Genomic DNA, 56,049 nt, shown 5'->3' on the forward strand with positions numbered 1-56,049 from the left:
GCCTCGGGGGCGTCATGCTGTTCGGCGTCCCCGAGCACAAGGACGCCGAGGGGTCCGGGGCGCTGGCGGCCGACGGCATCCTCAACGTCGCCCTCGCCGACGCGCGCGACGAGGTCGGTGACGACCTGCTCGTCATGGCCGACCTGTGCCTCGACGAGTTCACCGACCACGGCCACTGCGGCGTGCTCGACGACCACGGACGGGTCGACAACGACGCCACGCTCGAGATCTACGGGCGGATGGGCGTGGCGCAGGCCGAGGCCGGTGCCCACCTCGTCGGTCCCAGCGGCATGATGGACGGCCAGGTCGGCGTCGTGCGGTCCGCCCTCGACGCGGCCGGTCACACCGACGTGGCGATCCTGGCCTACGCGGCCAAGTACGCGTCCGCCTTCTACGGACCGTTCCGCGAGGCCGTCGACTCCTCGCTGCAGGGGGATCGCAAGACCTACCAGCAGGATCCGGGCAACGCCCGCGAGGCGCTGCGCGAGACCTTGCTCGACGTGGCCGAGGGTGCCGACATCGTCATGGTGAAGCCGGCACTGGCCTACCTCGACCTCGTCTCGCTCGTGCGTGCGCACGTGAACCTGCCCGTCGCCGCCTACACGGTCTCGGGGGAGTACTCCATGGTCGAGGCCGCCGCCCAGCAGGGCTGGATCGACCGCGACCGCACCGTCGACGAGACGATCACGTCGATCCGCCGCGCCGGCGCCGACATCGTGCTGACGTACTGGGCCGCCGAGCTCGCCCGTCGCGCCTGAGGCCTCCGGGTCCGGAGGTGCCGTCGTCGCGACGACGCCCTCTGCAGCGCCCCCGTCCCGTCGCGGCGGGTGGGCCAGGAACGACGAAGCCCCCGGTCGGAGGACGACCGGGGGCTTCGAGCAGGGCGATCAGCCCTTCGTGTACTTGTCCATGCAGGTCTTGAACCGAGCAGCGTGGGTGCTGAGCGGGAGGGCGGAGACCTCGAGCGCGCAGCGCAGGTTGGCCTCGGTGGCCGAGAGCAGGTCCGTCACCGGCTTGGTGACGGGTGCCAGCGGCGTGTTCTCGACGACGCCCTGGACGGCACCGCCCACCGTGGAGCCACCGCCGGAGGATCCGCCCGTGCTGCCGCCGGTCGAGCCCGTGCCACCGCCGGTGGAGCCACCGGTGGACCCGGTCCCGCCGCCGGTCGAGCCGGTGCCGCCGGTCGACCCGCCCGTGGAGCCGCTTCCCGATCCGCCCTTCCCGCCGGACGCCTCGCTCTGGCGGACCTTCTTCTCCTTCTTGGCGGCGTCGGTGCGCTGGGCCGGCGTGAGGGTCTGGTCGAACGAGCGGCTGGTGAGGACCGAGCCCGTCGAGGTGCCGTTGGGAGTGGCGGTGAAGTCGCCGCCGGCGTAGGCCTTGCTGATGCTCAGCACGAGGTCGACGTAGGAGGAAGAGTTGTTGTAGCGCCGCACGGCCGCTGCCGCGTCGCCCTCGTCGGAGAGGTCGCCGCTGCCCGAGCACAGGTAGATGCCCGACGCGGTGGCGGCGTCGTTGATGTTCTGGGGGTCCTTCTTGCCGTCACCGTCGGCGTCGACGCCGACCGAGCGCCAGGTGCCGGGGATGAACTGCATCGGGCCGACCGCACGGTCGTAGACCGAGTCCTTGTCGAGCGCGCCGTTGTCGCTGTCGGTGATCTTCGCGACGCCGTCGCGGCCGTCGAGCGGGATGCCGTAGATGCCGGGCTTGGCCACGCCCTTGGAGTCGAGCGCGTTGCCGCCGGTGCGGCCGTGGTTGGACTCGACGCGGCCGATCGCGGCGACGAGGTTCCAGGGCAGGTTGCAGGAGGCGTCGGCCTTGGCGAGCAGCGTCTCGGCGCGACGGTAGGCGTAGAGCGCGGAGGAGGGGATGCCGTTGGTGGACAGCGTGGCCAGGGTGCCGGAGGCGCCGGCGCGCGAGTCGACGCCCGCGGGCTCGGCCTGGACGCTGGCCGGCTTCTCGAACGCCGTGGCGGGCACGTCGGGGACCTCGTCGGCGCTGACCCGGTCGTCCGCCGTGGCGAGACCGGAGTTGCTGATGGCGGCACCCCAGGCGACGACGAGCAGGCTCATCGGCACCAGGGCGCTGGCCTTCTGCCAGCGGCTGAGCTTGCGTGCTCCCATGCGTCTCGTCCCTCCCGTGACAGCGTGGCTCGCGTCACAGTAAACAGATGTTACCTGCTGGTGCGTTCCCGCAGGTGTGGCCCTCGTCTCACCAACGAGACGGATCACCGCAAGGTTACGGCGAACTCCGGACGACGGCATCCCTCTCCTGGGGTGGAAGGGGGCGTGGGGCCTCCTCCTCGGGCACGGCTTGAGACACTGGACCCATGGCCCCCACTCCCGTGTCCCAGCAGTGGTTCGACCGTGCCGTGCAGGTCTCGCCCGGCGGTGTGAACTCCCCGGTGCGAGCGTTCCGCGCGGTGGGGGGCACCCCGCGCTTCATGGTCTCGGCCCAGGGGGCCTGGCTGCGCGACGCCGACGACACCGAGTACCTCGACCTCGTGGGGTCCTGGGGCCCGATGCTGCTCGGCCACGCGCACCCCGAGGTGATCGCCGCGGTCACGGCCGCGGCGGCCCGCGGCACCTCGTTCGGCACGCCCAGCCCGCCCGAGGTGGAGCTGGCCGAGGAGATCGTCGGGCGCGCTCCCGTCGAGCAGGTCCGGCTGGTCACGTCGGGCACGGAGGCGACCATGTCGGCCATCCGCCTGGCCCGCGGCTTCACCGGGCGCAGCCGGGTGGTCAAGTTCGCCGGCTGCTACCACGGGCACGTCGACTCCCTCCTGGCCGAGGCCGGGTCGGGCGTGGTCACGCTCGGGCTCCCCGGCTCGCCCGGGATCCCCGCCCACGTCACCGCCGACACGATCGTGCTCCCGTTCAACGACCGCGACGCCGTGGCGGCGGCGTTCGCCGAGCACGGTGCCGACATCGCGTGCGTGATCACCGAGGCCGCGGCCGGGAACATGGGCGTCGTGGCGCCCGAGCCCGGGTTCAACCGCTTCCTGTCCGAGACGTGCGCGGCGCACGGTGCGCTGTTCGTGAGCGACGAGGTGATGACGGGGTTCCGCGTCACGCGCTCCGGGCACTGGGGCCTCGACGGGGCGGTCGAGGGATGGCGGCCCGACCTGCTGACCTTCGGCAAGGTCATGGGCGGCGGCTTCCCTGCGGCGGCCTTCGGCGGTCGCGCCGACGTCATGTCGCTGCTGGCGCCGAGCGGTCCGGTCTACCAGGCCGGCACCCTCGCCGGGAACCCCGTGGCCTCCACGGCGGGGCTCACCACGCTGCGCCTCGCCGACGACGCGGCCTACGCCCGTCTCGACGACTGGTCGGCCCAGGCGCGCGACCTCGTCTCGTCGGCGCTCGACGAGGCCGGGGTGCCGCACGTGGTGCAGAACGTCGGCAGCATGTTCAGCGTCGTGTGGGGGCTCACCGAGCCGGTGCGCGACTTCGCGGGCGTGCAGCGCCAGGAGACGCACCGCTACACCGCGTTCTTCCACGCCATGCTCGACGCCGGCGTGTACCTGCCCCCGAGCGCCTTCGAGTCCTGGTTCGTCTCGGCGGCACACGACGACCGCGCACTCTCTAGGATGGCCGAGGCGCTGCCCGCCGCCGCTCGTGCTGCTGCCGCAGCGACGCCGGCCCCCCAGGAGGCAGCCGCTCCGTCATCGGTAGAGCCGTCGACCATCGCAAGGACCCCCTCATGAGCGAACGCACGATCGTCCACCTGATGCGCCACGGCGAGGTGCACAACCCCGAGGGCGTGCTCTACGGCCGGCTCCCGGAGTTCTACCTCTCCGACCTCGGACACCAGATGGCCGTCAAGGCCGCCGACTTCCTGTCGAAGAACGAGATCGTCCACCTCGTGTCGTCGCCCCTCGAACGGGCGCAGCAGACGGCAGCGCCGCTGGCGACCCTGCTCGAGGCCGAGGTCACGATCGACCCGCGCGTCATCGAGGCCGACAACCTCTTCGAGGGCCGCACGGTCGGTGCGGAGCCGAAGGCGCTGGCGCACCCGAAGAACTGGTGGCTGCTGCGCAACCCGTTCCGTCCCTCGTGGGGCGAGCCGTACCAGGACATCGCGACGCGCATGCGGGCCGCCGTGGCCGACGCGCGCGACGCCGCCCGCGGCCACGAGGCGGTCATCGTCTCCCACCAGCTGCCGGTCTGGATCGCCCGCCAGGCGTTCGAGCAGAACTCGTTCGTGCACGACCCGCGCAAGCGTCAGTGCACGCTCGCCAGCATCACGAGCCTCACCTTCGACGGCGACGACTACGTCGGCTTCACCTACGCCGAGCCCGCGGGCGAGCTGCTGCCCGACGACCTCAAGGCCGGCAAGAAGTTCGTCGGAGGCGCCTGACCCGTGTCCCGATCCTTCCCCCGGCGAGGTGGCGTGCTGCTGCTCGTCGTGACCCTCGCGGTGCTCGCCGGCTGCTCCGGTCGCGGCACCGAGGGCTCCACGGGCGGCTACGTGAGCGGGAGCCGCTTCGTCAGCCTCGTGCCGGTCGACGAGCGTGAGGAGGCGCCCGTCCTGGAGGGTGAGGACCTGGAGGGCGAGACGATCAGCTCCGCCGACTTCGCCGGCAAGACCCTGGTGGTCAACGTGTGGGGCTCCTGGTGCCCGCCGTGCCGCAAGGAGGCACCCGTGCTGCAGGGGGTCGCGGAGCAGTACGCCGACCGGGACGTGCAGTTCCTCGGGCTCAACGTGCGCGACCAGACGGCCGCGGCGCGGGCCTTCGAGAAGCGCATCGGCACGACCTACCCGAGCATCGTCGACACCGACGGTCGCCAGCAGCTCGGGTTCGCCGACAGCCTGCCGTCGCAGGCCATCCCGACCACCTGGGTCATCGACGCCGAGGGCCGGGTGGCGGCGAGGATCATCGACCCCGACCTGCGTGCGTCCACGCTCTCGGGCGTCATCGACGACGTGCTGACGAGCCGGTCATGACCGACTGGTTCGCCGACACCGTCCTGTCGGGATCGCTGCTGCTCGCGGTGCCGGTGGCCGTGGTGGCCGGCCTGGTGTCCTTCTTCTCGCCGTGCGTGCTGCCGCTGCTGCCCGGCTACCTGTCCTACGTGAGCGGCGTGGGCGTGCAGGACCTCGAGACGTCGGGTCGGTCGCGCCTGCTGCTCGGCTCCGTGCTGTTCGTCCTGGGCTTCACGGTCGTGTTCGTGGCCGGCGGTGCCCTGTTCGGCGCGGTGGGCCAGCAGCTCTACGACTACCGGCGGCTGATGTCGATCGTGCTCGGCCTGGTGGTGATCGTGCTGGGCCTCGTGTTCAGCGGCGTGCTGCCGGTGCTGCAGCGCGAGGTGCGCGTGCACGCCGTGCCCGCCGTGGGCGTGGCCATCGCCCCCGTGCTGGGCGTCTTCTTCGGACTGGGGTGGCTGCCCTGCATCGGCCCCACGCTCGGTGCGGTGCTCACGCTCGCCAACACCGAGGGCACGCTCGAGCGCGGCGCCTTCCTGACCTTCACGTACTGCCTCGGGCTGGGGCTGCCGTTCGTGGTCGCGGCGCTCGCCTTCGGCCGCTTCATGGGTGCCGTCCGCTGGGCCCGCCGCCACCAGCAGACGCTGCAGCGGGTCGGTGGCGGCCTGCTCGTCGTCGTGGGGGTGCTGCTGGTGACCGGTGTGTGGGACGCCCTCGTGACCGACCTGCAGACGTGGGCCGGCGGCTACGGGGCGGCGATCTGATGGCCCGCGAGCCTCGCGAGCGCCCCGACCTGGCGCCTGCGCTCGGCACGGTCGAGACCCTGCGGTGGGCGTGGCGCCAGCTCACGTCGATGCGCACGGCGCTCCTGCTGCTCCTGCTGCTCGCCGTGGCGGCGATCCCAGGCTCGATCGTCCCGCAGCGAGGCGTCGACGCCCGCGCGGTCGAGGCGTTCCAGGCCCGGCACCCTGACCTCACGCCGTGGCTGGAGCGGCTCGGTGTCTTCCACACCTACACGTCGCCCTGGTTCAGCGCGATCTACCTGCTGCTCATGGTGTCGCTCGTGGGCTGCATCCTGCCGCGCACCAGGGTGTACCTGAAGGCCGTCCGCGCCCGTCCGCCCAAGGCCCCGCGCAACCTCGAGCGCCTGCCCGCGTCGGCCGTGTTCGAGACCGACGCCGACGTCGAGGAGGTGCTGGCCGTCGCGCGCGAGACGCTGCGCGGCCCACGCCTGCTGCCCACGCGCATCGACGTCGTGCGCGGGGGTGCCGGGCCGGGGGCGGCGAACAGCGCCGGCGGGGGTGCCGGGCCCGGGGCGGCGAACGACGCTGCCGAGCTCCGGGCGGAGCGCGGCTACCTGCGCGAGCTGGGCAACCTGGTGTTCCACACGAGCATCGTGGCGGTGCTGGTCGGCGTGGCCGTGGGGGCGCTGTTCGGCTACCGGGGTGCGGCGATCGTGACGCAGGGCGACGGCTTCGCCAACGTGCTCACGCAGTACGACGAGTTCTCCTCGGGTGCGCTGTTCGACACCGACGACCTGCCGCCGTTCTCGCTGCAGCTGGACCGGATGGTCGCGAGGTTCTGGACCGAGGGCCCGCAGCGGGGTGCACCGCGGCTGTTCGAGGCGTCGGGCTCCTACCGGGCCGGCGTCGACGGCGCGGAGAAGCCGTACGAGATCCGCGTCAACCACCCCCTGGCCGTCGACGGCACGTCGGTGTTCCTCGTGGGCCAGGGCTACGCGCCCGTCATCAGGGTCACGGACGCGCAGGGCGACGTCGTGTTCGACGGGGCGGTCCCGTTCCTGCCCGCGGACGGCACGTACACCTCCAACGGCGTCATCAAGGTGCCCGAGGCCCAGCCGGAGCAGCTCGGCTTCCAGGGCTTCTTCCTTCCGACCGCGGTGTCGGACGGCACGGAGGAGGCGTCGATCTCGGCCTTCCCCGGCGCCGTCAACCCGCTGCTCGGGCTGTTCGTCTTCCACGGCGACCTCGGCATCGACGACGGGCTCCCGCAGTCGGTCTACGTGCTCGACAAGGAGAACCTCGAGCAGTACAAGAACGCCGACGGGTCGAACTTCCGGGTGAGCCTGAGCCCGGGCCAGGAGGCCGACCTGCCCGACGGCGGCACCATCGAGTTCACCGACCTGACCCTCTTCGCCCGCTTCCAGATCGCGTCGACGCCGTTGGTGTGGCTGCCCCTCGGTGGCATCAGCATCGGCATCGTCGGGCTGGTGCTCTCGTTGGCGATCCGGCCCCGCCGTACCTGGGTCCGGGCCCGTCGGGACGGCTCACGTACCGTGGTGGAGGTCGCCGCGCTCGACCGCGTCCCCCGGGACGACCTCGGCACGAGCCTCGACGAGATGCTCGAGCGGCTGCGCAGCGGGCTCGGTGACCGGACCGATCCGCAGAAGGAGACCCGATGAACCTCGCCGACTACGCGCAGGTCTCGAACTACGCCATCGCCTCGGCCACGGGCATCGTCGCCCTGGCCTTCCTCGCGCACGTCGCCGAGTGGGGCTTCGCGCGACGCAGCGCGCCCGCGTCGGCGCAGGTGCCGGTCACCGCCGGTGCCCCCGCCGAGACGGTCGCCGACGACGCACCTGCCTCGCCCGAGGAGTCGCCGAGCCGTTCCGACGTCCTCTCGTCGATCGCCTACTCCCTCGCCGTGCTCGCGAGCGTCGTGCTGGTCGTCGGCATGGTCTCCCGCGGGCTCGCGGCGCAGCGGGTGCCGTGGGGCAACATGTACGAGTTCGGCGTCGGTGGTGCCCTGGTGGCGCTCGTCGTCTACGTCGTCGTCGCGCGGATCTCGCCCATCGAGTGGCTCGGTGGCATCGTCACGGGCTTCGCGCTGGTCGTGCTCGGCATGGCGTCGTCGACGTACGTGCCGGCCGGTCCGCTCGTGCCCGCCCTGCACTCCTACTGGCTCGTCATCCACGTGGCCGCGGTCATGATCGCGGGCGCCTTCTTCCTGCTCGGCACGGCGGCGTCGGTGCTGTACCTCGTCCGCGCCCGCGCCGAGGAGAACGGCACCGTCGGCCCGACGCTGTCGCGGTTCCCGACCGCCGCCGTGATGGACCAGCTGGCCTACCGCGTGATCGCCGTGGGCTTCCCGCTCTGGACGTTCGGCGCCCTCATCGCGGGCCCGATCTGGGCGCACTACGCGTGGGGCCGCTACTGGGGCTGGGACCCCAAGGAGGTCTGGGCGTTCATCACGTGGGTGGTCTACGCCGGCTACCTGCACGCCCGCGCCACGGCCGGCTGGAAGGGCAAGCGCGCCGCGACCATCGCGATCGTCGGCTTCGCCACCTTCCTGTTCAGCTACTACGGCGTCAACCTCTTCGGCTCCGGCCTCCACTCCTACGCCAAGTAGCCCCGAGGTCCTTCCGCCCCGCGGGGCGTTTTGACGCGTTCGCGTCGATCCTGGCGGCGGGAATCGACGCGAACGCGTCAAAACGCGAGGTCCGGGCGGCTTGTGGACGGCGAGGTAGGCACCCGGGAGGCTCCGCCGCACCATGTGGCGATGGTCGTACCCGTCCCGGAAGCGTTGCTTCGTGGCCCCTTCACCATCGCTCAGGCCGACGTTCTCGGCTACCCGCGCGGAGCCCTGAGGCGCTCCTGCTGGGTCGGGCTGTTCCGCGGCGTCTACGTGCACCGCGAGCTCGAGCGGACCGCGTGGGTGTGGGCGGCCGGCGCGCTGCTCACCGTCCTGCCGGAGGCGGCGGCCGTCGTCACGCACCGGACCGCTGCCGTGCTCTACGGCTTCGACCCGGGTGGATGGGGCGCGGCGCCCTGGGAGCTGTCCGTCAGAGGGCCGACCCACTCCCGTGTCGAGACGGTGAGGCTGCACCGCCGCATCGGTGATCTCGACGAGGACAGGTACCGCGCGCCGCTCCCGATCTCCGGGCCGGAACGCACGATCGTCGACTGCGCCCTTCGCGCCACGCTGGTGCAGACGGTGCAGCTCATGGAGCACATGATGCGAGCCGGGCACACCACCCGCGAACGTCTCTTCACCTACCTCGGTGACTGCCACCTGCACGGCGTGGTCGCGGCGCGTGAGGCGTTCGAGCTCGTGCGGGAACGCTCGGAGTCGGTGCGGGAGACCTGGCTGCGGCTCCTGCTCGTGCTCGCCGGTCTTCCGGAGCCGGAGGTCAACGTCGACGTCCGCACACCCGACGGCGTGTTCGTGGCGCGGGTCGACCTGCTGTACCGACGGTGGAAGGTCGTCGTCGAGTACGACGGGCGGCACCACGAGACCGATGCGCGGCAGTGGGCCCGCGACCGTCGACGTCGCGAGGCGCTCGAGGCCCTCGGCTACCGGGTCATCGTCGTGGCAGCCGCCGATGCGAAGCATCCGCAGGACGTCGTGCGGCGAGTCCGCCGGGCGCTGGTCGACCGAGGCTACGCCGCCGAGCGCCACTGGTTCTCGCCCCGCTGGATCCACCTCTTCGCCGGCGGTGCGGACCCCGACCGCTCCGCGCACCGACCGCGCCACGCGTTTTGACGCGTTCGCGTCGGTTTCGACGGCGCGGATCGACGTCAATGCGTCAAAACGCGGACGGGGGTGGGGTCAGAGGCCGCGGAGGTAGTCGGGGTCGTCGTCGGGGCCGCGGGTGGGCGGGCGGCCGCCGGGCCAGCCGTAGCCGGAGTCGCGGGGCGGGCGGCCCTTGCGGGGCTGCGAGCCCAGGAACACCCAGGCGAGCGGTCCGACGAACGGGACCAGGATCGCGACGAACCACGCCGGCTTCGGCAGGCCGCGGACCTGCGAGCGGGGGGTGGCGATCAGGTCGAAGAACGCGTACACGAGCAGGACCACGCCCACGATCGCGATCAGTGCCTTGCCCATGGCGACACCGTACCCGCGACCCTCAACCTCGGCTGGTCGACGGCCGGACCGCGCGACGGTCGAGCGGCGGACGACCACCCCGGCCCCGCCGTCGAGGGCGCGAGCGCGGGCGAGCGACCTGCTTCGACGCGTCGACCGATAACCTCGGGGCATGAAGGCCTTCTGGAGGTACACGCTCGCCCGGCTCAGCGTCCTGGCCGTCACCTACCTGCTGCTGTGGGGCGTGGGCCAGTTCTTCCTGGAGTTCGACGAGCTGACGAACCTGCTCGTCCTCCTCGCCGCCATGATCATCTCCTCGATCATCTCGATCTTCCTGCTCGCCGGGATGCGCGAGGACCTCGCCGCGAACGTGCAGCAGCGGGCCGAGCGCATGTCGTCGCGCATCGAGGAGTCGCGCAGTGCCGAAGACGTCGACTGAGACCCGCGCCTGGATCGACGAGGCCATCCGCCGCGTCGAGGCCGACGCCAACCGCAGCGCCGACACCCACCTGCACGCGCTGCCCGTCGCCACGCCCGACGTCGACCTGTACCTGAAGGACGAGTCGGTCCACCCCACCGGCAGCCTCAAGCACCGCCTCGCCCGCTCGCTGTTCCTGCACGCCCTCTGCAACGGCTGGATCGGCCCGGACTCCACGATCGTCGAGGCGTCCAGCGGGTCCACCGCCGTCAGCGAGGCGTACTTCGCGCGGCTCGTCGGCCTGCCGTTCGTGGCCGTCATGCCGGCCGCCACGAGCACCGAGAAGGTCGCGCTCATCGAGTGGCACGGCGGTCGCTGCCACTTCGTGCAGAACGCCGCCGACGTGTACGACGAGGCCCGCCGCGTGGCCGCCGACTGCGGTGGCCACTACATGGACCAGTTCACCTACGCCGAGCGAGCCACCGACTGGCGGGGCAACAACAACATCGCCGAGTCGATCTTCGAGCAGATGTCGGCCGAGCGTCATCCCGTCCCCGCCTGGGTCGTGGTCAGCGCCGGCACGGGCGGCACGTCGGCCACGATCGGCCGCTACCTGCGCTACCGCCGCCACCCCACGTCGTTACTGGTGGCCGATCCCGAGAACTCCGCGTTCCTCGACGGCTGGGCGCAGGACCGGTCGGACGTGGTCACGGGGGCCTCGTCGCGCATCGAGGGCATCGGCCGGCCGCGCGTGGAGCCGTCGTTCGTCGGCGGCGTCATCGACGACATGCTCCGCGTCCCCGACGCCGCCTCCATCGCCACGATGCGCTGGACGAGCGACCGGCTCGGACGACTCGTGGGCGGCTCCACCGGCACCAACGTGTGGGCGTCGCTGACCCTCGCCACCCGCATGCACCGGGCAGGGGAGCAGGGCAGCATCGTCACGCTGCTGTGCGACGCGGGGGAGCGCTACCTCAGCACCTACTACGACGACGCGTGGCTCGCCGACCGCGGCATCGACCTCGCGCCGTTCTCGGCGATGCTCGAGGAGTACGACGCGACCGGCTCCCTGCCGGTGCCGAACGACCGTGGGGTCAGCTGACCTCGACGAGCGTCCACGACTCGACGCGACCGTCGGCGAGCACGAGGTGGCCCAGCGTGCCGTGCGGCTGGCGTCGCTTGTCGGTGGGCGAGCCGGGGTTGAGGATCCGCAGGCCGTCCTCGGGGTCCTCGCTCGTCTCGTCCCACGGGATGTGGGAGTGGCCGAACACGACCACGTCGGCGTCGGGGAACCGCCGACGCATGCGCCGCACACGGCCCTGCTTGGCGCCGGCGTCGTGGATCATCGCCACGCGCACGCCGGCGAGCTCGAGCTCGAGGGTCTCCGGTGCGCCCCACGCGGCCACGTCGGGACCGTCGTTGTTGCCCAGGACCACGTGGACGGGCGCGAGCGCGGCCAGCTCGTCGAGCACCGACGGGACGCACACGTCGCCGGCGTGCAGCACCAGGTCGACGCCGCGCAGCTCCTCGGCGACGCGCTCGGGCAGGCCCTTCCAGAACCGCGGCGCGTGGGTGTCGGAGACGACTCCGACGCGGAGCCGGCGGGGGTGCCGGGCCGTGGGCGGCATATCGGCCGAGCTCACCGGCCCAGCACGAGGCCGAGCGCCAGTCCGGCCGACCACAGCAGCTCCGCGACCCCGGTGGCCTTGAGCACCGGGATCAACGCGGGACCGACGGCACCGCCGGCCACGGCCCGCAGCGCCGGCAGCGCCGGCAGCAGACCGGGCAGCGCCAGCAGAGCCCACGGGGTGGCGCCGACGGCGATCGCCCCCGCCGCTGCCGCGGCGACCACCACGAGCGCGACGTAGAAGGTGCGCGAGCGGGCGTCGCCGAGCACGACGGCGAGCGTGCGCTTGCCGGCCTCGACGTCGGTGGGGATGTCGCGCAGGTTGTTGGCCACGAGGATCGCGCAGGCGAGTGCGCCGACGCCGACGGCGGCCGCCCACGCCTCCCAGGGCAGCGCCTCGACCTGCACGTACACGGTGCCGAGCACGGCCACGAGCCCGAAGAACAGGAACACGCTCACCTCGCCGAGGGCCCGGTAGCCGTAGGGGTTGGAGCCGCCGGTGTAGGTCCACGCGGCCCCGAGCGCGGCGACGCCCACGAGCAGCAGCCACCACGTGGTGGTGGCGGCGAGGGCGAGGCCGAGGAGCGCGCCGAGGCCGAGGAAGCCGAGGGCCGCGGCCTTGACCGCGGCCGGCGACGCGAGCCCCGACCCCACCAGGCGCAGGGGGCCGACGCGGTCGTCGTCGGTGCCGCGTACGCCGTCGGAGTAGTCGTTGGCGTAGTTCACGCCGATCTGCAGGGCCAGCGAGACCCCGAGGGCGAGCAGCGCCTTGGCCCAGACCACGTCGTCGACGAACGCGGCCACGCCCGTGCCCGCGAGCACGGGCGCCACGGCGGCGGGGAGGGTGCGGGGACGGGCCCCCTCGACCCACTGCGAGAGGGTCGCGCTGCTGCTGTCGGTCACCGTGCTCCTTCGTCCGGGGGCTCCTCGGCCCGGGGCTCCTCCGGTCGAGGGCTCTCCGCGCGGGCTCCGCAAGGTTCAGCCGTCAGTCTGCCAGCGCCTACGCTGGGCGCATGAAGCAGCCGCCGTTCCCGTTCGTGCTCGTGGGGCTGACCGGTCTGTTCGTGTGGCTCGCGGTCACGACGGCCGGTGGCTGGCTGCCGATCGCCGCGGGGTTCGGGGCGCTGCTCACCGGAGCGGCGGCGCTGTACCAGTCCCGTCCGGTGCGCGAGCCCGGTGACCCGATCACCGACGACGACCTGGAGCCGGGGCCCTGACCGGAGCGGGCCCGGCGTCGCTGCGCCCGGTGGCGGGGCCGGCGCGTGAGGTCCTGGAGCTGCTCCGGCCGTGGGTCGACGGCGTCGACACCGCCCCGCTCGTCGTGCGCACGTCGGGGAGCACGGGCCAGCCCAAGGACGTGCGGCTGTCGCGCAACGCCGTGCTGGCGTCTGCCACTGCCAGCGCTGCGCGCCTCGGTGGGCCGGGCCAGTGGCTCCTGGCCCTGCCGGTCACCGGGGTGGGTGGCCTGCAGGTGCTGGTGCGGTCGCTGCTGGCGGGGGCCGAGCCGGTGCTGCTCGACGAGCACGCCGACCTGGAGCAGGCCGTGGCGGCGATGCGGCCACCGGCGGCGGCACCCCGGCGGTTCGCCTCGCTGGTCCCGACCCAGCTGCACCGGCTGGCGCAGGCCGGACGACTCGACGTGGTCGCGTCGCTCGACGCCGTCCTCGTCGGCGGCGCGGCCGTCGACCCCGCCCTGCTGGAGCGCTCGCGCGACGCGGGCGTGCGGGTGGTGCGGACCTACGGCATGAGCGAGACGAGCGGCGGCTGCGTGTACGACGGCGTCCCGCTCGACGGCGTGGACCTGCGCATCGTCGAGCCCGTCGACGGCGTGGGGCGCGTCCAGGTGTCGGGCCCGGTGCTGTTCGACGGCTACGGCGACGAGCCCCGGGTCGGTGCGTGGTTCGACACGGCCGACCTCGGCCGGGTCGACGACGGCGTGCTGAGCGTGGTGGGCCGCAGTGACGACGTGGTGGTCAGCGGCGGGGTCAACGTGCCGCTGCCCGCCGTCGAGCGGGCGCTGCGCGGGGTGTCCGAGGTGCACGACGCGGCGGTCGCCGGCGTGCCCGACGACGAGTGGGGCACGCGCGTCGTCGCCGTGGTGGTGCCGGCCGACGCCACGTGCCTCGACGGCGTGCGGGCCGGGCGACTGCGCGACGCCCTGGAGGATGCCGGTCTGCCCCGGGCGTGGGGGCCGCGCGACGTCGTGCTCGTCGACGCGGTGCCGCTCCTGCCCGGGGGCAAGGTCGACCGGCTGGCCGTGCGGAGGCTCACCGGCGGGTGACCCGCAGCCCGCCCGAGGTCCGAGTGGCGTCAGGCGGAGGCGACGGCCTGGTCGATCGGGGTGTCTCCGGACACGAGGTCCCACTGACGGCCGATGCCCGCCCCGGTGTCGAGGGACTCCGCGAGCACGGCGGCCACGTCGGCGCGGGGGATCTCCCCCCGGGCCACGGAGTCGCCGAGCGTCACGGTGCCGCGAGCCGGGTCGTCGGTGAGGCGTCCGGGGCGCACGATCGTCCAGTCGAGGCCGCTCCCGCGCAGGGCGACGTCGGCGTCGCGCTTGGCCTCCACGTAGGCGCGCCACACGTCGTCGGTGTCCTCGGGCAGCGGCAGGTCGACGCCGATGGCCGAGACCTGCACGAAGCGACTGATGCCGGCGAGCTTCGCCCCGTCGATCGACTTCAGCGACCCCTCGAGGTCGACGCTCTTCTTGCGGTCGAGGTTGCCGTCGGCGCCGCCGCCGGCGGCGAACACCACGGCGTGGCATCCCTCGAAGGCGTGGGCGAAGCCGTCGGCGTCCTGCTTCTCGATGTCGAGGCGGCGCGCGGTGGCACCACGCTGCTCGACGTCGGACACGTGGGCGTCGCTGCGCACGAGCGCGACGACGTCGTGGCTGCGGGCGCGGAGCTGGTCGATGAGGTGGAGGGCGATCTGGCCGTGGCCCCCGACGATGGCGATCTGCGACATGCCTCCACCGTGGCACGCCCCTGGTGAGGGTGCAGGTCCGGGCGGCGTGGTGTGCGCAGGCTCACCGTTCGCAGGAGCCGGTGGCCGACGCGCCGGTGCGGGTGTCCCGGCGGCGATAGGCTCGGCCGGTGCACACCTTCGCCATCGGGATGCCCGTGCGGTTCCGCGGCATCTCCCGACGCGAGGGTGTGCTGCTGCAGGGCGAGGCCGGCTGGGGGGAGTTCAGCCCGTTCCTCGACTACGGCGACGTCGAGTGCGTGCCGTGGCTCGCCAGCGCCCTCGAGGCGGCGCACCAGGGCTGGCCGGACCCGGTGCGCGACCGGGTGCCCGTGAACGCCACCGTGCCGGCCGTCGGCCCCGAGCAGGCGGCGGCGATCGTGCGCGCCTCGGGAGCGTCGACGGCGAAGGTCAAGGTGGCCGAGCGCGGGCAGTCGCTGGCCGACGACATCGCCCGCGTCGAGGCGGTGCGCGACGCCCTGGGTCCTGCCGGGCGGGTCCGGGTGGACGCGAACGGCGGTTGGTCGGTCGACGACGCCGTCGTGGCGATCCGGGCGCTCGACACCGTCGGCACCCTCGAGTACGTGGAGCAGCCGTGCGCCGACGTCGAGGAGCTCGCACTCGTCCGACGTCGCGTCGACGTGCCGGTGGCGGCTGACGAGTCGATCCGGCGTGCCGCCGACCCGTACCGCGTGCGTGACCTCGAGGCCGCCGACGTCGCGGTGCTCAAGGTCCAGCCGCTCGGCGGCGTGCGAGCGTGCCTGCGGGTCGCCGAGGAGATCGGGCTGCCCGTCGTGGTCTCCAGTGCCGTCGAGTCGTCCGTGGGACTCGCCGCCGGGGTGGCGCTCGCCGCGGCGCTCCCGGAGCTGCCCTACGCCTGCGGCCTGGGCACCACCTCGCTGCTCGGCGGCGACGTGACGGACGCCCCGCTGGTGCCCGTCGACGGCTGGTTGCCCGTGCGCTCCGTCGAGGTCGACGACGAGGCGTTCGCCGTCGTCGCGGCCGATGCCCCGACCGGCGCCGCCTGGCGGGCCAGGTTCGAGCGTGTCGAGGCGCTGCTCCGGGTGGGGGACGCGCCGTGAGCGAGCAGCGCGCCACCGGCGTCGCGCGTCGGCTGCTGCACACGCTGCTGGCCCACGGCGTGACGGACGCCGTCCTGTCGCCCGGTTCGCGGTCGGCGCCGATCGCCCTGGCCCTGCACGCCGCCGACCGCGCCGGACGCATTCGTCTGCACGTGCGCGTGGACGAGCGGGAGGCCGGCTTCCTCGCGCTGGGCCTGGCCCGCACCTCCCACCGCGTGGTGCCCGTGGTCACGACGTCGGGCACCGCCGTGGCCAACCTGCACCCGGCGATGCTCGAGGCGCTGCATGCGGGCATCGGCGTGCTCGCCGTCACCGCGGATCGCCCGGCGCGGCTGCGCGGCACCGGCGCGAACCAGACCACCGTGCAGCCGGACATCTTCCCCGGCATCCGGAGCATCGACCGGGTCAAGCAGCTGCTGATGGGCCCGGACGCGCCGGTGCACCTCAACCTCGAGCTCGACGAGCCGTTGGTGGAGCCGATCGACTGGACCCTCGACGACCCCGCAGCGTCCGTCCTGGGCAGCGTGCGTCGGGCGTACGAACCGGGCACCCTGGTCACGCTCGACGCCGGGCCCCGCACCGTCGTGCTCGCCGGCGACGATGCGGGCCGACGCGCGCGCGTGCTCGCCCGCGACGCCGGCTGGCCGCTGCTCGCCGAGCCGACGTCGGGCTCGCGCACCGGCGGCGCCCTGCCGACCTACCGGCTCCTGCTCGGCCACGAACCCCTCGCCGGACGCATCGAACGGGTGGTCTCCTTCGGCCACCCCACGCTGAGCCGACCCGTCACGCGGCTGCTCGCCCGCGTCGACGTCGACGTGGTGCACGTGGGCACGCAGGCCACGTTCCCGGTGCCCGCCGGTCCGCGCGTCACGTTCACCGACGAGGTCGCGGCGAACGGGGTCGGTGACGCCGCGTGGCTGCAGGAGTGGACCGACGCCGACGCGCGGGTGGTCGGCGCGGTCGACGCCGTCGTCGCCGCGAACCCCGCGTCGGGGCTCGCCGTCGCCCGCACCGTGGCGGAGGCGCTCCCACCCGGCGGTCTGCTGGTGGTCGGCGCGTCCCAGCCGATCCGTGACCTCGACGTCGTCGCGATGCCATGGACCGTGGGGGAACGTCGCTACGTGGTCGCCAACCGCGGCCTTGCGGGCATCGACGGCACCCTCTCGACCGCGATCGGCGCGGCGCTGGCGCGTGACTCCTCCCGCGCACTCGCCCTGGTCGGCGACCTGACCTTCCTGCACGGCAGCAACGGGCTGCTGGTCGGCCCCGACGAGCCCCGACCCGACCTCACCGTGGTGGTGGTCAACGACGACGGCGGCGCCATCTTCGCGACGCTCGAGCAGGGCGGCCCCGACCACGCCGACGCCTTCGAGCGCGTCTTCGGCACGCCCACCGGTGCTGATCTCGGCGCGCTCTGCGCCGGGTACCGCGTGCCGCATCGACGCGTGGAGCCGGACGGCCTCGCCGCCGCACTCGCGTCACCGACGGGTGGGCTCGAGGTGGTCGAGGTGACCCTGCGTCGCGACGACCGCCGTGCCCTCGACGTCGCTCTGCGCGCCGCCGCGACGAGCGCCCTCACCGGCTCCTGACCGCAGAGGGCCACGCCCCGTCCGATGGCCCCGTCCGATGGCCCCCTCCGATGGCCCCCTCCGATGGCCCCCTCCGATGGCGCAGTCCGACAGGCCGTCCGGTGGGCGAGAAACCGTGACAGTTCTGGTGTCATCGACCATGCCGGGAGTACGGTGGTGACGCGCATCACGCATCCCGGCGGTAGGTCGTCCACGACCTCGCAGCCGGACGAGGGAAGGACGGACATGGGGATCGAGACCTTCGACTACGTCGTCATCGGGTCGGGCAGCGGTGGCGGCGTCGTCGCCACGCGCCTGAGCGAGGACCCCGACGTCCGGGTGCTGCTGCTCGAGGCGGGCCCGGCCGACGACGACGACATGATCCACCTGCCGGCCGGCTTCTCCACCCTGTTCAAGACGTCGTGGGACTGGGGCTACCAGACCACCCCGCAGAAGCACCTCGGCAATCGCCGGGCCGACTGGCCCCGCATGAAGGCGCTCGGTGGCTGCACGTCGATGAACGCCATGATCTACATCCGCGGCAACCACGCCGACTACGACGAGTGGCGCGACGGCTACGGCGCCGAGGGCTGGGGCTACGACGACGTCCTGCCGTACTTCCGCAAGTCCGAGGGCAACCAGCGGATCCGCAACTCCTTCCACGGCAACGACGGTCCCCTGCACGTCGAGGACCGCCGCCACGACCACGAGCTCAGCACCGCGTTCGTCGAGTCGGCCGCGGCCAACGGCATGAAGCGCACCGACGACTTCAACGGCGCCGAGCAGGAGGGCGCCGGGCTGTACCAGGTCACGTGCCGCAAGGGTCGGCGCTGGTCCGTGGCCGACGCCTACATCCGGCCTGCGCTCGGCCGCCCCAACCTGGTGCTGCGCACCGAGGCCTTCGTGACGTCGATCGACCTCGAGGGCACGAAGGGCTCCAAGCGTGCGGTGGGCGTCACGTACCGGCGCGGCGCGTTCACCGAGTCGGTGCGCGTGAACGGCGAGGTCGTCCTCGCCGGTGGCGCCGTCAACTCACCGCAGCTGCTCATGCTGTCGGGCATCGGCCCGGGCGCCCATCTCAAGGAGCACGGCATCGACGTGCAGGTCGACCTGCCCGGCGTCGGCCAGAACCTGCAGGACCACCCCGTGTCGGGCGTGCTCGCCCACACGCAGGACACCACCGACATCGCCGCGTCGCTCAACCTGCCCCAGCTGCTCAAGGCCCAGAAGCTCGGCCGCGGACCGCTCACCTCGAACGTCGCCGAGGCCGGCGCGTTCTTCAAGAGCCGCGACGACCTCGACCTGCCCGACCTGCAGTTCCACTTCGCGCCCACCGGCTTCTGGGACAACGGCCTGCACGAGCCGTCGCAGCCGGCGCTCACGCTCGCCGCCACGCTGGTCAACGTGCAGAGCCGCGGGCACGTGCGCCTCCGCTCGGCCGACCCGACGTGGAAGCCGGAGATCGAGGCGGGCTACCTCGACGACCGCGCCGACCTCGAGGCGCTCGCCGCCGGCATCCGTCGCGCCTGCGAGATCCTCAAGGACGGTCCGCTGGCCCGCTTCGTCAAGGCGCCGTGGGAGCCCGCGTCGCTCGACCCGACCGAGGACCAGGTGCTGGCCTCCATCGGGCGCCTGTGCCAGACGCTCTACCACCCCGTCGCCACCTGCGCGATGGGCACGGGCGACGACAGCGTCGTCGACCCGCAGCTGCGCGTCCGCGGCGTGGAGGGCCTGCGGATCGCCGACGCGTCCGTCATGCCCGCCGTCCCCCGTGGCAACACCAACGCCCCCACCATCATGGTCGGCGAGAAGGCTGCCGACCTCATCAAGGAGTCCCGATGACCTCGACGTTCGACCGTCACCCGAACCCGCCCGCCACGTCCGCCTCGGTGCCCGCCGACGGTGTCGAGACCTTCGAGTCGCTCGACCCGGCCACGGGCGACGTGGTCGGTGTCCACCCGGTCGCCGGCCCCGAGGACGTCGCGCTCGCCGTCGAGCGGGCCCGCGACGCCGCGCAGTGGTGGGGTGCCCTGAGCTTCGACGAGCGGGCCGAGCACCTGCTCACGTGGCGCAGCGTCATCACCCGCCGCATCGCGCAGCTGGCGGCGCTCTCGCGCAGCGAGACGGGCAAGCCGATCGCCGACGCACAGCTCGAGATCGCGCTCGCGATCGACCACGTCGCCTGGGCCGCCAAGCACGCCAAGAAGGTGCTCGGCCCGCAGAACGTGTCGTCCGGCCTGGTCATGGCCAACCAGAAGTCCACGGTCGAGTACAAGCCGCTCGGCGTGGTCGGCGTCATCGGTCCGTGGAACTACCCGGTCTTCACGCCCATGGGCTCGATCGCCTACGCCCTCGCCGCCGGCAACACCGTCGTGTTCAAGCCCAGCGAGTACACGCCGGGCGTCGGCGTGTGGCTGGCCGACACCCTCAGCGAGGTCGTCGGCGGCATCCCGGTCCTGCAGACGATCACCGGCCTCGGCCCCACGGGTGCCGCCCTGTGCACCTCGGGCGTCGACAAGCTGGCCTTCACCGGCTCCACCGCCACCGGCAAGAAGGTCATGGCCGCGTGCGCCGAGCGGCTCACGCCCGTCGTGATCGAGGCCGGCGGCAAGGACTCGCTGATCGTCGACCAGGACGCCAACATCGCCAAGGCCGCCGAGGCTGCGCTCTGGGGCGGCATGTCCAACGCCGGCCAGACCTGCATCGGCACCGAGCGCGTCTACGTGCACGAGCGGGTCTTCGACGCGTTCGTCGCCGAGATCACCGAGCAGGCCCAGGGGCTGCGCGCCGGTGGTGACGCGGGCGCGCACATCGGCCCCATCACCATGCCGTCGCAGGTGGACGTGATCCGCGGCCACGTCCAGGACGCCCTCGACCGCGGTGCCACCGCCGTCGTCGGCGGCATCGACGCGGTGGGCGAGCGGTTCGTCCAGCCCACGATCCTGACCCACGTCCCGGAGACGTCCAGCGCGATCACCGAGGAGACGTTCGGCCCCACGCTGGCGATCAACCCGGTGCGCGACATGGACGAGGCGGTGCGGCTCACGAACGCCGGCAAGTACGGCCTCGCCGGTGCGGTGTTCTCCAAGCGCAACGGCATGGAGATCGCCCGTCGCATCCGTTCGGGCATGACGTCGGTCAACGGCATCATCACGTTCGCGGGCGTGCCCGGCCTGCCGTTCGGCGGCGTCGGCGAGTCCGGCTTCGGGCGCATCCACGGCCCCGACGGCCTCAAGGAGTTCACGTACGCCAAGGCCATCACGCGCCAGCGCTACGCACCGCCGCTCAACCTTACGTCCTTCAAGCGCACCGTGCGCGACGAGAAGGGCCTCAACCTCATCGTCACGCTGCTGCACGGCGGCAAGAAGACGCTCAAGGAGTAGTCCCGACCCGTCAGTCCTCGCGTTTCGGACACCTGCGGGGCATTCCAGGGCACGAAAGTGCCCCGGAAGTGTCCGAGACGTGGGGACTGGTCGGTCGGCGTCAGGCGAGGGCGTCGCGTACGGGCACGAGCTTGGCCTGGCTCTCGGCCAGCTCGTCGGCGGGGACGGAGTCGGCGACGATGCCGCAGCCGGCGAACAGGCGCACGCGGTGGCCGTCGGCCTCCAGCTGCGCCGAGCGCAGCCCGATGCCCCACTCGCCGTCGCCCTCGGCCCCGATCCAGCCGACCGGCCCGGCGTAGCGGCCGCGGTCGAGCCCCTCGATCTCGGCGATCAGGGCCACGGCGGCGTCGGTGGGGGTGCCGCCGACGGCCGCCGACGGGTGCAGCGCGGCCGCGAGGGTGAGGGCGCTGGCGTCGCCGCGCAGCACGGCGGTCACGTCCGTCGCGAGGTGCATGACGTTGGGCAGGTGCAGCACGAACGGGGCGTCGGGGACGTTGGTGCTGCGGCAGTGCGGTGCGAGCGCCTCGGCCACCGAGCGCACCGCGTACTCGTGCTCCTCGAGGTCCTTGCTGGACCGCGCGAGGGACGCGGCGAGCGCGAGGTCGCGGGTGTCGTCGCCGGTCCGCCGGATCGTGCCGGCCAGCACGCGCGACGTGACCAGCCCGCGCTCCAGGCGCACCAGCATCTCCGGCGTGGAGCCGAAGAAGCCGTCGACGTGGAAGGTCCAGCAGCCGGGGTAGTCACGGGCGAGGCGACGCAGGGGGGCGCGGACGTCGAGCGGCTCGTCCAGCTCGGCCACGAGGTCGCGGGCGAGCACCACCTTGTCGAGCTGCCCGGCGGCGATGCGACGCACCGCCTCGGCGACGACGTCCTGCCAGGCGTCGCTGTCGACGGGCCCGTCGACCAGGTCGATGCCGGTCGGGTGCACGGGAGCCTCGGCGGGGACGAGCTCGGGTGCGGTCCTGATCGAGGTGCCGACGACCGTCACCCAGCTGCGCCCGTCGCGTCGGCCCACCAGGACCTCGGGGACGACGAGGCTGCTGCCGCGGCCGTCGTCGGCGAAGGCGAAGCTGCCGAAGGCCACCAGGCCGCTCCCGGGCACCTCGACCTCGTCGCGCACGACGCTGTGCCGGGTGACCTCGCGCCACCAGCGGTGCGCGCGCTCGAAGCGGTCGGGGCCGTCCGTCGAGAACGCGGCGGCACGACCCCAGCCGACGAGTCCGTCACCGTGGTGCACCCAGGCGACGGCGTCGACGTCGCGGCCCAGCAGGGCCAGGAGGGGGCCCGGATCGTCGACCTCCACGGTGCGGGCCACGAGCGGCCTCGGCAGGGGGCTCGCTGCTGAGGCGGTGTCGACGGCTGGCGTCGGAGGGCTCGTCACCCGATCCAGGCTACTCGTGGGAAGGTAAGGAGGTGACCCGAGCAGGCCTGGACAAGGAGCCCCGCGACGTCGCGCGCATGTTCGACACCGTCGCGCGTCGCTACGACCTGACCAACGACGTGCTGTCGATGGGACAGGACCGACGCTGGCGCCGTCGGGTCGTCGAGCTGGTCGATCCGCAGCCCGGCGAGCGCATCCTCGACCTGGCCGCGGGCACTGGCACGTCGAGCGAGCCGTTCCGCGAGGCCGGCGCCACCGTGGTCCCGTGCGACTTCTCCCTCGGCATGCTCCAGGAGGGCCGTCGTCGCTTCCCGCACCTGCCGTTCGTCGCGGGCGACGGCATGCGGCTCCCGTTCGCGGACGCCTCGTTCGACGCCGTCACGATCTCCTTCGGCCTGCGCAACATCCACGACCCGGTGCAGGGGCTCACCGAGCTGCTGCGCGTGACCCGCCCCGGCGGACGGATCGTCGTGTGCGAGTTCAGCACGCCCACGTGGGAGCCGTTCGACGCGCTCTACTCCAACTACCTCATGCGGGCGCTGCCGAGCATCGCGCGCCGCACGTCGTCGAACCCGGAGTCGTACGTCTACCTCGCGGAGTCCATCCGCGCCTGGCCCGACCAGAAGGGTCTGGCGCTGCGCATGGTCGAGGCGGGCTGGGGCCGTGTGGAGTGGCACAACCTCTCCGGCGGGATCGTCGCGCTGCACCACTCCGTCCGTCCCTGACCGGGCGGGGGAGGCCCTAGCGCGTCGGCACGTCCGCGGGGGCGAACCTGCGCGAGCCGAACGTCGGGGCCGCGCCAGCCAAAATGCCTTCGCCGTTGCACATGTGCGCGCATGCGCACATGATGGTGACGTGCTCACCACGCTCCGCCGTCACCCGACCTACGCCCGGCTCTTCGCCGCGCAGCTGAGCGGCCTCCTGGGGACCGGCGTCCTCACGGTCGCCCTCGCGCTGCTCGCCGCCGACCTCGCCGGACCGCGGGCGGCGGGGGTGCTGGCGACGGCGCTGACCGTGAAGATCGCCGCGTACGTCGTCCTGTCGCCGTGGATCGCACGCGTGACCGCGGGCTGGGCACCGCTGCGGGTGCTCGTCGGGGCCGACGTCGTGCGGGTGACGGTGGCACTGGCGCTGCCTCTGGTCGACGCCACCTGGCAGGTCTACCTGCTCGTGCTGGTCCTCCAAGCCTCCTCGGCGGGCTTCACGCCCGCCTACCAGGCACTGCTGCCTCGGGTACTCGGCGACGAGGGCGACTACCGCCAGGCGCTGTCGCTGTCGCGCGTGGCCTACGACGCGGAGGCCGTGGTGAGTCCGTCCCTCGCGGCACTCGCGCTGCTCGTCGTCGACGCCCGCGCGCTCTTCGTGCTCGCCGGGGCGGGCTTCGTCGGCTCCGCGGTCGCCGTGCTCCTGGCGCGTCCGCCTGGTGCCGCCCCGCCGGTGCGGGACGACGACCGCGTGGGCGGCGGGTTCGTGGAGTTCCTCCGGCGTTCGGCCCTGCGCCGGCTCCTCCTGCTCGACCTCGTGGCTGCGTGTGCGTACGCCGCGGCGCTGGTGCTCACGCCGACGCTCGTGGACGACGTCGGCGGCGCGGAGGTAGGGGTGGGGGTCGTGCTGGCCGTGTTCGGCGCCGGGTCGGTCGTCGGGGCGCTGCTCGTCTCGCGCGCCGGCTGGCTGCCGGGTCGGGGCGACCCGTGGTCGACGATGCGGCTCGGCGCGGTCGTCGTCGCCGTCACGCTGCTGGCCGGTGGGGCTGCGGTCGGCAGTACTGCAGGGCTGGTGGTCCTGTGGGCGCTGCTGGGCCTGGGGTCGTCGCTCGTGCTGACTCCGTCGGGTCAGGTGCTGCGCGCCCAGGCCGAGGGGCGGACCCTTTCGGTGCTGTTCGCCGGCCACTTCGCGTGGTCGCACGCCTGCTACCTCCTCACGTACCCGCTGGCGGGGCTCGTCGGCGTGCAGGTCTCCCCGGCCCTCGCGCTCGTGGCGCTCGGCGGGGTGGCCCTCGTGGCGGCGGTCGTGGTTCTGACGCCGCGGCGCGCCGGGTCGGAGGAGCCCGTGCCTGCGACACAATGACCGGGTGAGCGACACCGGTGCGGATGCGAGGACGGTGCGGGCCGAGCCGAGCCTGCGCCACGACGTCGAGCCGACTCCGGAGCGCCTGGCGGAGGCGTCCGAGGTCTTCGGGCTCCTCTCCGACCGCACCCGGCTGCACCTGCTGTGGGTGCTCGCCCGTCAGGACGCCGACGTCTCCACGCTCGCCGACACCGTGGACGCGAGCCGGACCTCGGTCAGCCAGCACCTGGCGAAGCTGAGGCTGGCCGGCCTCGTGGAGGCACACCGCGAGGGCCGACGGGTGCGGTACACGCTCGTCGGCGGCCATCTGCGGCGGCTCCTGCTCGAGGCCATCGGCCATGCGGACCACGTGGTGACGGGCGAGCCGCACCACCGCTGACGGCGCGCGGGGCGAGGTTAGTGTGACCTCAGTTACAGGCGGTCCGAGCCGGGCGTAGAGTGAGGCGCAGGTCACGTTGTGAAGTGATTCACAAGGTCACGATCTCGCTCTACGTCAGGTTGCGTCGATCTCGCTGGAGGTGGCGGTGAACGAGTACACACCCGTTCTCGTCCTGGGTGCGCTCGCGGCAGGGTTCGCCGTGTTCAGCGTGGGCATCGCCCCGTTCACCGGGCCCAAGCGGTACAACCGCGCCAAGCTCGACCGCTACGAGTCCGGCATCGAGCCGAGCCCGCTGCCCGAGGGCGGCGGCAAGGTGAGCATCAAGTACTTCTTCACCGCGATGATGTTCATCATCTTCGACATCGAGATCGTCTTCCTCTACCCCTTCGCGGTCGCCTTCGACCAGATGAGCTGGTTCGCGGTCTTCGCGATCCTGCTGTTCCTCGTCAACGTCACGATCGCGTACGCCTACGAGTGGCGGCGCGGCGGAATGGAGTGGACCTGATGGGTCTCGAGGAGAAGCTGCCCAGCGGCGTCCTGCTCTCGACGGTGGAGGGCCTCGCCGGCTACATGCGCAAGGCCTCGTTCTGGCCCGCCACCTTCGGGCTGGCGTGCTGCGCGATCGAGATGATGACGTTCGGCGCGCCCCGGTTCGACTCCTCGCGCTTCGGCATGGAGGTCTTCCGCCCCAGCCCGCGCCAGGCCGACCTGATGATCGTCGCCGGCCGCGTGAGCAACAAGATGGCGCCCGTCCTGCGCCAGATCTACGACCAGATGGCCGAGCCCAAGTACGTGCTCGCCATGGGTGTGTGCGCCAGCTCCGGCGGCATGTTCAACAACTACGCGATCGTCCAGGGCGTCGACCACATCGTCCCCGTCGACATGTATCTACCCGGCTGCCCGCCGCGTCCCGAGATGCTGATCGACGCGATCCTCAAGCTGCACGACCAGATCCAGCACACCAAGCTCGGCGCCAACCGCCTCGCCGAGATCAAGGCCGACGAGCAGGTCGCTCTGTCGGCCACGCCCACGTCGGCCATGAAGGGCCTGATGCGCTGATGGCGGACGAGAAGAAGAAGCCCGCGAGGAAGAAGGCCGCCGACAAGGCGAAGAAGCCCGCGGTGGGCGACAAGACCGAGACCGTCGACGCCCGCACCGACACGCAGGACCGCTCCCGCGACCCCAAGGCTGCTCGGTCCGGGGCTGCTCGGTCCGGGGCTGCTGAGGCCGGGGCCGCGGACGCCAGGGCCACTGACGCCAGGGCCACTGACGACGGGGCCACTGACGACGGGGCCGGGAGCGACGACACCAGCGTGGTCCCCAGCGACGCCGAGACCCTCGAGGTCGTCGACGTCCGCGAGGGCATGTTCGGCGTGCACGGCACCGGCGACACGAGCGGCTACGGCGGCATGACCCGTCCCGTGGCCATGCCCGCCCCCTCGCAGCCGCCCTTCGGTGCCGGGGGGACCAGCTGGTGGGACGACGTCCACGGCCGGCTCGCCACCCTCACCGAGGAGACCGGCGCGATCGAGAAGGTCGTCGTCGACCGCGGCGAGATCACCTTCTTCGTCCGCCGCGAGGCCCTCGCCGACACCGCCCGCCACCTGCGCGACGACCCGGCCCTGCGCTTCGAGTTCTGCAGCAGCCTCTCGGCCGTGCACTTCCCGCACGAGACCGGCCGCGAGCTGCACGTCGTCTACCACCTGCTGTCGATGACCCACAACCGCCGCATCCGGCTCGAGGTCACCTGCCCCGACGCCGACCCGCACGTGCCCAGCGTCGTGGCCACCTACCCGACGGCCGACTGGCAGGAGCGCGAGGCCTGGGACATGTTCGGCATCGAGTTCGACGGCCACCCCGCCCTCACCCGCATCCTCATGCCCGACGACTGGCAGGGCCACCCCCAGCGCAAGGACTATCCGTTGGGCGGCATCCCGGTCGAGTACAAGGGCGGCACGATCCCGAGCCCCGACCAGCGCAGGAGCTACTCGTGACGAGCACCCACGAGACCGGCACTCACGACGCGTACGCCGGCACCAGCGAGACGCCGTCGGGACCGGTCTTCACGGTCACCGGCCAGGACTGGGACACCATCGACGCCTCGGCCGTCGACGGTGACCGCATCGTCGTCAACATGGGCCCGCAGCACCCGTCGACGCACGGCGTGCTGCGCCTGATCCTCGAGATCGACGGCGAGACCGTGAAGGACGCCCGTCCCGGCATCGGCTACCTGCACACCGGCATCGAGAAGAACATGGAGTTCCGCACCTGGACGCAGGGCGTGACCTTCTGCACCCGCATGGACTACGTGGCCCCCTTCAGCAACGAGGCCGCCTACGTCGCCGCGACCGAACGGCTGCTCGGGATCGAGGACGACGTCCCCGAGAGGGCCCAGGTCATCCGTGTCCTCATGCTCGAGCTCAACCGCATCAGCTCCCACCTCGTGTGCATCGCCACGGGCGGCATGGAGATCGGCGCGCTGACGGTCATGACCTGCGGGTTCCGCGACCGCGAGCTGATCCTCGACCTGTTCGAGGCGATCACCGGGCTGCGCATGAACCACGCGTACTTCCGCCCCGGCGGCGTGGCCCAGGACCTGCCGGCCGGGGGCCTGCAGCAGCTTCGCGACACCGTGGCGGTGCTCAAGAAGCGCCTGCCCGAGTACGCTGCCCTCTGCAACGCCAACCCGATCTTCAAGGGGCGCCTCAAGGGCGTCGGCCACCTCGAGCTCGACGGCTGCCTCGCACTCGGTCTCACCGGCCCGCCGCTGCGCGCCACGGGCTACGACTGGGACCTGCGCCGCAAGCAGCCGTACTGGGGCTACGACACGTACGACTTCGACGTCGTCACCTGGGACGAGCCCGACGCCTACGGCCGCTTCCGGGTGCGCCTGGAGGAGATGTGGCAGTCCATGCGCATCGTCGAGCAGGCCATCGACCGTCTGGCGACCCTCGAGGGTGCGCCGGTCATGGTCGACGACCCGAAGATCGCGTGGCCGGCCAAGCTCAGCGTCGGCTCCGACGGCCAGGGCAACTCCGCCGAGCACATCCGGCACATCATGGGCGAGTCGATGGAAGCGCTCATCCACCACTTCAAGATCGTCACCGAGGGCTTCCGGGTCCCGCCCGGCCAGGCCTACGTGGCCATCGAGGCGCCGCGCGGCGAGATCGGCTGCCACGTCGTGTCCGACGGCGGCACCCGCCCGTACCGCGCGCACTTCCGCGATCCCAGCTTCATCAACCTGCAGGGCACGTCGATCATGAGCGAGGGCGGGATGATCTCCGACGTCATCGTGGCCATCGCCAGCATCGACCCGGTCATGGGAGGTGTCGACAGGTGAGTGAGCTGCAGTCGTCCACGCCGGCGATCGACGACGCAACCGTGAGCGAGTTGCGCGAGCTCATGGGGCGGTACCCGCAGGCGCGCTCCGCGCTGCTGCCGATGCTGCACCTCGTGCAGTCCGTGCAGGGCAGCGTCACGGCCGAGGGCATCGAGCTCTGCGCCGAGCTGCTCGGCCTCTCGGCGGCCGAGGTCTCGGGCGTCGCCACCTTCTACACGATGTACAAGCGTCGGACCATGGGCGAGCACCACGTGGGCGTGTGCACCAACACGCTGTGCGCGGTCATGGGCGGCGACCTGATCTTCGAGCGGCTCAAGGACCACCTCGACGTCGGCAACGACGAGACCACCGCCGACGGCACGGTCACCCTCGAGCACATCGAGTGCAACGCGGCCTGCGACTACGCGCCGGTGCTGACCGTCAACTGGGAGTTCATGGACAACCAGACGCCGGAGTCGGCCGTGGAGCTCGTCGACCGGCTGCGTGCCGGCGAGCAGGTCACCTCCAGCCGCGGGGCCACGATCACCAGCTGGCGGGAGGCCGAGCGCGTGCTCGCCGGCTTCGAGGACGGCCGGGTCGACGAGGGTCCGTCCGCGGGAGCCGCGTCGCTGGTGGGTCTGGAGATCGCCAACGAGCGCGGCTGGTCCGCCCCGCCGCTCGACACGACCGCCGGTGGCCCGACGAGCGCGGCGACCGAGTCCAAGGCCGCCGGCGGGGGTTCCGGGCCACGGGCGGAGAAGGACAGGGCCGAGGCGGAGGCCGACACCGGCCGGGCCGAGGACGAGACCGTGGCCGAGGAGTCCGGTGCCGATGTCGAGGGTGGCGGGTCGAAGGAGAGCGATGACTGACGTGCTGACGCCGGTGCTGAGCCGGAACTGGGCCGACGAGCGGTCCTGGACCCGCGCGGCCTACGAGGAGCGCGACGGCTACGCGGCCCTGCGCTCGGCGCTCGACATGGCGCCCGACGAGATCGTCACCCTGGTCAAGGACGCGGGCCTGCGCGGCCGTGGCGGCGCTGGCTTCCCGACGGGCATGAAGTGGAGCTTCATCCCGCAGGACAACCCGAACCCCAAGTACCTCGTGGTCAACGCCGACGAGTCCGAGCCGGGCACCTGCAAGGACATCCCGCTCATGATGGCCAACCCGCACGAGCTGATCGAGGGCGTCATCATCGCGAGCCTGGCGATCCGGGCGGAGCAGGCCTTCATCTACGTGCGCGGCGAGGTGCTGCACGTCGTGCGCCGGCTCCGCGCCGCGTGCCGCGAGGCCTACGAGGCCGGCTACCTCGGGGCCGACGTCCTGGGCTCCGGCCGTCGGGTCGACCTGGTCATCCACGCCGGCGCGGGCGCCTACATCTGCGGCGAGGAGACGGCGCTGCTCGACTCGCTGGAGGGCCGTCGCGGCCAGCCCCGGCTGCGCCCGCCGTTCCCCGCCGTGGAGGGTCTGTACGCCAGCCCCACGGTCATCAACAACGTCGAGTCGATCGCCTCCGTGCCGGCCATCGTGCGCGGTGGCATCGACTGGTTCGGCTCGATGGGAACCGAGAAGTCCAAGGGCTTCACGCTCTACTCGCTGTCGGGGCACGTGAAGCGTCCCGGTCAGTACGAGGCGCCGCTCGGCATCACCCTGCGCCAGCTGCTCGAGCTCGGTGGCGGCATGCGTCAGCGGCCCGATGGAACCGACGCAGAGCTGAAGTTCTGGACCCCCGGTGGCTCCTCCACCCCGATCCTCACCGCCGAGCACCTCGACGTCCCCCTCGACTACGAGGGCGTCGGCGCGGCGGGGTCCATGCTCGGCACCAAGGCCCTGCAGGTCTTCGACCAGACCACGTCGGTGGTGCGCTGCGTGCTGCGCTGGACCGAGTTCTACAAGCACGAGTCGTGCGGCAAGTGCACGCCGTGCCGCGAGGGCACCTGGTGGCTCGTGCAGGTGCTGCAGCGTCTCGACGCGGGCGAGGGCCGCGAGGGCGACATCGAGCTGCTGCTCGACCTCTGCGACAACATCCTCGGCCGGTCCTTCTGTGCGCTGGGCGACGGCGCCACGAGCCCCATCACGTCGGCCATCCAGCACTTCCGCAGCGAGTTCGAGGCCGGCCTGCACACGCCGTCGGCCGAGCTGTTCCCGCCTGCGGCGTCGACCCTGTTCCCGAGCGAGGTGACCGCATGACCCTCGAGGCCTCCCGCGAGACGCAGACCCCCGTCGACCTCGTCACGTGCACCATCGACGACGTCGAGGTGAGCGTGCCCAAGGGGACGCTCGTCATCCGCGCCGCCGAGCTGGTGGGCACCGAGATCCCGCGCTTCTGCGACCACCCGCTGCTCGAGCCCGTGGGGGCGTGCCGCCAGTGCCTCGTGGAGGTCCCCGACGCCGGCAACGGTCGTGGGTTCCCCAAGCCGCAGGCGTCGTGCACCCTCGAGGTGGCCCCCGGGATGGTCGTCAGGACGCAGGTCACGTCGCCCGTCGCCGAGAAGGCCCAGCACGGCACGATGGAGCTGCTGCTCGTCAACCACCCGCTCGACTGCCCGGTGTGCGACAAGGGCGGCGAGTGCCCGCTGCAGAACCAGGCCATGAGCCACGGCCGCGGCGAGAGCCGGTTCGCCGAGACCAAGCGGACGTTCCCCAAGCCGCTGGCGGTCTCCGAGCAGGTGCTGCTCGACCGCGAGCGCTGCGTGCTGTGCGCCCGCTGCACCCGTTTCTCCGAGCAGATCGCGGGCGACCCGTTCATCGCGCTCGTCGAGCGTGGGGCCCGTCAGCAGGTCGGGATCGGACCGGCCACCGACGAGGCGGCCTTCGGTGACCGCCGGGAGGGCGGCGAGCAGCCGTTCCACTCCTACTTCTCCGGCAACACCATCCAGATCTGCCCGGTCGGCGCCCTCACGAGTGCCGACTACCGGTTCCGGTCGCGCCCCTTCGACCTCGTCTCGACACCGTCCGTCGGTGAGCACGACGCCTGTGGCGCCGCGATCCGCGTCGACCACCGTCGCGGCGCGGTCATGCGCCGCCTGGCCGGTGACGACCCCGAGGTCAACGAGGAGTGGATCACCGACAAGGACCGCTTCGCGTTCTCGTGGAGCCGTCAGCAGGACCGGCTGCGGACGCCGCTCGTGCGCGACCCGGACTCCGGCGAGCTGGTGGCGGCGTCGTGGCCGGGTGCGCTTGCCGCGGCTGCGGCCGGTCTGCGCGAGGCCGCGGGCAAGGTCGGCGTGCTGCCCGGAGGTCGCCTGACCGCCGAGGACGCCTACGCCTACAGCGTCTTCGCCCGCGCTGCCCTGCGCACCAACGACATCGACTTCCGTACCCGTCCGCACTCCCTCGAGGAGTCGACGTTCCTCGCTGCGCGGGTGGCGGCCCGGCGCGACGTCGTCACGCGCGACCTCGAGTCGGCCTCGACCGTCCTGCTCGTCGGGCTCGAGCCCGAGGACGAGGCGGGCACGCTCTTCCTGCGCCTGCGCAAGGCCTCCAAGCACGGCGTCCGCGTCGTCGCGGTGGGCTCGCACACCACCCGTGGCCTCGCCAAGTGCGGCGGTGAGCTGCTCACCGCCCGACCCGGCGAGGAGGCCTCGGTGCTGGACGGACTGGGCACCGCCGCGGACGAGCTGGGCCTCGACGCCCGGGCGATCGTCCTGCTCGGTGACCGTCTCGCCAGTGCGCCCGGCTCCTTCAGCGCCGCCGTGCGTCTGGCCGAGCGCTCGGGAGCCCGCCTCGCGTGGGTGCCGCGCCGTGCGGGGGATCGTGGCGCCGTCGAGACCGGGTGCCTGCCGACCCTGCTGCCGGGAGGACGCCCGGTGGGTGACGCCGAGGCGCGCGCCGACCTCGCCGCGGCCTGGGGCATCCGCTCCGTGCCGGCCAAGGCCGGACGCGACACGAGCGGCATCCTGCAGGCCGTCGCCAAGGGCCAGCTGCGCGCCCTCGTCGTGGGCGGCGTCGAGATCGACGACCTGCCCGACCCCGCCGCCGCACGTGCCGCCCTGGCCGCCGCCGACTTCGTCGTCAGCCTGGAGGTCCGCGAGAGCGAGGTCACCCGTGCCGCGCACGTGGTGCTGCCGGTGGCCCCGCCCGTGGAGAAGTCCGGCACCTTCGTCACCTGGGAAGGACGGCTGCGTCCGTTCGACACGGTGCTCCAGGTTCCCGGGTCCCTCACCGACGTGCGGGTGCTCGCCGGCATCGCGGAGGAGCTCGGTGCACCGCTCGGCTTCCGCACCACGGCCGGCGCCATGCGCAGCATGCGGGAGCTCGGGCCGTGGGACGGGTCCGGCGTCGCCGACCCCGACCTGGCTGCTCCCGAACCGTCGGCACCCGGGTCCGGCGAGGTCCTGCTGGCCACGTGGCGCCAGCTGGTCGACGACGGCCGGCTGCAGGACGGCCAGGAGCGCTACCGCGCCACCGCGCGACCGGCCGTGCTCAAGGCATCGGTCGCGACCCTCGCCTCGGCCGGTGTCGAGCCGGGCGGCATCGCCACGATCGCGACCGACCTCGGCAGCGCCGCCTTCCCGACGCAGGTGGCCGACCTTCCCGACGGCGTCGTGTGGGCACCCGGCAACAACGGCGTCCACCTGCGCGGTGTCCTCGGCGCCGATCACGGCTCGGTCGTCCGCCTGAGCGCCGGAGGTGCCGCTCATGAGTGAGCTGTTCGGCAACGAGCCGCTGTGGGTGGTGGCGCTCAAGGCGCTGCTGGTCTTCGTGATCCTCGTGGTCTACACGCTGTTCAACATCTGGTTCGAGCGCCGCGTCGTGGCCCGCATGCAGCACCGCGTCGGCCCGAACGTGCACGGCCCGTTCGGCCTGCTGCAGAGCCTCGCCGACGGCGTCAAGCTCGCGCTCAAGGAGGACATCGTCGTCAAGGCGGCCGACAAGGTCGTCTACGTGCTGGCGCCGATCCTCGCCACGATCCCGGCGTTCCTGGCCTGGGCGGTCATCCCGTTCGGTCCGGAGGTGCGGATCCCGTTCACCGACACCGTCACCCCGCTGCAGCTGACCGACATGCCGGTCGCCGTGCTGTACGTCCTGGCGGTCACGTCGATCGGCGTCTACGGCATCGTGCTGGCCGGCTGGTCCTCGGGCTCCACGTACTCCCTGCTCGGCGGTCTTCGCTCGAGCGCCCAGGTGATCTCCTACGAGGTCGCGATGGGCCTCAGCTTCGTCACGGTGTTCATCTACGCCGGCTCGATGTCGACGAGCGAGATCGTGGCCGCGCAGGAGGACCTGTGGTTCTTCGTGCCGCTGCTGCCGTCGTTCATCATCTACATCATCGCCATGGTCGGCGAGACGAACCGCGCGCCGTTCGACCTGCCGGAGGCCGAGGGCGAGCTGGTCGGCGGGTTCCACACCGAGTACTCGTCGCTGAAGTTCGCGCTGTTCTTCCTGGCCGAGTACATCAACATGGTCACCGTCTCGGCGCTGGCCACCACGCTGTTCCTCGGCGGCTGGCGCGCCCCGTTCGGCCTCGGCCAGATCAACGACGGCATGCTCAACGAGGGCTACTGGCCGGTGCTGTGGTTCCTCGGCAAGACGCTGGGCTTCATCTTCCTGTTCATCTGGCTGCGCGGCACCCTGCCCCGCATGCGCTACGACCAGTTCATGGCGTTCGGCTGGAAGGTGCTCATCCCCATCTCGCTGGCCTGGATCGTGGCCGTGATCATCGTCCGCAAGGGCATGACCGACGGCACCTTCGACCGCCAGACGCTGTTCGTCGCGGCCGGGGTCGCCGCCGTGGTGCTGCTCGTCAGCCTGTTCATCCCCGAGCGGAAGAAGCCCGAAACCGTGCCGACCAGTGGAGCCGACGGCGCGACCGCGCCCGACGGCGAGGGCCCCGCTGCGGGGTACCCGACCCCGCCCATGCCCGAGCAGTCCTGGAACCGGAAGGAGGGCGTCCGACGATGAGTCAGCAGTCGAACGGCGGAGGCAGCCTGAAGGAGACGCTGTGGGACCCGATCGCCGGGTTCGGCGTCACGTTCCGCACGATGTTCAAGAAGCCCGTCACGCAGCAGTACCCCTTCGAGAAGGTGCCGACGGCGCCGCGCTTCCACGGCCGGCACCAGCTGAACCGCTGGCCCGACGGGCTCGAGAAGTGCGTGGGCTGCGAGCTGTGCGCCTGGGCGTGCCCGGCCGACGCGATCTACGTCGAGGGTGCCTCCAACGGCACGACCGACGACGAGCGCTTCAGCCCGGGGGAGCGGTACGGCCGCGTCTACCAGATCAACTACCTGCGCTGCATCCTGTGCGGCCTGTGCATCGAGGCGTGCCCCACGCGCGCCCTGACGATGACCAACGAGTACGAGCTGGCCGACAACAACCGTGAGGACCTCATCTACGAGAAGTCCGACCTGCTGGCACCCCTGCTTCCGGGCATGGTCGAGCCGCCGCACGGCATGCTGATCAGCGACGACCACCACGACTACTACGCGGGCAAGACCCTCCCGATCGTCGGCGTCACCAGCGGTGGCGCGACCACGGACGAGGAGCCGGGCGAGTGACCGCGTTCTGGATCATCGCGCCGATCGTGGTGGTGGCCGCCCTCGGGCTGCTGTTCGCGCGCAAGGCGGTGCACGCGGCGCTCAGCGTCGCGGTCGTCATGATCGGGCTCGCCGTGCTGTACGCCGCGCAGGGCGCCCCGTTCCTGTTCGCCGTGCAGATCATCGTCTACACCGGCGCGATCATGATGCTCTTCCTGTTCGTGCTGATGCTCGTGGGCGTGGACTCCTCGGAGTCGCTCACCGAGACCATCAAGGGCCAGCGGCTCGCCGCGTCCGTCGCCGGTCTCGGGTTCGGCCTCGTGCTCGTCACGGCCGTCGGCCAGACGGCCCTCGGCCCGGTCACCGGGCTGGGGTCGGCCAACGAGAACGGCAACGTGTTCGGGCTCGCGGAGCTGATGTTCAGCCCCTACGTCGTGGCGATGCAGTTCACCGCCGCGCTGCTGGTCACCGCGGTGCTGGGCGCCATGGTGCTCGCGCACCGCGAGGCCCTGACGCCCCGGCGCAGCCAGGGCGACATCGCCCGGGACCGGATGGCCGAGTACGCCGCCACCGGTCGCCACCCGGGCAACCCGCCGACGCCGGGCGTCTTCGCCCGCCACAACGCGGTCGACACCCCGGCCCCGCTGCCCGACGGCACCCCCGCCGACGACTCGGTCTCGCCGAGCATCGTCGCGCGCGGCCAGCTGCGCGACGGCTTCGACGACGACATCCACGCCGTCACCGACCAGCTCCGTGACGAGGACGAGGACGACGGAGAGCCCCGGCGGGGCTCCGGGGCCGCGGGCCGGGAGGACGAGTCGTGAACGAGTACCTCACGCTGTCGATGATCCTGTTCACCATCGGTGCGGTCGGCGTCCTGGTGCGCCGCAACGCGATCGTCGTCTTCATGTGCATCGAGCTCATGCTGAACGCGACCAACCTCGCCCTGGTCACCTTCGCCCGTCAGCACGGCAACCTCGACGGCCAGATCGCGGCGTTCTTCGTCATGGTCGTGGCCGCGGCGGAGGTCGTCATCGGCCTCGCCATCATCGTGTCCATCTACAGCACGCGTCGTACGACTTCGGTCGACGAGGCGAGCCTCCTGAAGCTCTGAAGGGGTAGGCGTGCTCGATCTCGTCTGGCTGCTCGTCGTGGTGCCGCTGGTCAGCGGCCTCGGCCTGCTCGTGTGGGGCAAGGAGGGCGACCGCGTCGGCCACCTCGTCGGCACGGCGGCCTCCGCGGCCTCGTTCGTCATCGGGCTGGTGGCCTTCGTCCAGCTCCTCGGTCGACCCGAGGACGACCGCTCGGTCGCCGACTCGCTGTTCACCTGGATCTCGGCCGGTCCGTTCAACGTCGAGATGGCCTACCGGTTCGACCCGCTGTCGGCGCTGTTCGTGCTGCTGATCACCGGCGTGGGCACGCTGATCCACGTCTACTCGATCGGCTACATGGAGCACGACGAGCGGCGCCGTCGGTTCTTCGCGTTCCTCAACATCTTCATCGCGGCGATGCTCACGCTCGTGCTCGCCGACGACTACCTGGTGCTGTTCCTGGGCTGGGAGGGCGTGGGCCTGGCCTCGTACCTGCTCATCGGGTTCTGGCAGCACAAGCCGTCGGCGGCGGCCGCGGCCAAGAAGGCCTTCGTGCTCAACCGCGTGGGCGACCTCGGCATGGCGCTCGCGATCATGCTGATGTTCGCGCAGCTCGGGACCTCGTCCATCCAGGCGGTGAACGCAACGGTCGCGAGCCAGGCGAGCGAGTCGGTCGCGACGGCCCTCGGCCTCCTGCTGCTGCTCGGCGCGTGCGGCAAGTCCGCCCAGGTGCCGCTGCAGGCCTGGCTGCTCGACGCCATGGAGGGCCCGACCCCGGTCTCGGCCCTCATCCACGCCGCCACCATGGTCACCGCGGGCGTCTACCTGGTCGTCCGCAGCAACGGCATCTTCGACGCCGCCCCGGTCGCCCAGACGGCGGTCGTGGTCGTCGGCCTGGTCACGCTCCTGGCCGGTGCATGGATCGGCTGCGCGAAGGACGACATCAAGAAGGCGCTGGCCGGCTCGACGATGAGCCAGATCGGCTACATGATGCTGGCCGCCGGACTCGGCCCGGCGGGCTACGCCTTCGCGATCTTCCACCTCATCACCCACGGCTTCTTCAAGGCCAACATGTTCCTCGGGGCCGGCTCGGTGATGCACGGCATGGACGACGACGTCGACATGCGGCACTACGGTGCGCTGCAGCGAGCCATGCCCATCACCTTCGCGACGTTCGGCCTGGGCTACCTCGCCATCATCGGGTTCCCCGGGTTCTCCGGCTTCTTCTCCAAGGACAAGATCATCGAGGCGGCGTTCGGGCACTCGTTCTGGGTGGGCCTGGCGGCGCTGCTCGGTGCCGGTGTCACGGCGTTCTACATGACCCGCCTCATGGTGATGACGTTCACCTCGCCGAAGCGCTGGCTCGACGACGTGCACCCGCACGAGTCGCCGCGCGTCATGACGGTGCCGCTCATGGTGCTGGCCGCCCTGTCGGTGCTCGGCGGCGTGCTGCTCCTCGGCGGCTGGATCGAGCACTGGCTCGAGCCGGTCGTCGGACCCACCGAGCACCACGAGCTCGCGGTGCCGGCGTGGGGCATGTCGATCATCGTGACGCTCGTCGTCGCGGTCGGCGTCGCCCTCGCCTGGCTCACCTACACGCGGGGCTCGTTCGGGCGCGGCCCCATCACGCAGGTGGCGCCGTCCGACGGCGACGTCTCCGCCTTCACCCGCGCGGGCCGCAACGAGCTCTACGGCAACACCGTCAACGACGTGCTGGTCGTCCGGCCCACGAGCCACCTCACCCGGGTGCTCGTGTACCTCGACGCCAAGCTCGTCGACGGGCTGGTCACCGGCCTCGCCGACCGACTCGGCGACACCTCGCAGTTCCTGCGCAAGCCCCAGACCGGCTACGTACGCAGCTACGCCCTCAGCATCCTCGTCGGCTCGCTCGTCGTGGTGCTCGCTCTCCTGGCGGTGACCCTCGCATGATCCTGTCCGTCCTCGCCGCCACCCCGCTCGTGGGTGCCCTGGCCATCTCGCTCATGCCGCGGTCCGCGGCGAGCGCGCGCTCGGTGAAGATCGTGGCGCTCGCGTTCAGCGTGCTGACGCTCGTGCTCTCGCTCGCGATGATGGCCCGCTACGACGTGCAGGCCGGTGGCTACCAGCTGACCGAGCTGCACGACTGGATCGGTCCCCTGGGCGCGCACTACTCGCTGGGCGTCAACGGCATCGGCCTCACGCTCGTGCTGCTCACCACGGTGCTCGTGCCCATCGTGCTGCTCGCCGCCTGGGACGACCGCATCCCCTCCAGCCGCAGCGTGAACTCCTACCTCGCGTGGATGCTCGTGCTGGAAGGTCTGGCGATCGGTGTCTTCTGCGCCACCGACGCCTTCTTGTTCTACGTCCTGTTCGAGGCGACGCTGATCCCGATCTACTTCCTCATCGGCTCCTACGGTGGGGCGGGGCGCACCTACGCGGCGGTCAAGTTCCTCATCTACAACCTGGTCGGCGGCCTGCTCATGCTCGCCTCGATCGTGGGTCTGTACGTCGTCACGGCCCGCGCCGGCGACCCCACGTACCTGCTCTCGGACCTCTCGGGGCTGGAGATGAGCACCACGACGGAGCGGCTGCTGTTCATCGGCTTCATGGCCGCGTTCGCGATCAAGGCGCCGCTCTTCCCGTTCCACACCTGGCTGCCCGACGCCGCCGGCACGGCCACGCCGGGCACGTCGGTGCTCATGGTCAGCGTGATCGACAAGGTCGGCACGTTCGGCATGCTGCGCTGGTGCCTGGAGATCTTCCCCGGTGCCTCGGAGTGGGCCAGCCCCGTGGTCGTCACCCTCGCGGTCATCAGCATCCTCTACGGGGCGCTGTGCGCGATCGGCCAGGACGACATCCGACGGCTCGTGGCGTTCACGTCGGTCTCGCACTTCGGCTTCATCATCCTGGGCATCTTCACCTTCACCCACACGGCCACCGCGGGCTCGACGCTCTACATGTTCAACCACGGGCTCTCGACGGCCGCGCTGTTCCTCGTGACCGGCATGATGATCTCGCGCCGCGGGTCGGCGAGCATCCGCGACTTCGGCGGGGTCCAGAAGATCGCGCCCGTGCTCGCGGGGATCCTGCTGGTCGCCGGCCTGTCGAGCCTGTCGCTGCCCGGCCTCGCGCCGTTCGTCAGCGAGTTCATGGTGCTGGCCGGCACGTTCACCCGGTCGGTGCCCGCCGCGGTGCTCGCGACGCTGGGCATCGTGCTCGCGGCGCTCTACATCCTGATCATGTACCAGCGGACGATGACCGGACCGCTGCAGCCGGGGGCCGAGGCCGTGCGCGACCTCGAGCCGCGCGAGGTGGCCGCCCTGACGCCGGCGATCGTCCTGATCGTCGGACTGGGCTTCTACCCGCAGCCGCTGCTCAACGTCATCAACCCCGCGGTGACCGAGGTCGTGAGCCAGGTCGGCGTCGGCGACCCCGCGCCGCGGACCCCGGCCAGCCTGGACGGTCTGAGCGAGTCGGGGGCCTACGTCCCGACCCGTGAGTCGCACGAGACGGAGGGTGGTCACTGATGTCGACGCTGCTGCCGCTGCCCCTGCCGATGGTGAGCGACCGACCCGACATCGCCGCGCCCACGGTCGAGTGGTCGCTCGTCTCCCCGTTGCTGATCGTGGGCGGCGTGGCCATGGTGGCCGTGCTCGTGGAGACCTTCTGGCCCCGCCGCACGCGATTCGCCGCACAGGCGCTGCTCGCCGCCGTCGGCATCGTGGCCGCGTTCGCGGACACGGTCCGGGTCTACCTGTCCCTCGACCGCATCGAGGGCGACGTCACGGCGCGCGGCTCTGTCGTCACCGAGGGCGCCCTCGCGGTGGACGGGCCCGGCGTCTTCACGTGGGCCCTGCTGCTGCTGTTCGCCCTGCTCAGCGTGGCCCTGTTCGCCGAGCGTCGCCTCGACGGCGGGCTCAGCGCCTTCACCGGCCGGGCGGTCGATCCTCCCGGCTCGGCCGGCGAGGCCGAGGCCACGACGCTGCGCCTCGAGCACACCGAGACCTTCCCGCTGGCCCTGTTCGCGCTGACGGGCATGATGCTGTTCGCCACCAGCAACGACCTCATCACCATGTTCGTGGCGCTGGAGGTCATGAGCCTGCCGCTGTACCTGCTGTGCGGGCTGGCGCGACGTCGGCGCCTGCTCAGCCAGGAGGCCGCGCTCAAGTACTTCCTGCTCGGTGCGTTCTCGTCGGTGTTCTTCCTCTACGGCGTCGCCCTGGCGTACGGGTACTCCGGCAGCTTCCGGCTCTCGGAGATCGACACCGCGGTGACGTCGCGCACGGGCGGTGAGCACCTGCTGCTCGCGGCCGTCGCGCTGATCAGCGTCGGCATGCTGTTCAAGGTCGGCGCGGTGCCCTTCCACCAGTGGACCCCCGACGTCTACCAGGGCGCCCCGACCCCGGTCACCGCGTTCATGGCGGCCGGCACGAAGGCTGCGGCGTTCATCGCGTTCATGCGCGTGCTGTTCGTGGCCTTCGGCGGAGCCTCGTGGGACTGGCGTCCGACCCTGTGGGTGATCGCCCTGCTGACGATGGTCGTCGGCTCGCTCATCGCCATCGCGCAGACCGACGTCAAGCGCATGCTCGCCTACTCGTCGGTGGCGCACGCCGGGTTCCTCATGGTGGGGCTGGCCGGCGCCTACGTGGCCGACACCGACCGGATCACCTCGGTCTCGGGCATCCTCTTCTACCTCGGTGTCTACGGAGTCGCCTCCATCGGGGCGTTCGCCGTGGTCACGGTGGTGCGCGACGCCGGAGGCGAGGCCACGCACCTGTCGCGGTGGGCCGGGCTGGGCAAGGAGTCGCCGTTCCTGGCCGGGTCGTTCGCCCTGTTCATGCTGTCGTTCGCCGGGATCCCGCTCACCGGTGGCTTCATCGGCAAGTGGAGCGTGTTCAGCGCCGCATGGTCGGGCGGGTACGGCGCCCTGGTGGTCGCCGGCGTGCTGACCAGCGCCGTGGCGGCCTACTTCTACGTGCGCGTCATTGTGCTGATGTTCTTCACCGACCCCGTCGGCGACGGGCCGACGGTCGCGCTGCCGAGCCTCTTGACTACGGTGGTCATCGCAGCAGCCGCTGTGGGCACGGTGGCCATGGGCATCCTTCCAGGGCCGGTGCTCGATCTCGCTCAGCACGCGGGCACGTTCGTGCGCTGAGCCCACCGGACCAGGAGCAGACGTGTCGCTGGGAGTCTCGTTCGACGACCCGACCCTCGAGGAGCGCGTGCGCCTCGGGGTGGAGGCCGTCGAGCGTCGCCTCGCCGAGGCCGTCGACAGCCCCGACCCGTTCGTGGCCGAGGCCGCCGCCCACCTCGTGAACGCCGGGGGCAAGCGGTTCCGGCCGCTGCTCGTGGTGCTCGCCGCGCAGCTGGGCGACCCCGACCACCCCGACGTCGTGCCGTCGGCGGTCGTCGTGGAGCTCACCCACCTGGCCACCCTGTACCACGACGACGTGATGGACGAGGCCCCGTTGCGGCGGGGGGCGCCGAGCGCCAACGACCGCTGGGGCAACTCGCTGGCGATCCTCGTGGGCGACTACCTGTTCGCGCAGGCCTCCGAGCTCGTCTCGACGCTGGGCACCGAGGCCGTGCGCATCCAGGCCGAGACCTTCTCGCGGCTCGTCCGAGGGCAGATCCGCGAGACCATCGGTCCGTCGGAGGGTGAGGACGCGCTGCAGCACTACCTCGACGTCGTGGCCGACAAGACCGGCTCGCTGATCGCCACGTCGGCGCGCTTCGGTGCGCGGGCCGCGGGCGCGGGCGAGCAGGTCGAGGCCGCGCTCACGGAGTTCGGCGAGCGCATCGGCGTGGCGTTCCAGCTGAGCGACGACGTGCTCGACATCGCCAGCGAGAGCGACGACTCGGGCAAGACGCCCGGCACCGACCTGCGCGAGGGCGTCCCGACGCTGCCCACGCTGCTCGCCCTGCGCGGCACCGACCCGGCCGACGCCGAGCTGCGCGAGCTCCTCGCCGGCCCGATCGAGGACGACGCCGTCGTCGAGGAGGTGCTCGCCGCGCTGCGGGTGCACCCGGCCATGGCCGAGGCGCGGGCGCACGTGCAGGCCGAGGCCGACGCCGCCCGGGCCCTGCTGGCCGACCTGCCCGACGTGCCGGCCCGCCGCGCCCTCGAGGCGCTCTGCGACTCCCTCGCCACCCGCCTGACCTGACGTCCCACCCCGCCCGCGCCCCCACCCCGCGTCAGGACGCGGTCCCCGGAGCGAACGGGGAGGTCAGCAGGCCTCGGCGTTCGCGGCGGTCTGGCGCAGGATGCGGCGCCGGTTGCCGATCGCGTCGATCGTGAAGATCACGAGCGCCGACCACACGAGGGCGAAGCCGATCCAGCGCGCGGTGCTCATCGCCTCGTCGAAGACGAACAGGCCGAGCAGGAACTGCAGGAACGGTCCGAGGTACTGCAGGAGCCCGATGGTGGTGAGCGACAGCCGGGTGGCGGCGGCCCCGAACATGAGCAGCGGGATGGCCGTGACCACACCGGTCCCGACGAGCAGCGTCGCATTCGCGGCGCCGGCGTGCCCGAAGGTCAGGTCGCCGCGCAGCTGGAGGACGACCAGGAAGGCCACGGCCACGGGCGCGAGGATGAGGGTCTCCATGCCGAGTCCCTCGAAGGCCCCGAGGGAGGCCCGCTTCTTGAGGAACCCGTAGGTCGCGAACGAGCCGGCTACCAGCAGGGCGATCCAGGGCAGACGTCCGTAGTCCACGGTGAGCACGACGACGGCCACGAAACCGATGCCGACGGCGGCCCACTGGGCCGGCCGCAGGGTCTCCTTGAGCACGAACACGCCGAGGAGGACGGTGACCAGCGGATTGATGAAGTAGCCGAGCGACGTCTCGATGACGTGCCCGTTGGTGACACCCCAGATGAACCCGCCCCAGTTGAGCGCGATCGTGACCGACGCGAGCGCGAGGAACAGCATGAGCGTGCGGTCACGGGCGATGTCGCGGAAGCGTCCCCACCGACGGGTCGCGGCGATGAGCACGAGCACGAAGACCAGCGACCACACGATGCGGTGGGCCAGCACCTCCAGTGGTCCGGCGGGCTCCAGCAGCGGCCAGTACAGCGGGAACAGGCCCCAGCAGAGGTACGCGCCGATGCCGTAGGGGAGCCCGCTGCCCTCCCGAGGCGCCGTCGTGGTGGGGGTGTCCTGCTGCGTCACCGTCCGAGCGTAGGCCCGGTCCGGTCCGGGTCGATGCGACGGGCCGTCCGGCCGGACGCGCACGGGGGTGGGCGATCGTCCACGATGGTGTCCATGACGTCGACACCACGCTGGTTCACCGACACCGACGAGAACCACTCCACCTGGTACCGCGACCGGTTCCGCGAGCTGGCGGCCGAGGGTGCCGACCTGGAGGGCGAGGCGCGGCTCGTCGACGCGCTGAGCCCGCGCGGCTCCCGGGTGCTCGACGCCGGGTGCGGTGCCGGACGTCTCGGCGGGACCCTGCACCGGCGGGGGCACGACGTCACCGGTGTCGACGCCGACGAGGTGCTGGTCGCCGAGGCCCAGGCCACGCACCCCGGGCCTCGCTGGCTGGTCGCCGACCTGGCCGACCTCGACCTCGGCGAGACGTTCGACGTCGTGGTCACGGCCGGCAACGTGATGGTCTTCCTGGCACCGGGCACCGAGCGGCAGGTGGTGCAGCGGCTCGCGAGCCACGTGAACGACGAGGGAGCGCTGGTGCTCGGCTTCCGCCTCGACTGGCACTACGGCCTGCCCGACCTCGACGCCGACCTCGAGGCCGCCGGCCTCGCCGTGGAGCAGCGGTTCGCCACGTGGGACCTGCGGCCGCTCACGCCTGCGTCCGACTTCGCGGTGACGATCGCCCGACGGCCCGCCTAGCGGTCTACGCTGCGGTCGTGGTGATCGACGGACGGGACGTGCTCGCAGCGGGGGAGTTCCAGGCCTACGACACCAGCCACGTGACGGTTCTCGTGCTGTTCGCCGTCGGCCTGGTGCCGATCGTGCTGCTCGGCCGGCGGGTGCGCGGAACGGCAGGGGAGGCCACGACGAGCCGCGTCCTCGCCGTCGGCATCGTCGCCGTGACGGTGCCCCTGCAGGTCCTGCAGCTGCTGCCGGCGGAGTGGAACCCGCGCACGTCGCTGCCCTTCCAGCTGTGCGACCTGGCCTGGATGTTCGCGGTGCACGCCCTGTGGACGCGTTCTCGTCTCACGTCGACCGTCACCTACCTCTGGGGCCTCACCCTCACGACGCAGGGCATGGCCACGCCCGACCTCGCCTCGGCGTGGCCCGAACCGAGGTTCGTCATGTTCTGGGCGATGCACCTGCTCATCGTGTGGGCCGCGGTCTACCTCGTCGTCGGGCTCGGCGTGCTGCCGACGTGATCGACCTACCGCCGCACGGTCGTGATCACGCTCGTGTGGGCGGTGTCGGTCATGGTCTACAACACGCTCGCCGACACCAACTACGGCTACCTCAACGGCAAGCCGAGCCGGGCCTCGCTGCTCGACGTCCTGCCGGCGTGGCCGTGGTACGTGGCGGTCGAGATCGCGGTGGTCGCCGCCGTCTGGGCGCTGCTGGTGTGGCCGTGGACGCGCGCCCGCACCGGCGCCCGCGCCGGCGCGGCGCACCCTGCATGAGAAGCCTCTCACCGTCGCGTCATGCCGCTCTCACGCACGGGGCCTTGCATGGGGACCACACCAAGCCCCCGAGGAGACCCCATGAAGACCACCCGCCTGCTCGCCGCCTCCGCCACCGCCCTCGTCCTCGCGCTCGGCATGACCGCCTGCGGCTCCGACGACGACGATGACGACGTCGTCCCCGCCGCCACCTCGGCGCCGTCCTCCACCGAGAGTGCGCCGGCGTCGGAGAGCCCGTCGGCCGGGTCCGCGAACGGCGGTGATGGTGACGACGTGACCGACGCCGACCTGCGCGGCCAGCTCGAGAAGGTCGCCCTCGACGAGGTCGGCCAGGGTCGCGTGACCGACGTCGAGCACAGCGACGACCGCGACCACGCCTACGAGGTCGAGGTCGACCTCGGCAACGACGACGACGTCAGCGTCGAGATCGCCGAGGACCTGTCGGTCGTCCGCGTCGACCGCTGACCCGGTCCGCGGCCCGGCGTCGCAAGCCCGCCGGACCGCGCCCGGAGTGGGCGCTGCGCCGCTGCGCGCGAGAAATGGCTGGGAGCACGACGCCGCTCGCCGCTAGGGTCGCCCGCATGACGACGCCCGAGGGACCGACCGGGCCCATCGATCGCGAACGTCAGTGCTTTCACTGCGGTCGAGAGGTCGACGCCGACGGGGAGCAGGCGATCACGCTGGTCGTGGGACGCTCCGAGCTGCTCGACCGAGGCGAGGAGCGGCTCTTCCGCCGAGAACAGGTCTTGCTGTTCTGCGACCTGGCGCACGCCAACGCCCACCTCGCCCGGCATCCCCTGCAGGATGAGTGGCCGGACTCTGAGGTCGTCGACCTCGATGACGAGAGCTTCCTCGGGGTCATCGGCTGCTTGCTGCTCGCCGTGGCGCTCCTCGTCGTGCTCGGCGTCGGGGCCACGGTCAGTGCCGCGTGGCTCTGGGACGCGGTGGCCTGAGCCTCCGCACGCCGCACGTCAGCGGTAGTTGACGAACTGCACCGCGAAGTCGAGGTCGGCACCCTTCAGCAGCGCGATGACCTCCTGGAGGTCGTCGCGCTTCTTGCTGGTGACGCGCAGCTCGTCGCCCTGGATCTGGACCTTGACGCCCTTGGGCCCCTCGTCGCGGATGAGCTTGGAGACCTTCTTGGCCTGCTCGGTGCTGATGCCCTGGCTGAACGTGCCGTTGATCTTGACGTCCTTGCCGCTCTGGCGCGGATCGCCGGTCTCGAGCGCCTTGAGGCTGATGCCGCGCTTGACGAGCTTCTCCTTGAAGACGTCGAGCACGGCGAGAGCGCGCTCGTCGGCGTTCGCGGTGATCTCGATGCCCTCCTCGCCCTTCCACTCCAGCAGTGCGCCGGTGTTCTTGAAGTCGTACCGGGTGGAGATCTCCTTCATCGCCTGGTTGAGGGCGTTGTCGGCCTCCTGACGGTCGAGCTTGCTGACGATGTCGAACGAGGAGTCGGCCACGGTTCTCTCTCCTGTGCTGGCTGGGACGGCGAAGGGGCGGGACCCGCGGGTCCCGCCCCTCAGACTAGGCGCTCGCCTCGAGTGCCCGCCGTGCCGTCCGCCGCCCCAGGCCGTGACGCAGCCCCGGCACCCTGCCGGGCCGTCCGCCGCCCCAGGCCGTGACGCAGCCCCGGCACCCCCGCCGGGTCAGGCCGCCAGGAAGTCGTCGATCTGGCCCATGGCGGCGCGCGCGCCCTCCTCGACCCCCATGTCGAGCACCTGCTGCAGGGCCTCGGCGGTCGGGTAGGTGGAGACGTAGGTGGCGCGGGCGCCGCCGTCGATCGGCTCGAAGCGGAAGCTGTTGGTCGAGGACGGCATGCTCTCGACGGGGTTCAGGTCCGCGTCGGCGAAGCCGTCCCGCACCTCGAAGCCGTGCGGGGCGTCGACGGAGACCACGTCCCAGTAGCCGCCGTACTTCTCGCCCTCCGGGCCGGTCATGTAGTAGGTGATGCGGCTGCCGGGCGTCAGGTCGTGGTCGACGAACGTCGCGGGGTGGGTGGGCGGTCCCCAGATCTTCTCCAGCTGGCGGGGGTCGGCGTAGATGCCGAACACGCGCTCGACGGGAGCGGCGAACTCGGCGGTGATGGTGATGGTGCGCTGGTCCAGGTCCTTCTGGACGTCGATGACGGGCATGTCACTTCTCCTGGGTGGTGTGGGTGGTGGTGTGGTGCTGCTCGGGCGGTGTGGCGGATGGTGCGGTGGGTTGGGCGAGGAGGTCGTCGATCCGGGCGACGCGTCCGCGCCACACGGCCTCGATCTCGCCGAGCATCGAGGCGACGGACCGCACGGCCTCGACGTCCCCGCTCGCGAGGGCCTCGCGGCCGACCCGACGCTTGGTGACCAGACCGGCCCGTTCGAGCACCGCGACGTGCTTCTGCACGGCGGCGAAGCTCATCGGGTAGTGCTCGGCGAGCCGGCTCACGGAGTGCTCCCCGGCCAGCACGCGGCGCAGGATGTCGCGCCGGGTCCGGTCGGCCAGGGCGCCGAACAGGGCATCGGCCCGGTCGTCGTCCTGGTGATCGCTCATGAGCACAACCTACAACTAAACGGTTGTAGGTTGTCAACCCCTTCGACGGCACGGATGCGGTTGGGCCGCGCAGGCCCCTCTGCGGTATGGTTTCTCGTCGTTGCCCGTCTCGGCGGGCAGCATCCCTGGCAGGTTGCCCGAGCGGCCAAAGGGAGCTGACTGTAAATCAGCCGGCATTGCCTTCGCAGGTTCGAATCCTGCACCTGCCACAGCGTGAGAGAGTCGCTGGAACCGACGGGCCTCGTCGGGCGAGAGCCCGCCGGGGCCCGTCGTCGTCCGGTCGACGTCCTCCTCGAGGAGGACACCTGATGGGCACTCGCGCACGATGTGGCGTGATGGTCCGACGGCCGAGGCTGGACGCATGTCGAGAACACGTTTCCGGGCCGCGGTCGCCGCGGCCCTCGCCCTGCCCCTGCTCACCGCCTGCGCGGCCGGCGCCTCGCCGCCGCCTCCTCCACCCTCGGGTGCGACGCCTGCGGAGGCCCGGCCGCTGCAGGCCGACGACGTGGACGCCTGGCTCGACGGCTTCGTCCCCGCCGCGCTCGATCGCGAGGGGGTGCCGGGCGCGACCGTCGCCGTGGTGAGCGACGGGAAGGTGCTCACCACCCGCGGCTTCGGCTGGGCCGACCGTGACGAGCGGATCCCGGTGGACCCCGACGAGACGCTGTTCCGCATCGGGTCGGTGTCGAAGGTCTTCACGGCCACCGCGGTCATGCAGCTCGTCGAGCAGGGGGACGTCGACCTGGACGCCGACGTGGCCGAGTACGTCGACGTCGAGGTCGAGCGCCCGGTCAGCCTGCGCCAGCTGCTCAGCCACACGGGCGGCTTCGAGGAGTCCGTCAAGGGACTCATCCGCGGACCCGACGAGACCGTCGACCTGGAGGAGGTCCTGACCACGGACCCGCCGGAGCAGGTCTACGAGCCGGGCACGACGCCGGCCTACTCCAACTACGGCAACGCCCTGGCCGGGCTGGTGGTGCAGGAGGTCAGCGGCATGCCCTTCGAGCAGTACGTGAGCGAGCGGGTGCTGCAGCCGGCGGGCATGACGTCGTCGTCGTTCGCCCAGCCCTTGGAGCCGGCGCTCGCCGACCGCCTGGCGAAGGGCTACCCCGGCGCGACCGGCCCGGCGTCCGCGTTCGAGGTCGTGGGTACCCCGCCGGCCGGGGCGCTGACGTCGTCGGCCCCCGACATGGCGGCCTTCATGCTCGCCCACCTCGGGCAGGGCGCCGATCTGCTGGAGCCGGACGCGCTGGAGCAGATGCACGCTCCCGCCCTGGACGAGTCGACCCTGGGCGGGCTCGCCGCGGGACAGCGGATGACCCTCGGCTTCTTCGACCGCAGCCGCAACGGTCGCCGCGCCCTCGAGCACGGTGGTGACACGACGGTCTTCCACGCCGATCTCGAGCTGTGGCCCGACGACGGTGTCGGTGTCTTCGTGGCGATGAACGGGTCGGGACGCGAGGGGTTGTCGACGGCGCGCCTGCGCGACGGCCTGCTCGACGCCTTCGCCGACCGCTACCTCCCGGGTCAGGACCGGTCCACGCCGACGGTCGACGAGGCTTCGCGTGACCGCGCCGCCGCGCTCGCCGGGACCTACGAGACCTCCCGCACCATCCGCAGCAACTTCCTCGCACTCGCCTTCGCGACCGGGCAGACGACCATCGAGGACGACGGGCAGGGCCGGGTCGTGCTGAGCCCCGGGCCGACGACGGGGGAGCCGACCGAGTACGAGGAGGTCGAGCCGTGGCTGTGGCGCGAGGTCGGCGGTTCGCGGACGCTCGCGGCACGCGTCGAGGACGGCCAGGTGGAGGCCGTGGGCCTCGACAACGCCTTCGCCCTGCTTCCCGTCGGCGCCTCCCGGCAGGCGTCGGTGGTGCTGCCGGTGGTCGGTGGTTCCGTGCTGGTGCTGGTGCTCGCCGTGGTCACGTGGCTGGTCGCGGGTCCCGTGCGGTGGCTCCGCAAGGCCCCTCGACCCGGGCGGCGGGGCCGGACCGTGCGGGTGCTCACGCGGGTGGGTGTCGGGTCGGCGGTGCTGGCCCTGGTGGGCTGGGTGCTCGTCGTCTCTCAGGTGATGGCCCTCGGCACCCCGCCGTCCGCGACGACGATCCGCGTCGTCCAGGTGCTGCAGCTGCTCGGGCTGCTGGCCGTCGTCCCCGCCACGGCATGGCTCGTGGCACGCGTGCGCGACCGCGCCGGGCTGCTCAGGGTCGCCGGAGCCGCCGGGGTGGTCCTGGCCCTCGGTGGTCTCGGGTGGGCGGCGACGACGTTCCACCTCCTCGGCGCGGACATCACCTACTGATGGCGGTAGCGTCGCGGGCGAGCCGGAAAGGGTCTGTCATGCACTGGAGCAGCGCGGTCGATCGCTGGCTGGCGCGCTGGGGCGTGACCGGGCCGGCCGCCCGCGACCGTCTGCTCGCCGTGCTCCTGGCGGTGCTGTCGGTGGCGGTCCTCGTGCCGCTGCTGCGGCTGCCGGTCGTCGGCATCGATGCCCCGGCCGTGGAGCTCGCCGTCGCCGCGGTGGTGGTCGCCCAGTGCCTGGTGCTCGCGGTGCGCCGTTCGCACCCGGTGGCCTGCCTCTGGGTCGTGGCCGCTCTGCAGGTGGTGGTCGTGGTGCTCGTCCCGTCCGACGTGGCGATGCGGGGACCAGCCGTGCTGGTGGCCGCCTACACGGTCGGGACGCTGCTGGTCGGGCGTCGGGCCGTGGTCGTCACCGCGGTGGCGGTGGGCATCGAGGCCGGCGGAGGGCTGGTGGTGGGGCTGGCTCGCGGTGCCGTGGTGGACGGCCTGCTCGGGGCTCTCGGTGCGCTGGTGATCGTCACGGCCTCGACCCTGGTCGGGCTGAACGTCGGCACCCATCGCCGGTACGTGGGCCTGCTCCGTGAGCAGGCTGTGGCGACCGAGCTGGCGCAGGAGGTGCGTGTAGCGGCCGCCATCGACGCGGAGCGGTCCCGCATGGCTCGTGAGCTGCACGACGTGGCCGCCCACCACCTGTCCGGCATGGTCGTGCAGGCGTCGGCGGTACGGCGGCTCCTCGACCGCGACCTCGACGCGGCGCGCGCGGGTGTCGAGGCCATGCGTCTGCAAGGTCGCAGGACGCTCGACGACCTGCGCATGCTGGTGGGCGTGCTGCGTGACCCCGACGGTGTGGCCGACGGGGCACCGGTGCCCGGACTCGGGCGCCTGCAGGAGCTGGCCGACGTCGCCCGCGGCGTCGGTGCCGAGGTCACCGTCACGGTGCACGGCCCGGTGCGCGACCTCGCCCCGCTCGTCGACGCCACCTGCTACCGCGTGGTGCAGGAGGCGCTGTCCAACTGTCGTCAGCACGCGCCCGGCGCACCGGTGGAGGTGGTCGTCGAGCACGGCGACTCCGTGGTGGTGACCGTGCAAAACGCCGCCGCCGCCGCCCCGTCCACGGCCCGCCCCGGGGGTGTCGGTCTGGTGGGCATGCGCGAACGGGTGCAGCTGGTCGGCGGCACGCTGGAGGCCGGGCCCGTCGACGGCGGGTGGCGGGTCCGGGCCGTCCTGCCGGGACGCGAGGAGCGCGCGTGATCCGGGTGCTGCTGGTCGACGACCAGGCCGTCGTGCGCGCGGGGTTCCGTGTGTTGCTGGAGGAGCACGACGACGTCGAGGTGGTGGGCGAGGCGTCCACCGGGCCGGACGCCGTGCGCCTCGCGCGGCACGTCCGCCCCGACGTGGTGCTGATGGACGTGCGGATGCCCGGCGGGGACGGGCTCACCGCGACCCGCGAGATCGTCGCAGCGGCGGAGACGGTGGAGGACTGGCGGCCCGCCGTGCTGGTCGTCACCACGTTCGACCTCGACGACTACCTGTTCGGTGCCCTCGAGGCCGGCGCCGGCGGTTTCGTGCTGAAGGACTGCGAGCCCGAGGAGCTGATCGACGCGGTGAGGCGTCTGGCGGCGGGGGAGGGTCTGCTCCACTCGACCGTCACCCGTCGCGTGATCGCGGAGTTCGGCCGCCGGCGTGGTGTGCCCGTGCCGTCGCCCGAGGCGGACCTCCTGACCGACCGCGAGCGCGACATCGTCCGTCTGCTCGCCCAGGGGATGTCGAACGCGGAGATCGCGGACTCGCTGGTCGTGGAGACGACCACCGTCAAGTCGCACCTGAGCCGGGCGATGACCAAGCTCGGCGCCCGTGACCGTGTCCAGGTCGTGGTCTGGGCGCACCGCAACGGCCTGGGGTCCTGACGGCACCAGGACTGCGACGGGGCAGCCGCGGTTCAGGCGCCGGCGCCCACGGCGAACCGGCGACGGTAGGAGGTGGGGGTGGTGCCGTAGGCGTCGGTAAAGCGCTGGCGGAACGTGACGACGCTGCCGAAGCCGCACCGCTGCGCGACCGACGCGACCGGCAGGTCGGTCCGCTCCAGCAGGCGGCGCGACTCGTCGAGGCGGCGTCCGGACAGCCACCGCGCGGGGCTCGCGCCGGTGGCCTCGGTGAAGCGACGGGTGAAGTTGCGGGTGCTCATCCGTGCATGGTCGGCCATCGCCTCGACGGTGATCCGCTGGTCCAGGTGCTCGATGGTCCACGCGATGGTGTCACCGAGCTGTCCGACGCCGTCGGGCTCGGGCATGGGGCGAGCGATGTACTGCGCCTGCCCGCCCTCGCGGTGGGGTGCGACGACGAGGTGCCGGGCGAGGGTCGTCGCCGCCTCGGAGCCGAGCTCGCGTCGGACGACGTGCAGGCAGGCGTCGATGGCCGAGGCCGTCCCGGCCGAGGTGAGCACGTCGCCGTGGTCGACGTAGATCGCGTCGGCGTCGACGTCGACGTCGGGGTACCGCGCCGCCAGGTCCTTGGCGGCGCCCCAGTGGGTGACCGAGGACCGTCCGTCGAGCACCCCCGCTCCGGCCAGGGGGAACGCACCCAGGCACAGCCCCACCAGGCGAGCACTCCGCCCGGCCGCCTCCCTGATCACCGTGTCCACGGTGTCGTCGGCCGGGCGCAGGTCGGCGGGCCACGAGGGGAAGACGAGCAGGTCGGCGTCCGTCGTCGCGTCGGGACCGGCCAGGTCGCCGAGCGAGACTCCCTCCGCCGTCGTCACGCGGGCCTCGCTGCTCCAGACGGTGGTGCGCCAGGTGGTGTCGAGGCCGAGCCGCGCGACCTCGGCGAAGACGGTCGTCGGCACGGACAGGTGGAACAGGCTGATGCCGTCGAAGGCGTGGACCGCGATCCGCATGATTGTCCTGGAAGCATCGATAGGTGGCGTTCGGGCCACTCACGGTACCTGGCCCCCACCCCGAGGATGGAGGTCCACCCGGACGAACCAAGGAGCACCATCGTGACCGCCACTCGCCGCGCCCTCGTCGTCGTCGACGTCCAGAACGAGTACGTCGACGGTCCGCTCGAGGTCCAGCACCCACCCCGCGAGGAGTCGCTCGCCAACATCACCCGAGCCATCGACGTCGCCGTCGAGCTCGACGTGCCGGTCCTGGTGCTCCAGCACGAGCTGCCGGAGGGTTCGCCCGTCTTCGCGGTCGGCTCGAAGGGCTGGGAGCTGCACCCGGAGGTCGAGCGCCGCCTGAGGCCGGAGTTCGGACGCGCCTCGAAGGTCCACGGCAGCGCGTTCAGCGCCGACGGTGTCACCGAGTGGCTCGCCGACCAGCAGGTCGACACGATCACGATCGTCGGCTACATGACCAACAACTGCGACCTCGCCACGGCCGCCGACGCCGAGACGCGGGGCATCGCCGCCGAGGTGCTGTCGGACGCGACCGGGGCCGTCCACCTCGCGAACGAGGCGGGGAGCGCGTCGGCCGAGCAGGTGCACACGACGCTGATGGTGCTGCTCAACTCCAACTTCGCCGCCGTCGGGACCACGGACGACTGGGTCGAGGCCGTCCGGGCGGGCACCGCGCTGCCGAAGAGCGACCTGGGCACCTCCGCCGTGCAGGGGCGAGAGAGATTCAGCGGCTGAGCGCCGTCCCCGCCGGGGCGCCTCTCGCGTCCCGGAAGGGGCTCCGACCGGTCACGGCAGGCGGTTGAGGCTGCGGACCTGGCGGTCGAAGGCCGCTCGCGGGGCGAGCCGTCGCAGGACGGACACCCGCCGCGCGAGGGGGCCCGCCGGGTAGCGGACGCGAGGTCGGCGGTCGGTGGCCGCCTTCGCGACGACGCCGGCGACGACGGCCGGATCGTCGGCACCGCGCATGGCGCCGGCGAGCACGTCGGCCGCGGTGTCCCGCTGCGCGTCGTACCCGGTGAGAGGTCGGTCCGGAGCGAGGGCGCTGCCCTCGAAGGACGTGCTGGTGTAGGCGGGCTCCACCAGGAGCACGCGCACCCCGAGGGCGCGCACCTCGTGGTCGAGCGACTCCGAGTAGCCCTCGAGCGCGTGCTTCGTGGCGGAGTAGACCGCCATGAAGGGTGCGGGCATCAGGCCCAGCACCGACGAGACGTTGACGACCCGTCCGCTGCCGCGTCCGCGCATGTGCGGGAGGACGGCGTTCGTCATCCGCATGGCACCGAGCACGTTGACGTCGAACACCCGGGCGGCCTGCTCGGCCGAGCTCTCCTCGGCGGCGCCGAGCAGCCCGATGCCGGCGTTGTTGACGAGGACGTCGATCCGTCCGAACCGGTCGAACACGTCCTGCACGAGTGCGGTCGCCGACGTGTCGCTGGTGACGTCGAGCGGCAGGAGCAGCACGCCGTCGGTGTCGGGTTCGCCGCTGCCGCGGCGGCTGGTGCCGACGACGACGAACCCGCGTGCTGCGAGCGCCCGGGCGGCGGCCTGGCCGATGCCCGACGACGCACCGGTCACGATGGCGACGGGGCGTGCTTCGTTCATGTGGTCCTCCGTGGTGGGGGTGAGGGAGTCACGCGTCGAGGCGTGCCGTGCCGTCGGCGGGCTCGGCCTCGGCGTCGAGGGGGTCGTAGCGGTCGCCGGGCAGGGCCAGGAGTCCTGCGGCGGCGCCGACGAGGCACAGCACGCCGACGACGACGCACGCCAGCTCGAGGCCGTCGAGGAACGACGCGTCGACCACCGCGGACAGGCCGGGGACCTGGGACGCGGCGACGTCGGCGAACCCGACGGAGTCGGCGGCCCGGTCGAGGACCGTCCCCTCGACGCGTCCTTCGAGGGCCGAGCGGAGCGCGTCGGCGTACCGGGAGGCGAACATCGAGCCCACGACGGCGACGCCCAAGGTGCCACCGAGCTCGCGGGTCGCGTCGTTGACGGCCGATCCGACCCCGGCGCGTGCGGGCGGGAGCACCTGCATGATCGACTCCGTGGCCGGTGTGCTGACCAGTCCGATCCCGATGCCGAGCATGAGCATCTGCGGCACGACGACGGTCGGGTAGTCCACGTCGGCCGGGATCTGCGAGATCCAGAGGAAGGCGCCACCCAGCAGGGCGAGGCCGGGCGCGACGACGAGCTTCGTGCCGATGCGCGGCGCCAGCTGGGCGCCGACGATCGAGGCGACCGCCAGGGAGAGGGCGACGGGCAGGAAGCGCAGGCCGGTCTCGAGCGGCGTGTAGTCACGGATGAACTGGAAGAACTGCGTGATGAGGAAGATGAAGCCGAAGAGCGCGAAGAACGCGATCGTGACCGCCGCGCAGGCGGCGCTGAACCGGCGGTCGAGGAACAGGGTGACGTCGATCATCGGGTGCTCGACCGCCCGCTCGATCGCGATGAACGCGGCGATCAGTGCCGCGGCGACGGCGAACCCCGTCAGCGTCTCGGTGCTGCGCCACCCGTGCTCGGGTCCTTCGATGATCGTGTAGGTCAGCGTGCCCAGGGCGGCGACGGAGACGGCGAAGCCGTACCGGTCGATGCGCGGCACCGACGGGTCGCGTGACTCCGGGACGAACGCGATCGCCATGCCCATGGTGGCGACGGTCAGGGGCACGAGCGCCCAGAAGACGCTGTGCCAGGAGTAGTGCTCGAGCAGGATGCCGCCGACCACAGGCCCGATGGCGACGCCGACCCCGACGGAGGCGCCCCACAGACCGAGAGCGGACGCACGTGCGCGCCGTTCGGTGAAGGTGTTGGCGATGATCGACAGCGTCGTCGGGAAGATCACGGCGGCGAAGACGCCCATGGCGAACCGGAGCGCGATCAGCTGCCCGCTGCTGTCGACCAGCGCGGCGGCGCCGCTGCTCAGTCCGAAGCCGGCGAGGCCGAGGACGAGGGCGGGCCGACGACCGAACCGGTCCGACAGGCTGCCCATCGCCAGCACGAGGGCGGCGAAGGCCAGGTTGTAGCCGTCGACGATCCACAGCAGGTCACGCGTGCCGGCGTCGAGCTCGTCCGCGAGCGACGGCAGCGCGATGTTCACGATCATCGTGGAGAGGTTGATCGTCAGCGTCGCGAGGCACACGGTGAGCAGGATCAGGGACTTCCGGGGCATGCGCGCTCCTCGAAGTTGATGGCGTCAACATCGAGCATGAGGGCTAGTGTTGTCGCTGTCAACATCAGAGCCGTCCTTCGCTAGGGTGGTGCCATGGCAACCCCCGCGTACCACCACGGCAACCTGCGCGAGGCACTCGTCGACGCCGCGGTCGACGCCGCCCGCGAGCGAGGTGCCGACGGCCTGGCGCTGCGCGACCTCGCGCGCCGGGTGGGTGTCTCGCACAACGCCGCCTACCGGCACTTCGCCAATCGCGACGACCTGGTGGCGGAGGTCGCGGGCCGCGTCATGGACCGCCTGGTCGAGACGATGCAGCGGCGCTGGGCCGACGTCGACACCGACGATCCCGTGCTGCGGGCGCGCCGTCGCCTCGCGGCGGTCGGGCGTTCGTACGTGGAGTTCGCCGTGGGCGAGCCCGGCCTGTTCTCGCTGGCGTTCTCCAGCGTGGCGGTCTCGACGGACCTGGAGGGAGCCGGTCCCTACCTGCTGCTGGGCCAGGCCCTGGACGAGCTGGTCGAGGTCGGGTTCCTGTCGGCACAGGCTCGCCCGGGTGCGGAGATCACGTGCTGGTCCGCGATGCACGGGTTCTCCGTGCTCGCCGTCGACGGCGCCGTGCGCGGTGCGTCCGACGCCGAGCGGGAGGCCGCTCTGGAGACCGTGCTCACCGCGATCGACCGGTCGTACGGAGCGACGACCGGCACCGAGACGCGCGCCGGCGACCTGCTGCCGTAGCCGTCGTACCTCGTGAGGAGTCCCGAGGCGCGGGTTCAGGCGGGCCAGTCGACGCTGAGGTACTGCGTCTCGGTGTACTCCTCGAGGCCCTCGCGGGCGCCCTCGCGGCCCAGACCGCTCTGCTTGACGCCGCCGAACGGGGCCGACGGGTCGGAGACGAGGCCGCGGTTCACGCCGACCATGCCGGCGTCGAACGCCTCCCCGAGCCGGATCGCTCGCTGCAGGTCGCGCGAGAAGACGTAAGCGGCCAGGCCCATCTCGCTGGCGTTCACGAGCCGGAGCAGCTCCTCGTCGTCGTGCCACGTGACGATCGGGGCCACGGGGCCGAACAGCTCGTGGTCGAGGATCGCGGCG

Annotated in this window: 58 protein-coding genes and 1 tRNA gene (2 of these 59 only partly in view); 45 read left to right on the forward strand and 14 right to left on the reverse strand. The window is 72.2% G+C overall.

The window, feature by feature from the left end:
- Window positions 1-758 carry the 3' portion of a porphobilinogen synthase gene (gene hemB / locus RQG84_RS12825; protein ID WP_311210336.1) on the forward strand. 241 nt of this gene lie to the left of the window's left edge, so the window shows 758 of its 999 coding nt (coding positions 242-999); the start codon falls outside the window, past its left edge; the stop codon is at window positions 756-758.
- 129 nt (window positions 759-887) lie between these two features.
- Here hemB and RQG84_RS12830 read toward each other — a convergent pair whose 3' ends face one another.
- Window positions 888-2,120: a lytic murein transglycosylase gene (locus tag RQG84_RS12830; protein WP_311210337.1), complete on the reverse strand. Its 1,233-nt coding sequence runs from the start codon at window positions 2,118-2,120 to the stop codon at window positions 888-890.
- Between the two features lie 206 nt (window positions 2,121-2,326).
- Here RQG84_RS12830 and hemL point away from each other — a divergent pair, with 206 nt between their 5' ends.
- The 7 genes from hemL to RQG84_RS12865 all read left to right on the forward strand — a co-directional run bounded on the left by hemL (window position 2,327) and on the right by RQG84_RS12865 (window position 9,423).
- Window positions 2,327-3,700 carry a glutamate-1-semialdehyde 2,1-aminomutase gene (hemL, locus tag RQG84_RS12835; RefSeq protein ID WP_311210338.1) on the forward strand — a complete coding sequence of 458 codons (1,374 nt, stop codon included), beginning with the start codon at window positions 2,327-2,329 and terminating at the stop codon, window positions 3,698-3,700.
- Window positions 3,697-4,353: a histidine phosphatase family protein gene (locus tag RQG84_RS12840; RefSeq protein WP_311210339.1), complete on the forward strand. Its 657-nt coding sequence runs from the start codon at window positions 3,697-3,699 to the stop codon at window positions 4,351-4,353. Before hemL ends, RQG84_RS12840 begins: the two co-directional genes overlap by 4 nt.
- A 3-nt stretch (window positions 4,354-4,356) precedes the next feature.
- On the forward strand, window positions 4,357-4,941 hold the full coding sequence (locus RQG84_RS12845) for a TlpA disulfide reductase family protein (protein WP_311210340.1): 585 nt from the start codon (window positions 4,357-4,359) through the stop codon (window positions 4,939-4,941).
- The gene (locus RQG84_RS12850) at window positions 4,938-5,684 is read left to right on the forward strand and encodes a cytochrome c biogenesis CcdA family protein (RefSeq protein WP_055963986.1); all 747 of its coding nucleotides are present in this window, start codon (window positions 4,938-4,940) and stop codon (window positions 5,682-5,684) included. Before RQG84_RS12845 ends, RQG84_RS12850 begins: the two co-directional genes overlap by 4 nt.
- A complete protein-coding gene (locus tag RQG84_RS12855) occupies window positions 5,684-7,342 on the forward strand; it encodes a cytochrome c biogenesis protein ResB (protein WP_311210341.1) in 1,659 nt (552 codons plus the stop codon). Before RQG84_RS12850 ends, RQG84_RS12855 begins: the two co-directional genes overlap by 1 nt.
- The gene (gene ccsB / locus RQG84_RS12860) at window positions 7,339-8,289 is read left to right on the forward strand and encodes a c-type cytochrome biogenesis protein CcsB (RefSeq protein ID WP_311210342.1); all 951 of its coding nucleotides are present in this window, start codon (window positions 7,339-7,341) and stop codon (window positions 8,287-8,289) included. The genes RQG84_RS12855 and ccsB overlap by 4 nt, the downstream gene beginning before the upstream one ends.
- A gap of 150 nt (window positions 8,290-8,439) precedes the next feature.
- Complete coding sequence (locus tag RQG84_RS12865) at window positions 8,440-9,423, forward strand: DUF559 domain-containing protein (protein WP_311210343.1); 984 nt, start codon at window positions 8,440-8,442, stop codon at window positions 9,421-9,423.
- A gap of 66 nt (window positions 9,424-9,489) precedes the next feature.
- On the opposite strand, the gene RQG84_RS12870 is transcribed toward RQG84_RS12865, so the two are convergent.
- Window positions 9,490-9,765, reverse strand: coding sequence for a PLD nuclease N-terminal domain-containing protein (locus RQG84_RS12870; protein WP_311210344.1), 276 nt, complete (start codon window positions 9,763-9,765; stop codon window positions 9,490-9,492).
- A 151-nt stretch (window positions 9,766-9,916) separates the two neighbouring features.
- Here RQG84_RS12870 and RQG84_RS12875 point away from each other — a divergent pair, with 151 nt between their 5' ends.
- Both RQG84_RS12875 and RQG84_RS12880 read left to right on the forward strand, forming a co-directional pair.
- Window positions 9,917-10,183, forward strand: coding sequence for a DUF4229 domain-containing protein (locus RQG84_RS12875; protein WP_055964001.1), 267 nt, complete (start codon window positions 9,917-9,919; stop codon window positions 10,181-10,183).
- Complete coding sequence (locus RQG84_RS12880; protein ID WP_311210345.1) at window positions 10,164-11,264, forward strand: PLP-dependent cysteine synthase family protein; 1,101 nt, start codon at window positions 10,164-10,166, stop codon at window positions 11,262-11,264. Before RQG84_RS12875 ends, RQG84_RS12880 begins: the two co-directional genes overlap by 20 nt.
- Here the strand turns inward: RQG84_RS12880 and RQG84_RS12885 are convergent.
- Window positions 11,257-11,805, reverse strand: a complete 549-nt coding sequence (locus RQG84_RS12885; protein ID WP_311210346.1) for a metallophosphoesterase family protein — start codon at window positions 11,803-11,805, stop codon at window positions 11,257-11,259. The two genes, RQG84_RS12880 and RQG84_RS12885, sit on opposite strands and share 8 nt — an antisense overlap.
- Entirely contained in the window at window positions 11,802-12,692 is an 891-nt protein-coding gene (locus RQG84_RS12890; RefSeq protein ID WP_311210347.1) for a 1,4-dihydroxy-2-naphthoate polyprenyltransferase, read from the reverse strand. The genes RQG84_RS12885 and RQG84_RS12890 overlap by 4 nt, the downstream gene beginning before the upstream one ends.
- A 110-nt stretch (window positions 12,693-12,802) precedes the next feature.
- Here RQG84_RS12890 and RQG84_RS12895 point away from each other — a divergent pair, with 110 nt between their 5' ends.
- Together RQG84_RS12895 and RQG84_RS12900 are read left to right on the forward strand one after the other, a co-directional pair.
- Window positions 12,803-13,006 (forward strand): hypothetical protein, encoded by a 204-nt coding sequence (locus RQG84_RS12895; RefSeq protein WP_056579957.1) that lies wholly within the window; start codon window positions 12,803-12,805, stop codon window positions 13,004-13,006.
- 29 nt (window positions 13,007-13,035) lie between these two features.
- Window positions 13,036-14,070, forward strand: a complete 1,035-nt coding sequence (locus RQG84_RS12900; protein WP_311210348.1) for an AMP-binding protein — start codon at window positions 13,036-13,038, stop codon at window positions 14,068-14,070.
- Between the two features lie 29 nt (window positions 14,071-14,099).
- Here the strand turns inward: RQG84_RS12900 and RQG84_RS12905 are convergent, their stop codons facing one another.
- A complete protein-coding gene (locus RQG84_RS12905; protein ID WP_311210349.1) occupies window positions 14,100-14,753 on the reverse strand; it encodes an SDR family oxidoreductase in 654 nt (217 codons plus the stop codon).
- 128 nt (window positions 14,754-14,881) lie between these two features.
- Here RQG84_RS12905 and RQG84_RS12910 point away from each other — a divergent pair, with 128 nt between their 5' ends.
- From RQG84_RS12910 to RQG84_RS12925, 4 genes are all read left to right on the forward strand, one after another.
- On the forward strand, window positions 14,882-15,832 hold the full coding sequence (locus RQG84_RS12910) for an o-succinylbenzoate synthase (protein ID WP_311210350.1): 951 nt from the start codon (window positions 14,882-14,884) through the stop codon (window positions 15,830-15,832).
- Window positions 15,829-17,421, forward strand: coding sequence for a thiamine pyrophosphate-binding protein (gene menD, locus RQG84_RS12915; RefSeq protein WP_311210351.1), 1,593 nt, complete (start codon window positions 15,829-15,831; stop codon window positions 17,419-17,421). The genes RQG84_RS12910 and menD overlap by 4 nt, the downstream gene beginning before the upstream one ends.
- 225 nt (window positions 17,422-17,646) lie before the next feature.
- Entirely contained in the window at window positions 17,647-19,242 is a 1,596-nt protein-coding gene (locus RQG84_RS12920; RefSeq protein WP_311210352.1) for a GMC family oxidoreductase N-terminal domain-containing protein, read from the forward strand.
- Window positions 19,239-20,783, forward strand: a complete 1,545-nt coding sequence (locus tag RQG84_RS12925; protein ID WP_311210353.1) for an aldehyde dehydrogenase family protein — start codon at window positions 19,239-19,241, stop codon at window positions 20,781-20,783. Before RQG84_RS12920 ends, RQG84_RS12925 begins: the two co-directional genes overlap by 4 nt.
- Before the next feature lie 100 nt (window positions 20,784-20,883).
- On the opposite strand, the gene RQG84_RS12930 is transcribed toward RQG84_RS12925, so the two are convergent.
- Entirely contained in the window at window positions 20,884-22,164 is a 1,281-nt protein-coding gene (locus RQG84_RS12930) for an isochorismate synthase MenF (RefSeq protein WP_396135298.1), read from the reverse strand.
- Window positions 22,165-22,196: 32 nt separating this feature from the next.
- Here RQG84_RS12930 and RQG84_RS12935 point away from each other — a divergent pair, with 32 nt between their 5' ends.
- The 18 genes from RQG84_RS12935 to RQG84_RS13020 all read left to right on the forward strand — a co-directional run bounded on the left by RQG84_RS12935 (window position 22,197) and on the right by RQG84_RS13020 (window position 41,636).
- Complete coding sequence (locus RQG84_RS12935; protein WP_055964025.1) at window positions 22,197-22,889, forward strand: demethylmenaquinone methyltransferase; 693 nt, start codon at window positions 22,197-22,199, stop codon at window positions 22,887-22,889.
- A 130-nt stretch (window positions 22,890-23,019) separates the two neighbouring features.
- Window positions 23,020-24,231 (forward strand): MFS transporter, encoded by a 1,212-nt coding sequence (locus RQG84_RS12940; RefSeq protein WP_311210354.1) that lies wholly within the window; start codon window positions 23,020-23,022, stop codon window positions 24,229-24,231.
- 4 nt (window positions 24,232-24,235) lie between these two features.
- A complete protein-coding gene (locus RQG84_RS12945) occupies window positions 24,236-24,610 on the forward strand; it encodes a helix-turn-helix transcriptional regulator (RefSeq protein ID WP_055964033.1) in 375 nt (124 codons plus the stop codon).
- Between the two features lie 145 nt (window positions 24,611-24,755).
- Complete coding sequence (locus tag RQG84_RS12950; RefSeq protein ID WP_311210355.1) at window positions 24,756-25,115, forward strand: NADH-quinone oxidoreductase subunit A; 360 nt, start codon at window positions 24,756-24,758, stop codon at window positions 25,113-25,115.
- Entirely contained in the window at window positions 25,115-25,669 is a 555-nt protein-coding gene (locus tag RQG84_RS12955) for an NADH-quinone oxidoreductase subunit B family protein (protein ID WP_311210356.1), read from the forward strand. Before RQG84_RS12950 ends, RQG84_RS12955 begins: the two co-directional genes overlap by 1 nt.
- Window positions 25,670-25,923: 254 nt before the next feature.
- Entirely contained in the window at window positions 25,924-26,604 is a 681-nt protein-coding gene (locus RQG84_RS12960) for an NADH-quinone oxidoreductase subunit C (protein ID WP_055966216.1), read from the forward strand.
- Window positions 26,601-27,950 (forward strand): NADH-quinone oxidoreductase subunit D, encoded by a 1,350-nt coding sequence (locus RQG84_RS12965; RefSeq protein ID WP_396135299.1) that lies wholly within the window; start codon window positions 26,601-26,603, stop codon window positions 27,948-27,950. Before RQG84_RS12960 ends, RQG84_RS12965 begins: the two co-directional genes overlap by 4 nt.
- Window positions 27,947-28,798, forward strand: coding sequence for an NADH-quinone oxidoreductase subunit NuoE (gene nuoE, locus RQG84_RS12970; RefSeq protein WP_311210357.1), 852 nt, complete (start codon window positions 27,947-27,949; stop codon window positions 28,796-28,798). Before RQG84_RS12965 ends, nuoE begins: the two co-directional genes overlap by 4 nt.
- Window positions 28,791-30,116, forward strand: a complete 1,326-nt coding sequence (gene nuoF, locus RQG84_RS12975; RefSeq protein WP_311210358.1) for an NADH-quinone oxidoreductase subunit NuoF — start codon at window positions 28,791-28,793, stop codon at window positions 30,114-30,116. The genes nuoE and nuoF overlap by 8 nt, the downstream gene beginning before the upstream one ends.
- A complete protein-coding gene (locus RQG84_RS12980) occupies window positions 30,113-32,575 on the forward strand; it encodes an NADH-quinone oxidoreductase subunit G (RefSeq protein WP_311210359.1) in 2,463 nt (820 codons plus the stop codon). The genes nuoF and RQG84_RS12980 overlap by 4 nt, the downstream gene beginning before the upstream one ends.
- Window positions 32,568-33,830, forward strand: a complete 1,263-nt coding sequence (gene nuoH / locus RQG84_RS12985) for an NADH-quinone oxidoreductase subunit NuoH (RefSeq protein ID WP_056579966.1) — start codon at window positions 32,568-32,570, stop codon at window positions 33,828-33,830. The genes RQG84_RS12980 and nuoH overlap by 8 nt, the downstream gene beginning before the upstream one ends.
- A complete protein-coding gene (gene nuoI, locus RQG84_RS12990; RefSeq protein WP_055964060.1) occupies window positions 33,827-34,423 on the forward strand; it encodes an NADH-quinone oxidoreductase subunit NuoI in 597 nt (198 codons plus the stop codon). Before nuoH ends, nuoI begins: the two co-directional genes overlap by 4 nt.
- Window positions 34,420-35,226, forward strand: coding sequence for an NADH-quinone oxidoreductase subunit J (locus tag RQG84_RS12995; RefSeq protein WP_311210360.1), 807 nt, complete (start codon window positions 34,420-34,422; stop codon window positions 35,224-35,226). The genes nuoI and RQG84_RS12995 overlap by 4 nt, the downstream gene beginning before the upstream one ends.
- Window positions 35,227-35,246: 20 nt before the next feature.
- Window positions 35,247-35,516: an NADH-quinone oxidoreductase subunit NuoK gene (gene nuoK / locus RQG84_RS13000; protein WP_055966220.1), complete on the forward strand. Its 270-nt coding sequence runs from the start codon at window positions 35,247-35,249 to the stop codon at window positions 35,514-35,516.
- A 10-nt stretch (window positions 35,517-35,526) separates the two neighbouring features.
- Window positions 35,527-37,422, forward strand: a complete 1,896-nt coding sequence (nuoL, locus tag RQG84_RS13005; RefSeq protein ID WP_311210361.1) for an NADH-quinone oxidoreductase subunit L — start codon at window positions 35,527-35,529, stop codon at window positions 37,420-37,422.
- Window positions 37,419-38,999 carry an NADH-quinone oxidoreductase subunit M gene (locus RQG84_RS13010; RefSeq protein WP_311210362.1) on the forward strand — a complete coding sequence of 527 codons (1,581 nt, stop codon included), beginning with the start codon at window positions 37,419-37,421 and terminating at the stop codon, window positions 38,997-38,999. The genes nuoL and RQG84_RS13010 overlap by 4 nt, the downstream gene beginning before the upstream one ends.
- A complete protein-coding gene (gene nuoN / locus RQG84_RS13015) occupies window positions 38,999-40,627 on the forward strand; it encodes an NADH-quinone oxidoreductase subunit NuoN (protein ID WP_311210363.1) in 1,629 nt (542 codons plus the stop codon). Before RQG84_RS13010 ends, nuoN begins: the two co-directional genes overlap by 1 nt.
- Window positions 40,628-40,655: 28 nt before the next feature.
- Complete coding sequence (locus RQG84_RS13020) at window positions 40,656-41,636, forward strand: polyprenyl synthetase family protein (protein WP_396135315.1); 981 nt, start codon at window positions 40,656-40,658, stop codon at window positions 41,634-41,636.
- A gap of 63 nt (window positions 41,637-41,699) precedes the next feature.
- Here the strand turns inward: RQG84_RS13020 and rarD are convergent, their stop codons facing one another.
- Entirely contained in the window at window positions 41,700-42,641 is a 942-nt protein-coding gene (gene rarD / locus RQG84_RS13025) for an EamA family transporter RarD (protein WP_257729552.1), read from the reverse strand.
- 93 nt (window positions 42,642-42,734) lie between these two features.
- Between rarD and RQG84_RS13030 the strand changes: the two genes are divergently transcribed.
- From RQG84_RS13030 to RQG84_RS13045, 5 genes are all read left to right on the forward strand, one after another.
- Window positions 42,735-43,322, forward strand: a complete 588-nt coding sequence (locus RQG84_RS13030; protein WP_311210365.1) for a methyltransferase domain-containing protein — start codon at window positions 42,735-42,737, stop codon at window positions 43,320-43,322.
- Between the two features lie 17 nt (window positions 43,323-43,339).
- The gene (locus RQG84_RS18110) at window positions 43,340-43,825 is read left to right on the forward strand and encodes a TIGR02206 family membrane protein (protein WP_396135301.1); all 486 of its coding nucleotides are present in this window, start codon (window positions 43,340-43,342) and stop codon (window positions 43,823-43,825) included.
- Between the two features lie 21 nt (window positions 43,826-43,846).
- A complete protein-coding gene (locus RQG84_RS18115; RefSeq protein WP_396135303.1) occupies window positions 43,847-44,080 on the forward strand; it encodes a hypothetical protein in 234 nt (77 codons plus the stop codon).
- Between the two features lie 81 nt (window positions 44,081-44,161).
- Window positions 44,162-44,545: a hypothetical protein gene (locus RQG84_RS13040; RefSeq protein WP_311210366.1), complete on the forward strand. Its 384-nt coding sequence runs from the start codon at window positions 44,162-44,164 to the stop codon at window positions 44,543-44,545.
- Between the two features lie 116 nt (window positions 44,546-44,661).
- Window positions 44,662-45,033 carry a hypothetical protein gene (locus tag RQG84_RS13045; RefSeq protein ID WP_311210367.1) on the forward strand — a complete coding sequence of 124 codons (372 nt, stop codon included), beginning with the start codon at window positions 44,662-44,664 and terminating at the stop codon, window positions 45,031-45,033.
- An 18-nt stretch (window positions 45,034-45,051) separates the two neighbouring features.
- Here RQG84_RS13045 and RQG84_RS13050 read toward each other — a convergent pair whose 3' ends face one another.
- From RQG84_RS13050 to RQG84_RS13060, 3 genes are all read right to left on the reverse strand, one after another.
- Window positions 45,052-45,543, reverse strand: a complete 492-nt coding sequence (locus RQG84_RS13050; protein WP_055964084.1) for a YajQ family cyclic di-GMP-binding protein — start codon at window positions 45,541-45,543, stop codon at window positions 45,052-45,054.
- 186 nt (window positions 45,544-45,729) lie between these two features.
- The gene (locus RQG84_RS13055; RefSeq protein ID WP_311210368.1) at window positions 45,730-46,215 is read right to left on the reverse strand and encodes an SRPBCC domain-containing protein; all 486 of its coding nucleotides are present in this window, start codon (window positions 46,213-46,215) and stop codon (window positions 45,730-45,732) included.
- A 1-nt stretch (window position 46,216) separates the two neighbouring features.
- Window positions 46,217-46,609, reverse strand: a complete 393-nt coding sequence (locus RQG84_RS13060) for a metalloregulator ArsR/SmtB family transcription factor (protein ID WP_311210369.1) — start codon at window positions 46,607-46,609, stop codon at window positions 46,217-46,219.
- Window positions 46,610-46,736: 127 nt separating this feature from the next.
- Between RQG84_RS13060 and RQG84_RS13065 the strand changes: the two genes are divergently transcribed.
- From RQG84_RS13065 to RQG84_RS13080, 4 genes are all read left to right on the forward strand, one after another.
- Window positions 46,737-46,818 (forward strand) — tRNA-Tyr (locus RQG84_RS13065).
- Between the two features lie 152 nt (window positions 46,819-46,970).
- Window positions 46,971-48,908: a serine hydrolase domain-containing protein gene (locus RQG84_RS13070; RefSeq protein ID WP_311210370.1), complete on the forward strand. Its 1,938-nt coding sequence runs from the start codon at window positions 46,971-46,973 to the stop codon at window positions 48,906-48,908.
- 38 nt (window positions 48,909-48,946) lie between these two features.
- Window positions 48,947-50,158 carry a histidine kinase gene (locus RQG84_RS13075; protein WP_311210371.1) on the forward strand — a complete coding sequence of 404 codons (1,212 nt, stop codon included), beginning with the start codon at window positions 48,947-48,949 and terminating at the stop codon, window positions 50,156-50,158.
- Complete coding sequence (locus RQG84_RS13080; RefSeq protein ID WP_311210372.1) at window positions 50,155-50,814, forward strand: response regulator transcription factor; 660 nt, start codon at window positions 50,155-50,157, stop codon at window positions 50,812-50,814. The genes RQG84_RS13075 and RQG84_RS13080 overlap by 4 nt, the downstream gene beginning before the upstream one ends.
- A gap of 32 nt (window positions 50,815-50,846) precedes the next feature.
- On the opposite strand, the gene RQG84_RS13085 is transcribed toward RQG84_RS13080, so the two are convergent.
- Complete coding sequence (locus RQG84_RS13085) at window positions 50,847-51,800, reverse strand: helix-turn-helix domain-containing protein (protein WP_311210373.1); 954 nt, start codon at window positions 51,798-51,800, stop codon at window positions 50,847-50,849.
- 102 nt (window positions 51,801-51,902) lie between these two features.
- On the opposite strand from RQG84_RS13085, the gene RQG84_RS13090 reads away from it, so the two are divergent.
- Window positions 51,903-52,538, forward strand: coding sequence for an isochorismatase family protein (locus RQG84_RS13090; RefSeq protein ID WP_311210374.1), 636 nt, complete (start codon window positions 51,903-51,905; stop codon window positions 52,536-52,538).
- A 51-nt stretch (window positions 52,539-52,589) separates the two neighbouring features.
- Here the strand turns inward: RQG84_RS13090 and RQG84_RS13095 are convergent, their stop codons facing one another.
- Together RQG84_RS13095 and RQG84_RS13100 are read right to left on the reverse strand one after the other, a co-directional pair.
- Window positions 52,590-53,402 (reverse strand): oxidoreductase, encoded by an 813-nt coding sequence (locus tag RQG84_RS13095; RefSeq protein ID WP_311210375.1) that lies wholly within the window; start codon window positions 53,400-53,402, stop codon window positions 52,590-52,592.
- A gap of 28 nt (window positions 53,403-53,430) precedes the next feature.
- Window positions 53,431-54,963, reverse strand: coding sequence for an MFS transporter (locus tag RQG84_RS13100; protein ID WP_311210376.1), 1,533 nt, complete (start codon window positions 54,961-54,963; stop codon window positions 53,431-53,433).
- A gap of 93 nt (window positions 54,964-55,056) precedes the next feature.
- Here RQG84_RS13100 and RQG84_RS13105 point away from each other — a divergent pair, with 93 nt between their 5' ends.
- Window positions 55,057-55,695 (forward strand): TetR/AcrR family transcriptional regulator, encoded by a 639-nt coding sequence (locus tag RQG84_RS13105; RefSeq protein WP_311210377.1) that lies wholly within the window; start codon window positions 55,057-55,059, stop codon window positions 55,693-55,695.
- A gap of 35 nt (window positions 55,696-55,730) precedes the next feature.
- Here RQG84_RS13105 and RQG84_RS13110 read toward each other — a convergent pair whose 3' ends face one another.
- Window positions 55,731-56,049, reverse strand: the final stretch of a protein-coding gene (locus RQG84_RS13110) for an NAD-dependent succinate-semialdehyde dehydrogenase (protein ID WP_311210378.1). The gene runs 1,151 nt beyond the window's last position; 319 of the gene's 1,470 nt are visible here — the last part of the coding sequence; the start codon falls outside the window, past its right edge — the gene reads right to left on this strand; the stop codon is at window positions 55,731-55,733.

The organism is Aeromicrobium sp. WCS2018Hpa-31 (genome assembly GCF_031843905.1).
Lineage (GTDB): Bacteria > Actinomycetota > Actinomycetes > Propionibacteriales > Nocardioidaceae > Aeromicrobium.

Coding starts and splice junctions, on each gene's coding strand:
- nuoI (WP_055964060.1), top strand. CDS start 33,827: ATGAGTCAGCAGTCGAACGGCGGAGGCAGCCTGAAGGAGACGCTGTGG.
- RQG84_RS12840 (WP_311210339.1), top strand. CDS start 3,697: ATGAGCGAACGCACGATCGTCCACCTGATGCGCCACGGCGAGGTGCAC.
- RQG84_RS13085 (WP_311210373.1), bottom strand. CDS start 51,800: ATGCGGATCGCGGTCCACGCCTTCGACGGCATCAGCCTGTTCCACCTG.
- RQG84_RS12875 (WP_055964001.1), top strand. CDS start 9,917: ATGAAGGCCTTCTGGAGGTACACGCTCGCCCGGCTCAGCGTCCTGGCC.
- RQG84_RS12865 (WP_311210343.1), top strand. CDS start 8,440: ATGGTCGTACCCGTCCCGGAAGCGTTGCTTCGTGGCCCCTTCACCATC.
- RQG84_RS12850 (WP_055963986.1), top strand. CDS start 4,938: ATGACCGACTGGTTCGCCGACACCGTCCTGTCGGGATCGCTGCTGCTC.
- RQG84_RS13095 (WP_311210375.1), bottom strand. CDS start 53,402: ATGAACGAAGCACGCCCCGTCGCCATCGTGACCGGTGCGTCGTCGGGC.
- RQG84_RS13055 (WP_311210368.1), bottom strand. CDS start 46,215: ATGCCCGTCATCGACGTCCAGAAGGACCTGGACCAGCGCACCATCACC.
- RQG84_RS13010 (WP_311210362.1), top strand. CDS start 37,419: ATGATCCTGTCCGTCCTCGCCGCCACCCCGCTCGTGGGTGCCCTGGCC.
- hemL (WP_311210338.1), top strand. CDS start 2,327: ATGGCCCCCACTCCCGTGTCCCAGCAGTGGTTCGACCGTGCCGTGCAG.
- RQG84_RS12920 (WP_311210352.1), top strand. CDS start 17,647: ATGGGGATCGAGACCTTCGACTACGTCGTCATCGGGTCGGGCAGCGGT.
- RQG84_RS13040 (WP_311210366.1), top strand. CDS start 44,162: ATGAAGACCACCCGCCTGCTCGCCGCCTCCGCCACCGCCCTCGTCCTC.
- RQG84_RS12830 (WP_311210337.1), bottom strand. CDS start 2,120: ATGGGAGCACGCAAGCTCAGCCGCTGGCAGAAGGCCAGCGCCCTGGTG.
- RQG84_RS13060 (WP_311210369.1), bottom strand. CDS start 46,609: ATGAGCGATCACCAGGACGACGACCGGGCCGATGCCCTGTTCGGCGCC.
- RQG84_RS13030 (WP_311210365.1), top strand. CDS start 42,735: ATGACGTCGACACCACGCTGGTTCACCGACACCGACGAGAACCACTCC.
- RQG84_RS13070 (WP_311210370.1), top strand. CDS start 46,971: ATGTCGAGAACACGTTTCCGGGCCGCGGTCGCCGCGGCCCTCGCCCTG.
- nuoK (WP_055966220.1), top strand. CDS start 35,247: ATGATCCTGTTCACCATCGGTGCGGTCGGCGTCCTGGTGCGCCGCAAC.
- RQG84_RS12925 (WP_311210353.1), top strand. CDS start 19,239: ATGACCTCGACGTTCGACCGTCACCCGAACCCGCCCGCCACGTCCGCC.
- RQG84_RS13105 (WP_311210377.1), top strand. CDS start 55,057: ATGGCAACCCCCGCGTACCACCACGGCAACCTGCGCGAGGCACTCGTC.
- nuoH (WP_056579966.1), top strand. CDS start 32,568: ATGAGTGAGCTGTTCGGCAACGAGCCGCTGTGGGTGGTGGCGCTCAAG.
- RQG84_RS12870 (WP_311210344.1), bottom strand. CDS start 9,765: ATGGGCAAGGCACTGATCGCGATCGTGGGCGTGGTCCTGCTCGTGTAC.
- RQG84_RS12980 (WP_311210359.1), top strand. CDS start 30,113: ATGACCCTCGAGGCCTCCCGCGAGACGCAGACCCCCGTCGACCTCGTC.
- ccsB (WP_311210342.1), top strand. CDS start 7,339: ATGAACCTCGCCGACTACGCGCAGGTCTCGAACTACGCCATCGCCTCG.
- RQG84_RS13100 (WP_311210376.1), bottom strand. CDS start 54,963: ATGCCCCGGAAGTCCCTGATCCTGCTCACCGTGTGCCTCGCGACGCTG.
- RQG84_RS12855 (WP_311210341.1), top strand. CDS start 5,684: ATGGCCCGCGAGCCTCGCGAGCGCCCCGACCTGGCGCCTGCGCTCGGC.
- RQG84_RS13075 (WP_311210371.1), top strand. CDS start 48,947: ATGCACTGGAGCAGCGCGGTCGATCGCTGGCTGGCGCGCTGGGGCGTG.
- RQG84_RS12905 (WP_311210349.1), bottom strand. CDS start 14,753: ATGTCGCAGATCGCCATCGTCGGGGGCCACGGCCAGATCGCCCTCCAC.
- nuoN (WP_311210363.1), top strand. CDS start 38,999: ATGTCGACGCTGCTGCCGCTGCCCCTGCCGATGGTGAGCGACCGACCC.
- RQG84_RS12895 (WP_056579957.1), top strand. CDS start 12,803: ATGAAGCAGCCGCCGTTCCCGTTCGTGCTCGTGGGGCTGACCGGTCTG.
- nuoF (WP_311210358.1), top strand. CDS start 28,791: ATGACTGACGTGCTGACGCCGGTGCTGAGCCGGAACTGGGCCGACGAG.
- RQG84_RS12955 (WP_311210356.1), top strand. CDS start 25,115: ATGGGTCTCGAGGAGAAGCTGCCCAGCGGCGTCCTGCTCTCGACGGTG.
- RQG84_RS13045 (WP_311210367.1), top strand. CDS start 44,662: ATGACGACGCCCGAGGGACCGACCGGGCCCATCGATCGCGAACGTCAG.